Here is a 57,671-nt window from a genome sequence, read left to right as displayed (position 1 = left end):
AAAAAGAAAGGCAAAGCCAGCTAAACCGCCAATTTATTTTATTTTATTTTAATTTAATTTAATTTATATAGCGCCTTTAAGCTGCTTTATCACATGCTTCGTCTCTGGCTCCGGCTCACAATTTAAGTCTTCGAGAAGCAATCGTGCAAAATCGTCATAATAGAGGACAAGTGCCTCCTGTTCGCCCAGCTGGCCCAACAGCTTTAAAACCTGCCGGCATAGCTCATCCGAGTAAGGCTCCTGCTCATGCAGCAGCAGCAGTCTCTTAAGCGCATCCTGCTCATGCCCAGCGTTCATCTCATAGTGGATAAGACTGCGAACAAACCGCACATATTTCGCTCTAAGCTCATCCCTGCGCTGCCGAGCCCATAGAAAATCATGCTCTTCAAAATAGTCCCCAGCATAAAGGCTGAGCGTCTGCTCCGCCGCAATACGCTGCTGCTCCGTATCAATTACGCGAATCGCGGCAACTCCCAGCTCAAACTGCTCGACATCCAGCTTTAATCCATTGCTCGTCAGACGATAGCTGTCAAGCGCAAACTCAACGAGCGCCTCTACTTTCCAATCTTTCATCAGCTTGCGAATTTGATAGACGGACGTATGGAGCAGCATCATCGCTTTCTCATAATCCGAATCGGGCCATAGCGTGTCAAGAAGCTGCTGCTTGGCGACCCATTGATCTTTATAATGCAGTAAAAAAGCAAACAGCTCCTGCGCTTTCAGCGTCCGCAGCCGGAGGCTCGTATTCGTTTTTCCATCGTCATGAAACGCCAGCCGCTTGAAGCAGAGCACCTGCCTGCCTGGCAGCGGCTGATTCTCCGGCTTGCCCCGACTGTAATCCTCCATAATGCGGGTAATCGTCTTCTTAAACCGCTCAGGATGTACGGGCTTCAGCAAATAATCGAGCGCATTGTGCTCAAACGCTTCAATCGCATATTCCGAATAGGCCGTTATGTATACGATACGGATATCCGGGTTAATGCTGCGGATATGCTCCGCCGCCTCAAGCCCATTCAGGCCCGGCATATTAATGTCCAGAAAGACGATCTGGGCGGGCGTGTTCCGCACATCCTGAATGCCATCTCTGGCCGAGGTGAATTTTGCTGCCACCTGTAAGCGTCCGTCCCGCTCGAACAACCATTCAATGTGAGCGAGCGCCGGCTTTTCATCATCAATTAAAATGACTCTCATCGCCATCGACTCCCTTTCATAGTTCGTTATACGTGCCTGCTCGCAGCTCTTTCGGATAGCGGAAGCTTACCTCCGCTCCGTGCTGCCGCTGTCCATCAATGACCAAACCGCTGCCGTACAAATTAATCAGCCTTTGATGAATGTTGCTCAAGCCTACGCGTCCCGTCCCTTTGTCCGAAAGCACCTGCGATAATCGTTCCGTGGAAAAGCCTACACCATCGTCCTCTACAAGAACCATAATACAGTTATCCACTTCAGAAATTTTCAGCTTAATGGTGCCGCCTTCTTCTTTTTTCATGACGCCGTGATTAACCGCATTTTCCACAATCGGCTGAATGGTCAGCGGAGGTATAAGCGCAAGCTCATCGCAGCTAATTTCGTATTCAATTTTAAGCCTTTCATCAAAACGCGCCTTTTCCAGCGTCAAATAGGACTTAACCAGCTCCAGCTCACGTTCGATCGTCGTCATTTTATCGCGATTATGGAAATCAAAGCTGCTGCGCAAAAACTGGCTTAACTCAATCAGCAGCTCCATTGCTTTATACGGATCTACCGGACAAATCGCTATAATCGTATTCAAGGCATTATATAAAAAATGAGGCTTGATTTGCGCCTGTAAAAATGCCATTTCCGCCTGTACGGCCAGCTTAACCGACTTGCGGAGTGCCAGCAGCGTTTGAACCCGGGCACGCAGCTCGCCTGCATCAACGGGCTTGCCAACATAATCGTTGACCCCTGCTTCAAAGCCGAGCTTAATGTCCTCTGGCTTCGTTCTGGCCGTGAGCAGCAGCACCGGCAGCTCAGACAGCAGGAAGCGCTCGCGGATTTTGCGGCAAAGCTCAATGCCCGACATTTTCGGCATCATCCAGTCCGTAATGACCAAATCATATTTGGCCGGAGCAGCAAGCGCCTCTTCAAGCGCTTCATCCCCGCTTCTTACCGCCGTTACCTCGCAGCGTTCGATGGAAAGCAAATTAATGAGCACCTGCAAATTAATCGGATCATCGTCAACGACGAGTACGCGGAATTCAGCAGCGGGCGGCGGTATATTCAGCATAGCCGTAAGCTCGATTGCGGCGGCCTGCTCCTGATAGGGGATATCAGCCTCGTCTGTTTGCTGGCCTTGTGCGATTGGTATTGTAAAGCTGAACGTAGTCCCTTTTCCTGCAATAGAATGGACGCTAATGGTTCCCCCGCCCAGCTCCACAAGCTGCTTCGTAATGCGCAGTCCGAAGCCCGAGCCTTGAAAGCCCGCCAGTGCAGCCTTTGCTTTACGTTCAGAAAGAAAAATCGTTTCCAGCTGCTCAGGCGACATGCCCATTCCCGTATCCGAAATGTCCACCCTTACCTTATTTGCCTGCGTCACCGCACTAATTGTAATTTTCCCTTGAATGGTCGCCTTCGCTGCATTGCCCAGCAAGTTGTACAAAATTTGCCGCAGCCGATCCTCATCCGCATCCAGCAAAGGCAAATTGGCGGGCAGCCGCTGCTGAATCTGCACCTGCTTGTCGATGAGCAGATGCTCCACAACCTCCACGACCGCATGAAGCACAGGCTGAAAATAAATTTTTCGCTTCGCCAGCTTCATCACACCGCCCCTCAGCTCCGCGAATTCCAAAATATCCTGAATAAGGGCGGACAGCTGCTTGCCGGTCGAGACAATCATCGATAAATGCTCCGCCTGCTTCGTATTGTTCAGCGGCCCGGCAGCGCCTTCCAGCATGGAGGCTGCCATATTAATAATGCCGTGCAGCGGCGTCCTCAGCTCGTGCGAGGTCATCGTCATAAATTCATCCTTGAGCCCATCAAGCGTCAGCAGCTTCTCTGACAGCTGCTCCACCTCGCGAATTGATTTCGTAAAGCGTTTCGCGAACAAGCCCGCGTGGGCGAACACAAACAGCAGCATTTCGAAGGAAATGAGCATGGTGCTTTCCAAAAATCCGTAGGCCCGCATCATGGAAGCAAGCATCATCATGACGATGCTCTGAAGACTTAAAAACCAGTAGGGATCCGTATACGCTTTGCGTCCTACCCCGCGGATAATGACATAAATATAATAAACGATCATCAACAAGCCTTGAGCCATAATTAATACTTCCAGCTTCGATATAAATAATGGCGTCGCAATGAGCTCCAGCAAAATGGTGATGCTCGCAAGCCATTTCAAGAACCGCATCACTTTGGGATGAACGATGCCTGGCAGCATTTCATTCACGATGCATAATAAAAAATAATACACAAACACCGATGAGATTGGCTGCAGCTTCAGCACGAAGGAATACGGCAGATCAGGAAGCAGCTGGGAAATGAGCCGTTCCCCTTGGGTCATCATAAAAATCATGGACGAGAGGCAAAAAAGCCCGAGAAACATCAGCCCCTTCTCCTGTTTTCTAAGCGCATATAACAGCAAGCAAAATAAACCTGGAATCAAAAATCCGGCAATCGTCAGCACCCCTAGCAAAATATCCATCTCACGGTTTTTGATAATGGTGTGCTGCTCTCCGAAGGTAATGGAATAAATAATGCCGCCTGTAGCATAGCTGTAGTTTGCCACCTGCACAATGAGCTCGACCGAATCGCCCGCAACGGTGCCAAGACCAATATAAGGCACATTGTTCTGAACGCCATCGTACTCATTTGCAGCTGGGGCACCACTGGCGCCAATCATTTGATTGTTTAAATAAATGCGATTGGCCATGCGAATGTTTGAGGTATAAACCCCATATATTTCTCGCAAATGGCTGGGAAGCTGAATTTTCAAGCGATAAGTGCCGTAGCCAATGCCCGCCCTACTTCCTTCTCCAGACAAATAATCATTCCATTTACCCGGCACATTCACCAGCTTGCTCGGTGGAGCCTGCTCCTGCGGCATCTGGCTAGCTATGACAAAATCTTTTGGAGTCAGCAGCTGGCCAGGATAAAACTCCCACTCGCCATCCAGCTTCACTGCCCCCTTTTCTACAAAACTCCAGTTACTCAAGTCCAACACGCCATTTACAGCACGCACATCCTGTTTATCTGCAACATTATGGAAAATAAGCGCGAAAATTGTGCCCATAATTCCTATTATCATCAGGAACATGCCCATATTCTTTCGATTAAGCATTCATAGTCTCTCCCCGCAGCGTTACGATGTCTCTTATGTATCGTCTATACGATGTAAAAGCCTGCTGAGTCGCACTCACCAGGCACTGCTTTTTCATGCAAGCTATCGTTATCGTTTATATCTTCTATTATAACTTCTATTCTGAACCTTTTCTGAACATATTTCGGCTATATTACCTTATTGCTTACTGAAAATCCTACTTATGATTACCTACACATGAGCGAACACGGTTGTAATCCTGAATCAATTGAAGACTGATGTACTAAGAACAGATCAGCCTGTGAACAATCGTACCTCATAAAGAATTATCGCTTCTCTACACTGATTCATAAACACTCAGCATTGATCCTACGACTGGGGTTGCTGCTTGTTTGTTCGTTTTTCACTTAAATGCAACAAGATTCTTCAAACTTTTATTCTCATATCCGACTGTGCATAGTCTATCATGGTAAGAACAAACTTATTTTGCTTAATGCTACGCCCGAGCAACTAATTCAATCTAACAAATCAGCGCTTCGATTTAATTTAATACTATCTTAGAGTTTAGCTCGAGTTGGTTTGCAGTAATTTACAATAAAAAGCACCCTATCGTTTTCATCGGTTGGAACTGACCCATAACATGAGACAAATTAAAGCACCTTTAAGAAAAGAAAGCGTCGAGGACTTTGTGTATATGAATTAACCAGTAGATGGTACATAAGGAAGTCCTCGATTTTCGGATTGATGTGCGTAGCAACTCCACTAGTAGAAGTTTTCATTTTTTCTATTTACACATCATATTTTACACTTTCTTTTCAAATCATTTTAGATAAATAACTTGAAATGTTTGACGAACGAAACGACTAATGATTAAATATAAATATATCAATGTCACTTTCAATTCTCATATTATAGAATATATTATATATGGAGGTGTAAAAATGGGTTTAGAAGGGTTTTTAAAGATGATATCAGGAGTTGCGTGGATAGTTGTCTTTTGGATAGTTGTTATTTTAATTATTTTATTCCTATATAATAAATTCATTAGAAGGAAATAGTTTGTTTAAAAGCACTCTTCGACGAGCATCCTTCTACTTATTATTTTTGAAAATAAGTTTGCATATAAAGGGAATTTGAAAATCTTTTGTTAACATACCTTTGACACTACATTTGCTATTGCAATACCCAAAAATAATAAAGTGTAATCTCAGGCTAAATGCTTTACCGAACTAAACAACGTAGTCCGCTACTCTCACCTGCTTAAAGTCCTAGATGAGAGTAGTGGGCTAAGTTGCTTTTACGACGGCTCCTCTCCCCATACTAGTACTCCGCTGCGATATAAGGTGACGCGGCTGGCATCTGCAAAGGCCGTATTCGCCGTATTGTACGAGTAGTCATTAGTCTCGATATAGTTGGTCCAATCGTTCTTATGAATACGCGTCTGCATTTCCCCCGTATGGCCGCCAGCAGTGATGTTCCCAGCACCCGCGCCGAAGCTTATTTCCAAATAAGTGTCGGCATTTGTGCTCGTCTTGCCTGACGCAGCAATGCTGCTGCTAAGATTGGAGCAGCCAACTGTCGCAAAGTCACAATCAAAGGTTTGCGGCTGCGACCCATCAGAAGAATACCAATAGCGAATGGTGAGCTCATGAAGCGGCACAGCCGTTGTCCCCGAATTAACAATGCGGATTTGCGGCTTTAATTGATTGTCCAAAGCGGCAGAATCGCCGTTCTTGTATTGAACCTTAAGCTCGCCCGTTCCCGTACTCGGAAGGGTTGGCGTTGCGCTTGCCTGCAAGGAATTCACGGATTCGCCCACGCTGTTCACCGCGCTAACCGCGTAGTAGTAAGTCGTTCCATTGACTAGCCCCGTATCCACATAGCTGTTGCTGCTTGTCGTGCCTACTGTGGCAAAGGGGCCCGTGCTTGAAGCTGCTCGCTTAATGTTGTAGCTTGTCGCTCCGCTGACCGCCTGCCAGGAAAGCGCCGCCTGGCCATTTCCCGCTGTTGCCGTTACGCCTTGCGGCGCCGCCGGCACTGTCGTTATCGGCCCGGTTCCGCCGCCGCCCGACTTGGCATTCATCACATTGGCGTGATTAGTCAGCAGCGTAGCCGTCGCGCTTGGATATACGACCCGGAAGCCATCATAATCGGGATACAGCGTATCATTATCCTGAATGCCGGTTAAAATCCAAAACTGGCTGCCCGCACCGCCATATTGCTCAACGGCACCAAGCCACGCGGCATAAACCTGATTGCGGGTCGCTTGATTTTGATAGCCGAATTCCTCCAGCACGACTGGCTTCTGCGCCGCATTGCCGTCCTCGATATGGTCAATAATCCACTGCGTGCCCCACTGCGCTGTACGGTTCCAATGATCCGGATATAGGTGAAATGTGCCGTAATCAATATTCGGCAGCGCAATCAGTCTTTCCCAATCAACACCTTCCCCGCCGCCATACATCCAGTCCGAATGCCCCGGAATGTTATAAAAGCCTTCATCGCCTACAGCGACCAAATGATTCGCATCAAGTGATTTGACATAGGTGCTCATCTCATCCGCCCAATTAACAAGCTTGTTGCCGGTTGTGTCGGATTGGGCACGCGGCTCATTCGCCAGCTCCCATGCCATTATGGCTGGATCATCTTTATATTTAATGCCTGTGTACGTGTTCACCCGGTTTAGCATATAGTTTACATAGTTTTTATAAGCTTGTTTAATAGAAGCATTTGTATAAAAAGCATCATGCGAGCCGGCATTAAACCACGCAACGTATTGATTCATGCCGCCAAAATCATCCCAGTTGTTCACAAATGGAATAACCAGCTTAACGCCCGACTGTCCTGCCTTATAGATTGCATAATCGAGCTTGGTAAAGCCCGATTCATCATACACGCCGGGAGTTGGCTGCAGGACGGCATTGTCCTGCGGCTGTCCATTATGGAAGCCCCAAATCCGGATTACCTTGAGATTCATCGCCACCATATCGGCAAACACGTCATCGACCATTTTTTGCGACTTATAGTGGAAATAATAATTATTCGTTCCTGCAAAATAAAAGTCTTCGCCATCCAGTTGAAACTTGCTTCCTGCTGTCGTAACGAAAGCATCGCTATCTGCGGCGCTGGCCTTCGTATCGGCCGTCGTCCACCCGCACACCATGGCTAGCGCCAGTGAAAAAATCATGAATCGTTTAAGCTGCTGCTTCATACGTTATAGTCTCCTTTTGGATTTTTGTCATCTGAAATGGAATTGCTATCCTTCTATAAAACAGCGGCAGCACCCGTACAAAAAGCTCATGCACCTTACGATCCGGCGCATGAGCTTTTGCTCTTTTTCAAATTAAGATGGCTCTACGCCCCATTGCAGGCTGCCCGCTGCATAGCCGGTAGCTTTGTCCCAGTCTACGTAGCTTGTCGCACTGGAATTGAATGAATAATCGCCCGTCTGGGTGTAATTGCTCCAATTGTTTTTCGAAATCCGCGTTTGCAGCTCGATGCTTTGGCCTGCCGCGACAGACCCCGCTGCGCTGTCAAAGTTAATTTCAACGTAGTAGTCTGCTCCCGTTACAGCCGTCGGCAGCTTGACGAAGGAAGCATGGACGTTGGCGCTGCCAACGGTCGACCAGTCGCACCAGAAGCTTTGTGCTTGCTCGCCGTCAATCGTGTAATAATAACGAAGCGTCACATCAGCCAAACTCAGTGAGCTTGTGCCTGTATTGACCAGCTTGATTTTTGGATTAAGCGTGTTCGCTGTTGCCGATGTTCCGCCGTTAAACAGCTGCACTTTAAAGCTGCCTGCCGGAGACGGCGTCGCTGTTGGCGTTGGTGTCGCTGTTGGCGTTGGTGTCGCCGTTGGCGTCGGTGTCGCCGTTGGCGTTGGTGTCGCCGTTGGCGTTGGTGTCGCTGTTGGCGTTGGTGTCGCTGTTGGCGTCGCTGTTGGCGTCGCTGTTGGAGTCGGGGTTACCGTTGGCGTTGGTGTTGGACCATTTACCGTATCCCCATAAAAGATACCGCGACCATTCGTGCCGACATACACACGTCCATAGATGCGAGGGTCACCGGTAATCGCTTCACCTGTATATGCATATTGATGCTGATCATCATTAATTCTTACCCAGCTTGAGCCGCCATTGTCCGAACGGAAAAAGCCTCTGACCTGATCGATTTGCGCCGATACATAAAGCGCAGGATAGGTCTGGCCTGGTGCCGCCTTGCCGAAGCCGACGACATCTGCCTCCTCGACGTTACTCAGCTTCGTAAAAGATGCTCCCGAGTTCGTCGAATGCCATAACCCATATACGCCGCTACCCTCATTGCCGCCAGCCAGCCAAATATCGCCTTCCACTCCTGGGAGCGCTTTAAATTTCGTATTGCCTTGCGCAGGAAGGCCAGTAGCCGCGGTCATTGTGAATGTCGCACCGCCATCGGTGCTCACATAGAATTTCCCTGACGCCACAGCGTAAAATTTGCTTTTGTTAACGCGGTCGGCAGCTACGCTTGCTTTAGCCGGAACGCCCGTGCTTGCGGTCCATGAATTTCCGGTCGTTTTAGAATAATAAACGCCGACATCGGATGTGCTCCATACGAGCGAGCTATTGTCAGCAGCTACGGCAATCATTCCGCCGCCCGCTGTCGACGATGGCTCTGCATTAGGGCTAAACCAGTTCGATCCGCCATCGTAGGACAGAGCAATTGATTTTTCATTCGGATATTTCGCTTTGTCTGCATGTCCGACACGTGCGATAAATGAGGGACTCAGCTCGGCGAAGTCTAAGCTTGTTGTGCTGCTTGGACCGGTGAACATTTTTGCAGGCGCTGCTGTTAAATCATTATGCCTAAAGCCTGATATATCACCTATACCGCTAAGGAGATGAGCACCGCTCGGCGGGCTAACCAGCGTATTTATTGATGTCTCCTCAATGCCCGTGGCCATAACAGACAACGCCACTTTGCCGCCGCTATCCCAAGCCGTCAAATTCGTTGTGCCGTACACAGTTGCGCCTGTACCATAAAGCATGCGGTCAGAGTTAAAAGGATCAATTTCAATATCGCCAATCATCCAGCCAAGCTTAGGCGATACTTCCGGTGGTGCAGAACTTACGCCCCAATCGAGCCATGGAGCAGCCGAAATATCCTGCGTGTAATAAAAATCACGGTTCGGGTAAGACGTAAACTTCCAGATCGGCTTCCACGTTGCCCCGCTATCCGTACTGCGATAAAGGTTTGCATCCGGCCACCAGGAATTGAGCGTTGCAACGATCAGCGTACCTGGGTTCTGGTCATCCACAGCAAGGCCGCCATAGCCAAAATAATTATCGCCGCTGCTTGAAGGCACGGGGCTAATATTCGTCCACACGCCCGTTGCTGTATTCAGTCTCCACACATCGCCCTTCGAGCCGTTATAGGGACCAGTTCCATTGCTATAAGTAACATACAGCTGCCCATTCGAATCCAGCTCGCCATGATGCGGCAAATAGCCTGTCGGCTGTCCTGCGACAGCAGACCAGGTTACTCCCCCATTCGTACTGCGATAGATGCTGCTCGCTGTATCCGCTACACCGACGTAAATCGTCTGCGTCGCCGTTCCCGGAGAGCCCGTCGATTCGTCAAAGGTAATCCATGCGAGTCCCATAATATCCGCCGTGTATTCATTAGTAGGGTCCTCGACAAAATTACCCGGATTCGGAAATGCTGTCACTTTGCTCCAAGTCACACCATAGTCTGTACTTTTCCATAGACCATTGCCGCTGCGTGCGCCAAAATAAATAATGTTATTTTTATTCGGGTCAATCATCAGCCGCTCGCCCATAGAGCGCCCCGGCATATTACCGCCAATCTTGAAGGGCAGCTCCGTTTCCTGCCAGGTGTCTCCTCTATCCATGGAGCGCATAATATAGCCATTATTCGGGTCCCAACTATTCGTATAGGAGCCAGCCGCAATATAGAGACGATTCGGATCAACCGGGTCGGTTGCCAGCGCATCCACGCCGGTCTTCCCCCACTCATCCCAGCCCACGTGGTCAAGCAGTGCTTTCCAGCTGCCTGTCGACTCGTTGTAGCGATAAGCACCACCTATATCCGTACGGGCATAGAGCAGTCCAGGCTCTTTTTTATTAAACACAAAGCCTGGAACGAAGCCCCCTCCCCCGCCAGTCACTACATTTTTCCACGTGTACGCTTCACTTGGTGCAGCTTGCGCCTGCAGCGGGTTTCCGATTATTGCGGTGCCGGCTACTACTGTGATCGCTAGGGCCAGCGTGCCCAGCTTGCGCATTGAATGTTTGATCAAATGAATACCCTCCTCAATTGGAATGATATAACACATACACTTAACATATAAATATGGATGAGCAACCACTCCCTTCCAAATGTATACGCTTTCATTTTAGCACATAAAATATAAGCCAAGCACTATATAAAATGGATATATTTTCATATAGAAATCGGTTATTTTGAACTCCCCCATGCAAAAAGCTCTGAACCTGGGCGCTCCAGCCAGCAGCAATCGCCACTTGAGTCGCTTCGTCTCGGTTCAGAGCAGAGCAGGATTACCTTATGGTTATGACCGAATAATGCGTTGTTCCTTCGCTGCTTTTATCCACATCGGAAACTCATTCAGCAGTTGATCATACAACTCCTCATCCGACACTGCCGCAATATCGTCCAAATGGAAAAAGCTCGCATTATCTACGATTCTCCCCTCCATCGTATCCAGCCGCTTCAATACTTCAAAATTGGAGTTTCCAATGCCGACAAACTGCCAGAAAATCGGCTGCACCGCCGAGTGGGTAATCGTATGCTTAATCGACTTCACTACCCCGCCGTCGTTAATAAAAATGATAAACACAGGTGTAGGATCATTTTCCTCCACCGTATATTTGCGAATCACATCCTCCATCACCGGGGGTTCATTATTGCGCCCAAACTTATGAATGCGGTCATTGTTTAGAATATGCTTATCGACATATTGTCCAAAATCGCGCTCCGTTACCGACGGCAAACGGCTGTATTCATTATCATACACCCACACGTCTAGCGTGCCGTTGTCATCGAACTTGCAGGCAACAGCCAAAATCCGCTCCACGACTTCCTGAACGGTGCCGTTTTTATACAGCGTCTGCATAGAGCCGGAAATATCCAGCACGATGCCTACTCTGGCCACGACGTTCGTCAGCTGCTTTTTCTCCAGAGTGTATTGCACGAGCTTTTTGCGGAAATCGATTTTGCTAAGGGAGGCGGTTTGTACAGGTGCTTCCAATGTCGCCGCTGCAGTTGCCTCTGCCCGAGCATGAGCCTGGGATTCCTCACCATCGCCCGCCGCCGCATTTCCTTCCAGCTCAAGCCCATAATTCAAGCATAATGCGGCAAGCCCGCCGTTAAAGCCGCTGCCAATCGCGCTAAACTTCCACTCGCCATTGTGACGATACAGCTCCCCCGCTACAACCGCCGTCTCCTTCACCAAATCCGCACCGTACTCGTAGCGCAGCAGTTCCTCCTTCGTGTCTAGGTTAACAAGCCGCACATATAGCCCCGTTACATCCTGAAAAGCATGCCCGAGCTGCTCGCCATCATATATCGTCACCGTAAAAGCAGCTTTCGCTATTTGCTCCGGCAAATGCCCAAGCACAAGCTCGATCCCTTCCTGATCGCCTGCTTCCATGCCAAGCTGCTGGCCGCTTGATTTATGCTCAGCAGCACCATTCGCCGCTAATGGATTGCCATAAAAAATAAAATCCTCATCCCGCTCGCAGCGGCCGCGCTCTGACAGCAGAAACGCCGCAGCATCGATGCCGAGCTCGCTTCTGCCAGCTTTCCAGCCAAACTGGACAGCCAGCTTGCCGAGGCTTCCCCCTTTGGTGACGTCTGCCTTTTGTCCCTTCAGCAATTGCATATATGGATCTTCCTCTCGCCTAGTAGAATGGTAAATAAGATCATCTATACCGATTATAGCAAACAGGCACGTGACAGGAGAGAGAAAAAGCCCCTTTCCCCGCATGCCCCGGCATGCTTGAAAAAGAAGCTTTCATCCCGCTCTATTTGATTTCTGCTTGAGCTATATTTGCCGCATTCATTTATTCCGATTCCAAAATAAACCGGTTCCACTTTTGCTGCCACGCAATATCGTTCCAGAACGGATGATGTGGCGCGCAGTTGGAGCAGAGCACCATGCCCCAGAAGCCCAGCTTCATCCCTTTGCGAATCGCATATTCGGCAATAAATTTACCGACTGGCCCTTCCTCAAAGCCCGCATGCAGCGGCGTGTAGCCCACATAACCTTCGCCAATGACGATAGGAAGCTCCGTTTGTCCCGCCCATTCATGCAGCTCCTCAAAACGAAAATCCGCCTTCTGGAGCATTGCCAGCTTATGGCTGCCATAATGGTCGTACAAATATAAATCCCATTGATCCGGGTCGGCCCAATCATGGAGATAAAGCAGCTTCATGCCGACGGGATTGCCCTGCATTCGCCATTCCTGGCCTGCCGGAAGCTGCCAGCTCTCGAACGGCGGCGCTTCTTCCCGCAGCAGCGATTGCACCAGCTCATTTGGAAACGGCACCGCTTCATTGTCGATGCCCGTCCGGTCCATCAGCTCCTGCAGCACGCCTTTAATATACAGATGAAAATGAGCCACCTGCATATTTCGCGCCACATAAGCTTTCGGGTAAGCCTCATTCAGCGTATAGCTTGCCGTCATTAACAGCTCGGGATGCTGCTCGCGGAGAAACGCGACCGCTTCTTCAATATAGGGCTGCATAATTTGCACAAGGCCAGGCGTATTGGAGCTGGCAACGCCCTGCTCCGTTGCAATATCGGTCAGCTGTCCAAATTCGACCTCATTATGCAGCTCGGCATAAGCGATTTGCTCGCCATAGCCCGCTGCCTTCACATATTGAATGAGCTGATCCATTGACTTCGCCAGCGCCATAAAGCGCTGGTCCGGCGGAATATCCGCCAGCAAATCGCGCAAATAAGGCTCCGCCAGAAAGCTTGGACTTTGCTGGTATTCCCACGAGGAAAGAATAATATAGCAGTTGTGAGCCTTCGCCTGCTTGAACAGCTCCAACAGCTGCGCATGCCCGTCCAGCTCTGCTCCGCCTCTGCAATTGTACCAACGTGTCCGCTGGCCCACCTCGCCCAAATTTCCGAAGTGCAGCGGTCCGGGGCGAACGCCCGAATCCGTAAACAGCATAAGTGGCATCGCACAAATGCGAATCGTATTATATCCCCGCTCCACCGCCTCTTTATATCTTGCAGCTAAATCGCTGTATGGCTCTCCCGGCGTCGTCATCGTATACCAAGAGAAATCCCACATCGTAATAGTCAGTTTACGGGGCAGCTGCCTGCTCGCTATGCTCATATGTCCACCATTTCTGTCCTCTATGGATAGGGTGATCATCCCATCATCCGCTACCACACTAGGTTGTGCAGAGAACGCTTTTTCTTTATGGTACATTGTACACGCCGGCAGGCGCCATGAACGATGTACGGATGCTGATGGAACATATTCGGATTTACCAAAGTGATGTACCAGGCACGCTTGGCAAGTCTAATTTCACCAAAGCTAGGGCGTGTCTGAGAACGCTGAGGACAGCAAATATTGCCGAATTTTCGTTCCATGCAAGGCGCGCTTGTGAAGGCGTACTGGGGATACGTCAAGCAAACGGAACGAAGCAGGGGGCGAAAAGGCGGTGAAAGGTGCCACTGAACAGGTTTTCAGACACGCCCTAATTTAATGTCTCTCATCGACAGCCGGCATGCACATTTCGACGAAGCGCTCAGCCGCAACCGACAGCTTCCTGTCCTGCCGTACGGCAAGCCCGATGCTGCGGGGTGGAAGCGGATCTTCTACAAATACTTCATACAACATGCCATTATTTAATTCCTCCTGCACAAAAGAACGGCTAATGAATGCGGCCCCGTAACCGAGCCTTGCGAACTGGGCGAGCAAATCAATACTTCCAAGCTCGATATCCGGCTTTACCGCCTGTCCCTTGCCCGCGAACCATTGTTCAACAAACTCCCTCGTGCTGCTGCCCGGAGATAATAACAGGAGCGGCAGCTCAGCCAGCTGCTGCATCGTTAAGGCACCATTCGCCGCTGAGCCGCGGGCTAACTCCGCATAAGCTTCTCCGACTACAAAACAATCCTCCAGCACCGCAAGCGTCTGGATATTCAGCTGGGAATCGTTTATAGGCAGATGGATAATCGCACAATCGATATCGCCTTCCCTTAAGCGCTGCGTAATATCGGGCGTCTTCCCATGCGAAAGACGGATTCGGATACCCGGATAATCGCGATGAAAGGCATTTAATTGCGGCAGCAAAAGATGCTTAATCAGCGAATCGCTCGCCCCGATGCGAATTTCTCCCTCGCTGAGCAGCTTCATATTTTGCAAATGCTTTTGGGCAGAATCCAGCATGGAAAAGGATTGCTCCACATAGCCTTGCAGCGCCCGCCCTTCTTCGGTAAGCTCGACGCCCTTCGACAGCCGATGAAAAAGCTTGAGCTGCAAAGCATCCTCCATCTGCTTAATCGCATAGCTGACCGATGGCTGCGTAATATGCAGCTCCTGCGCCGCTCTTGTTAAATTTTTACAGCGTGCTGTATGCAGAAAAATCCGATACCATTCCAGATTAAACATATGGTATAGACCACCTCTATATCATTTTTTATAAAATCCAATTTCACTTATTTCATTTTCTTCATTATAATCGGGTTTATACAAGAAAACAAAAGAGGTGGAAATATGGACGGATTCCAGCCTGATCTAACTGCACGTTCCCCATGGTCGGCCCATAGCGATAAACAGCAGGTGACCCTAAATCCTCCAAGCGGAGCATTGGAAGGAACGGTGCGCATACCGGGAAGCAAAAGCCTAACTAACCGTGCCCTCATTATAGCCGCGCTTGCCGAAGGAAAATCGCAAATTAGCGGTTTATTATTAAGCGATGATTCCTACTGGTGCATTGCTGCATTAAAGCAGCTCGGGGTAAAAATAACGATCGAAGGAGAAACCGCTTATGTAGATGGCTGCGGCGGAAACTGGCCGATCTCGTCTGGGGAGCTGTTCGTAGGAGCTGCTGGCACGATTGCACGTTTTTTGCCCGGTGCTTTGGCCATTGGAGATGGCATTTGGGCAATTAAAGGCACTAAACGATTGCACGAGCGGCCGCTAGCTCCCTTGCTCCATGCACTGACACATTTAGGAGCAGCGTTTGAATACGAGCAAGTCGAGCATTCACTCCCTCTCGTCCTTCGGGCTAATGGCTTGCAAGGCGGGACGGTGCTGCTACCTGGCTCTACATCGAGTCAATTCATAAGCGGTCTGCTGTTAGCCGCACCTTATGCGAAAGCGCCGATAACAGTGCGCATAGATGGCGAAGTCGTGCAAAAAGACTATGTCGAAATGACACTTGCGATGATGGCTTTGTTTGGTGCAGCACCTGTTGCATCTCTGGACACAAACGACCCCTGCATTACGATACCTACGGGAAAATATGAAGCTCGCTCCATCCTTCTGGAGCCTGATGTATCCACCTGCTGTTATTTCTGGGCGCTCGCCGCGCTTACCGCAGGGCGCATAAGAACGGAAGGCATTGACGCAAGCCGTACAAGCCAGCCAGATATTGCAATGCTCGGCGTGCTGGAGCAGATGGGATGTACCATTGCCTGCGGCGAAACCTTTGTTGAAGTCCAAGGGCCAGAGCGTTTGAAGGGCGGCTTTACCGTCAGCATGCAAAAATGGTCGGATCAAACGCTGACGCTCGCTGTCCTTGCTATTTTTGCAGATGGCCCCATTACGCTTAAAGATGCCGCTCATATCAGACATCACGAATGTGACCGGATATCTGCTATTTGCACGGAATTGGGCAAGCTAGGCATTCGCGTATTGGAATTTGAAGACGGCCTAACCGTTTTTCCCGGCAAGCCACAAGCCGCTTTATTAAATAGCCACGATGACCATCGCATGGCTATGGCCCTTTCCTTAATTGGTTCGAAAGTTTCCAATCTACAAATATCCGACCCGGGCTGTGTGTCCAAAACAAATCCGCATTATTTTGAACAATTAGCAGCACTAGGCTTTCAAATTAACGATTAAATGCAGAGGATGATTCATAATGGCAGGAAATACATTTGGAGAAGCTTTTAAAATCACAACCTTTGGCGAGTCCCATGGCGAGGCGGTTGGCGTCATTGTCGACGGTGTAACGCCGGGCGTCGAAATCGATGAAGCCTATATTCAGCAGCAGATGGATCGACGCAAGCCCGGGCAATCATCCGTCACTTCCCCGCGCAAGGAATATGATATCGTTCATATTTTATCGGGCGTGTTCGAGGGAAAAACGACGGGAACGCCGCTCTTTGTTATTTTGCATAACCAGGATATGAGACCCGATGCATACAGTGATATCCAGCATTCTTTTCGCCCAGGCCATGCCGATTTCACCTATTTGCAAAAGTATGGCATTCGCGACCATCGCGGCAGTGGACGGGCTTCCGGCAGAGAAACGGCGGGCAGAGTAGCCGGCGGCGCTATCGCCCGCAAGCTGCTGGAGCAAAGGGGCGTGCAGGTGCTTGCCTATACGCAGGCTATCGGAGGCATTGAATGCGAAACCTTCGATGAAGCCGTCATTGAACAAAATGCGGTTCGTGCATGCGACGCTGCTGCCGGAGCGAAAATGATCCGTAAAATTGAACAGCTCGCAGCGGTTGGCGACAGCTGCGGCGGCATTGTAGAATGCCGGATTCGCGGCGTAGTGCCTGGTCTGGGAGAGCCGGTATTTGACAAATTGGACGCGGAGCTTGCGAAAGCGATGCTATCGATTGGCGCCGTGAAAGGCATTGAATTTGGCACTGGCTTCGCTGCTGCTTCCATGCTGGGCAGCGAGCATAATGACGGGATGAGCGGCGACGGGTTTCTCAGCAATCATTCGGGTGGCATCATAGGGGGCATTAGCACGGGACAGGATATTATTTTTCGCATAAGCGTTAAACCGACCTCCTCCATCTCGGTCCCACAGCGAACGATCAATATCCACGGCGAGGAGCAGGAAATTAGGACGGAGGGGCGGCATGATCCTTGCATTTGTCCGAGAATTGTGCCCGTTGTGGAGGCTATGGCCTGCCTCGTATTGGAGGATCAGTATAAGCGGCAAGCCGCCATGCTAGGGTAAAATATAAGAAGGGACTGCTTTGAGGCTATTACAGCCTAAAAGCAGTCCCTTCTTTTCACCATTATCCCGTTCCTCTATCAGCTCTGGTGCGATTGCACTACTGGACCAGCGGCAGAGATTTCCGCGCTTACGCCTACGAATTTGCGGAAATTATTCACAAATTGTGCGGCAAGCTTGGCCGCCTGCTGATCATAGGCCGCCTTATCCTGCCATGCTTCGCGGGGCAGGAGCACTGTATTCGGCACACCTTCTACCGCCAGCGGGCAGCTCAGGCCAAACACTGGATCAGCCATAAATTCAGCCTGCTCTAGGCTGCCATCAATCGCTGCCGTTACCATCGCCCGCGTATAGCGCAGGTTCATCCGCTGCCCTATGCCATGCGGCCCGCCGGACCAGCCTGTATTAACCAAATACACTTTGGCATCATGCTGGGCGATTTTTTCACCGAGCATTTCCGCATATACACTTGGCGCGAGCGGCAGGAACGGCGACCCGAAGCAAGCGGAAAACGTCGCTTCCGGCTCGGTTACCCCACGCTCCGTACCCGCAAGCTTGGACGTATACCCCGATAGAAAATGATACATGGCCTGCTCCTTCGTCAGCTTGGAGATCGGCGGCAGTACGCCGCAAGCGTCGGCGGTCAGAAACAAAATAACGTTTGGATGGCCTGCTTTCCCCGTGAGCACCGCTCCCGGAATATGCTCAAGCGGATAAGCAGCGCGCGTGTTCTCCGTCAGATAATTGCTTTTATAATCAGGCTGCCCTGTCTGGGCATCTAGCGCTACATTTTCCAGCACAGCTCCGCTGCGGATCGCCTGCCAAATTTGCGGCTCCTTCTCTTCGCTCAGCCCAATGCATTTCGCATAGCAGCCGCCTTCGAAGTTGAATACGCCATCCTCTGACCAGCCATGCTCGTCATCTCCGATGAGGCGGCGCGAGGAATCGGCAGAAAGCGTCGTCTTGCCCGTGCCCGATAAGCCGAAGAACAGCGCCGTGTCGCCCTGCTCTCCTACATTCGCCGAGCAATGCATCGGCAGGACGCCCTGCAATGGCAGCAAATAGTTAAGCACGCTGAAAATCGACTTTTTCATCTCGCCTGCATATTCCGTTCCGCCAATCAGCACGACTTTTTGCTCAAAAGAAATGCAAATGAACGTTTCGGACGCTGTGCCGTCACATGCAGGATCTGCCTTGAGCCCCGGCAGGGCGATGACCGTAAAAGCAGGCTTATGGGTGGCAAGCTGCTCCTCGCTTGGACGAATAAACAGCTGGCGGGCAAATAGATTATGCCAAGCATATTCATTAATAACGCGGATCGGCAGGCGGTAAGATTCATCCGCACCAGCATAGCCGTCAAAGATGAACAGCTCCTGCTGCTCCATATAACGCTTTGCTTTTTCATACAACTGGTTAAAATGCTCCGGCGAAAGCGGCTGGTTCACTTTGCCCCAAGCAACCTGCGGCAGCGAAGACGGCTCGCAGACAATAAACTTATCCTTCGGCGAACGGCCTGTATATTGCCCCGTCAGCACCCGCAGCGCTCCCGATTCCAGCTTCGTCCCTTCACCGCGTTTAATCGCATGCTCCATTAGCTGCTCTGTCGTTAATTGATAATGTACGCCTAACTGCTGACGCAGCCTCGACTCCATGATGCTCATGACTCGCTTCCTCCCGTCCCTGTATATCCGCCTGCCCGATTTCCGCTTCCTTGCATTTGCCCCGAACTGACTAGTCCACCACCGTACCTCGCCCCAACGCATGCCTCTTCCTTGCATTCCGAATAATAATTAGTCACCTTTTTCGTTGGCTGTGTATCAATCAGCGTCATGCAGTGCTTGCAATAAATGGCTCCCATTTCTATACCGTGATTTCGCATGAATCCTTCACCCTTTCCATCATTAGATTGGCTACATCCATAACGCGGCATGCATATGCCCACTCATTGTCATACCATGCAATGACTTTAATCTGATTGTCCATAACCATCGTCGAAAGACCGTCTACCATTGCCGATTTCGAGCAGCCTATATAGTCGGCTGATACGAGCGGCTCCTCGGCAAAACCGATATAAGAAGACTTGCTGCCTTCTGCAGCCGCTTTCAAAACTTCATTTACTTCAGCCGCTGTTGTACGACGCTCAGCTTGAATGGTGAGGTCAATTAGCGATACATCCTGCGTCGGAACCCGCAGCGACATGCCCTGAATGCGCGAGGACAAATGCGGCAGCACATCTGCAAGCGCCTTGCCGACCCCTGTCGTCGTAGGGACAATGGACTGGGTGCAGGACCGAGCCCTGCGCAAATCCTCATGCGGATTGTCCAAATGATTTTGATCAGAAGTATAGGAATGCACCGTCGTCATCCAGCCAGATTGGATATGGAACGCTTGATCCAGCACATGAAGAACCGGAGCCACACAGTTTGTCGTACAGGAGGCAGCTGATAACAGCTGATGCTCCTCCGGGCGATAAAGATGGTCATTAACACCCATCACAATCGTCAAGTCCATTTGCTTGCCGGGCGCTGTAATCAGCACCCGTTTCGCTCCTGAAGCCATATGCTTCAGCGCACCCTGCCGATCATTGAATTTCCCGGTTGCGTCAATGGCAAGCTCGACGCCATAACGATGCCACTTAATGTTCTCCGGCGCTCTTTCATATACGACTTGTATGGAATGACCATTAATCACGAGCTGCTGATCTCGAACCAGTATATCTGCTTTCCAGCTCCCATGGACCGAATCGTATTTCAATAGATGAGCAATCGTCTCCACGGGATATACGCTGTTAATGGCCCTCAACCTTACTGCTGGATTCGGCTCAGACAACATTTTCCTAACGAGCAGCCGTCCGATTCTCCCCATTCCGCTAATGCCAACCCCCCGGTGCATTTCCGCATTCCCCCTTCGCTTATTTGCTAATAGCATACATCATTATAGTTTTATAATACAACATAAATATTTTTATGACGCACTAAATAAATTTTTATCACCTTAATCCCCCCTATATATGACGGATTATTTAGGTAATACTCCTATATGATGTATCACTGAGATAAAGCTTTCGATTGGCCCCAATCACTTGCCCTTAGCGAATCTGTGTTATGAAATACAAAACAGCCCTTAGATCATCGCTGATCCAAAGGCTGCAATGGTTGATGGATAATCGAAAGCAACTAAACTGTTTTTTATCAAGGTCATGCGGGATTGAAGTGCCCGCAGGAATTTTACCGCCTTTACGTGCGATTTTGTTTTCGATCTCCACGGTCTCCCCATTGTTGACGATAAAAATGTTCTCCTCGTCAACTCCCACCGACTTCGCAAGCAGCCGGTGTTGATAAAGCATGCGGAATTCGCCATGAACCGGAACAAAATATTTGGGCTTCATTAGGGTAAGCATTAATTTCAACTCTTCCTGATTACCGTGACCAGATACATGCATCCCTGTTGCGCTTCCCGAGCCGTAAATTACATTCAATGTGATCCCCAACAAGACGTTCCGATGGCGTAAAACCAGGCCGTTCTGCATTCGTACTCTCTGACAACAGCAGCAGCACGCCGTTTTTACCAATGTCCGCTATTCGATGAAGATCAGGATATTTTTCAAGCTGCATATGGGTACGGTTTTCAACATTAAACTTTTATTTTGTTCTAAAAGCTGCTGTCAATGAAGGGCTGTTCCTTTATTAGACTCTGGCATTTGCGGTGTTTCAGCGATTGGCAAAAATGTATTCAAAATTTGCTGCATATCAGCATCGTTTAATTGCGGTACCTGATAATAGGCATTTTTATTTTGATACAGAAAGAGCTCATAGGATATTTCAATAAAGTTTTGCACTTGGGAAGCGAGTACACGACGGACAACCGGGTTCGTTGCTTCAAGAGCAGCCGTCGTTAACAGCGATGCATGCTTTTTAACGATGCCTTGCATAAAACCACATACTCCGGCATCGTTGACATCGGCTAGTGATTGAATCGGTTTTTTCGGCGAGCTTTGCTTCATGCCAAATACGGTCGGTGTTACCTCTTTAATCAAATACGTTGATGTTTTTTGACTCGGCTCCTGCCCAGTCTTAAAGCATTCAGCCGTCAAATTGTATTGCGATTGCATAAATTGATATTGCTTGTCGATAAGACTTAGCAGCTCCTGATCCTGTGCATATTGTCTGAAAATCATAAATTGATCCATTGCGCTAATGCTGCAATTCAATAGCTCCTGCATATCAAAAAGCTCATGTCCCCCGTGATTTTTGTTCATTGCCTTCTGTGCATTGTTATTCGCTGTAGTTTGCTGCTGCATCATCAATTCTCCTCTTTGTCATTCATAAATTTATAGTTATTAATATGAAAGCTGGAGGTTGAATTTATACATCCCCTGACCGAACTTTTTAGGGAAGAGCGTCCACAATCGAATAGGAGAGGCTGCCTACCTCACTCTTTTTTTCGATTCATTTTCAGCTACAGCGTTCTTTCCGCGAAGCCTATTGCCAAAAAAGGCGTTGATGGATGGCCATCAACGCCTACTGCTTTCTGTTTATTATTTTCAACTATCGTTTTGACTTATTATTCGACCGTACCGTCAGCCCCGCCTCCCGTCAAGGTAACGACAGACCTCGCTGGAATAACCGCTTCAAACGAATAATCATCCAGCACGGGTACGCTTTCCCCACGGACAAGATCCTGACCCGCCGACGTAATATACGGTTCCATAAATGCAATGGAATGGTGCTGATCCACGCCATCCAATGAAACCCGAACGCGCTTATCGTCCTCGCTGTCATTGACGAATACAGCCGTAACCGTCTGTTCTCCAACATGTACATAAGCCGAGCCCAGCAAACCGCTGCGCGCATCTTCATCCAGTCCTGCAAGCGAGATGCGCTGCGCACCCGGACGTATAAATTTGCTGTAATTGCCGAGCGCCCACATGATTTTGGAGGTCAAAATATTTTGCTCATCGCCCGCTTCGCTAAAATCAGTATAGATCAGTCCATCCTTGTAATCGACCTTTGACACGGCTGTCCACCACTGCCATGCCGCTGCATTTGCCTCCGTCAAATCAAAATGAATCGTGCGGGCCACATGCAAGGCAGGCTCTATGCCAAGGTCACGCCCCGGACCGTAATCGCCAAGAATACAATATTCGGTTACCCAGTATTTAGCCTTTTCGTCGTATTTTTTCAGATTGGCATCCAGCAATTGTCTAAGCTTGCCCAGCCGGTCGTCGCCCGGCTTGCTGTAATCGGACCAATAGGAATGCGAAGCGATTTTATTGCCAATTGCCTCCTTGAGCCTAGGATCACCGAGCAGCTCCTTAATATATTCCCGGTATTTTCCTGTTCCTAGACTGTTGGCCCCGCCCGAATAGGTCCCGCCCCCTGCAAACTGCCCGTAAACTTCATCATCCAGCAGCGCTGTAATTTCTACGCCATCTGGGGCGCTGATTTGCGCCTCAAGGCCGCTCTCTTTCAACTGCCGATGCAATTCAAGAATGACACGCTTAAGATCTTCGTTGTTATAACGATTGCTTTCTTGCTGGGCCAGATTCCAATCCCAGGTCGGCTCATTAATCGGGCTTATATATTCGAAATCCAAGCCTGCCTCGCTAAAATGCTCCAAAATATCGATTAAAAACGCTGCAAATTCATCCTCATATCCCTCTTTCAGATTGGTGGAGCCGACTTCCTCATCCGGTTGGGCATGACCATTCTTGGTCATCCAGACTGGTGGGCTATTTACGAATGCAATTAAAGTATCTACGCCCCGATCCTTTGCCGCTTGAAGAAACCATTGCTGACCCGCCTGCCTGCTCCAATCATAATTCCCTTCCTCTGAAAGCTTGAACGATTCCGCCCGCCTCCAGGGATCTGGAATACGCGACTGGTCCGTTTCAATCGAGCCTGCACCGATATTAAAGCGCCAGGCCGACAGGCCAATTCCTTTCTCTCGTGAAAAAAGCAAATCTGCCACGCGATTTTTATTTTCTTCCGTCCAATACTTGCCCAGAGGGTCCATCGACCATGCGTCGGACGCTCCGAAATTATCAATCGTTTGATAGCGGACCGCTCCATCGAGCGTTACATAAGCATCCGGCGGCGTCAGCTGCTGGACCTGCGCTTCCTCCTTTTTCGGGCTGCTTGCGCTATCGGAACGATTCGATGTGAAAGCGAAATACAAGCCTAGAGCTGACGTGAACACCACAACGATAACAACTGTCAATTTCTTTTTCATCCGCCTCTCCTATCCGACCAAGCCTGATCGTTCGACACTCTCTACAAAATGCCTTTGCACAAACAAATACATAATAATTAGCGGCAGTATAGCCATCAGGACGCTTGTGTTCATCATCATGGACATAAAGAATGGGTCCTGAACGTACGAAGCGGTTTCCGCCTGCCCACCTCCGCTAAGGAACGTAGCAATCGCATAGCCGGATGAAGCCATCATCGACGACATCACCTTCGGCTCATTCAAATACATGTTCGTAAAGAAAGAGTCGTTCCACTGCCAGACGAAGGAAAACAGCATGACAGTCACCATGGAAGGGACCGCATTAGGCAGGATGACCCTTCTAAAGGTTGTAAAGTAGCCGGCTCCATCCACATAGGCAGCTTCTTCAATCTCTCGCGGAATTCCTTTGAAAAACTGGCGAAAAATATACACATATAACCCCGTCTTCACACCCATGCCCAGCGCTGCCGAAATAATAAATGGCCAGTAGGTGTTTATCAGATTGGCGGGCTCGCCCTGAATCAGCTTAACCAGCCCGAATAGATCGAAATTTTTAAATTGCAAATAAAGCGGAACCATCATCGTTTGGGCCGGCACCAAAATCGTAAAAATAACGCCTGCGAACAAAATGCCGCTTCCCCTGAATTTCACTCGAGCAAAGCCATAACCGGCAAGCACGCAGGTTGCCGTTTGCAGCAGCATGACCGCAGAAGACAGCAGCAGCGTATTGAGCAGCACTTGCGGATAGTTCATGGCTTGAAATACGAGCTTGAAATTGTCGAGCGTCAGCGCATGCGGCACCCAAATGACTGTAGAGTCATACAAATCATCCATGCTTTTGAAGGCAATCGAAAGCTTCAATAAAATCGGGTAGACGATGACAAACGCTATGCCGAAAATGAGTACGAAGCGGATGGTCACCCACAGCCATTTTTTCGCAAATTCGACCCAATAGGCGGCGGATGCCATACGCTGCAATTGTTCTTTCGTTGGCTGCCCCACCTCAGCGATATCCTTCTTCATGTCCTTCCTCCTTTAGGCCGCTAATCTTGATAAAATACCTTTCGTGAAACAATTGACGTCGTAATCCACAGCACAAGCGCAATGACAACAAAATACATCCACGCCATTGCTGCGCTAAGGCCAAAATTATAGCTTTTGAATGCCGTATCCACCACAAGCCGGCTTGTTTCATCACTGATGAAGCTGTCGATTATGGTATAAACCAGATTCGTCAAAATTAACGGGCTGATCATCGGAAACGTAATTTTCCAGAATGCTTCGTAGCCAGTCGAGCCTTCGATCTTAGCTGCCTCATACAAAGAAGGAGAAATCGACTGAAGGCCCGCCAGAAAAATAAGAATTTGGACACCCGATTGGCTGATAATCTCATAAATTCGGCTGACGGCACCGGTCAAATACTCTACAAAGGTCATACTCACACCTGATTCGATGAGCAGGACGGCGAGTTCTAGATTTTTCATAATGGACAGGCCGCCGCCAGCTGTATCGTTTGCGCTTCGCACGACGGATTGCATCAAATCTCCGTTCTCGATGCTGGCGATAATGCCCGATGCCAAAATAACGGGCAGGAAGAAAATGGCCCGGGCCAGCACCCGTCCTCTAAATCTCTGGTTAAGCAGCACCGCAAAAAATAAGCTGAATATGATAATAAGCGGTGTGTTGATCGCAATATCAACAACGGATTCCGTCAGTATTCTGACGTACGATTCATGTGACAACAAGGCTTCCCGATAATTGGACAGTCCGATAAAGTCCAGGCTAAAGCCGTCATTCGTGACTTGCAGATTGCTAAAGCTGTAGCGAAGCGATGACAGCAGCGGCACGATAAACAGGAATAAAAAGCCTGCAAACCAGGGAAGAATGAAATACAGTCCGTAATATCTGTTTTTTTGCTCAAGCGAAAGCTTCCTGAACCTCATCGCTGAGCTTCACCTCCCACCCAATAATCCTTTGCCCTAACTGTAATTCCGCCCACTTCAGCCAAAGCATCGTTATAATTGACGATAATGGTTTTCCCTTTTTCGAAAGTGGTCTGGTACACCCCATCTGCCAGTGCCCGATGATCAATAATCGCTTGGGATTGCACATCGTGGAGAACGTTATTCAGTTCGCCATACCTCTGCGCTGCTTCGTCGATCCAGCCCCGATAATCGGCGGAATACAAATGGTCGAACTCCGTCATTTTGATCGCGGAGGAATCAGCAAAAAACCATGTGTAATGCAAAGAAGAGCCCGTTTCTAGCGCTTTCAGAAAGTTGTAGGAGGAATCTTGATCATCAGCCATGTTCCAAGCGCCTCCAGCGGTATGAACGAAGCCGTGATAAACCATTTGAAAAAATGGAACGCTCTCATCGGTCATATTAAAGCCGCTGCTCGATATCGGCGCATCCACAATATGCCGCGCGTAGGGAACCGAATAGGCGTTTCCACCCTCCACCAGCAGTTCCTTGACAGAGCCGCTCATTTGCTTCAGCTGTTGCTTTACAATCTCTTTCGCTTCCTCGCGATTGATAACCTCGGAACGATTGAAATCGGAATTCAGCTCGCTGCCAAGATCGCGCAGAGACAATCCCGAGAGCTGGAGCTTCCCATAATCGTCCATAAATCCAGCTGTTATTTTCGGCAGCGATTTCGGACTCACTACATAACCAGGCTCGCGTTCATCCTCTTGACTGAAGGTGGACGCGCTGTAAGAATAAATTTCCGCCAGCCGGCCCGTAATAAATCGGGAAGCTTCGCTCGACTTTTTGAATCCATCCGCTTGCGGAGCTGCCTCAAGAAAGGCCGCATCAGGAAACAACCCTATACCGTTCGCATTGGCATATGCCTTTAGCTCGTTTAAGCCTTTGCTTCCCCCGAGCTTCTTGTCAACGGCAATCGATTTGGGAAGGTTATGGTTTAACCCCTCGTTAAACCAACCCGTATAACGCAGCTTAATGCCGCCGATCCCCCTATCCAGCATTTGGCCCAAAATAGACTCCGCCTGATTGAAGGTCGTAAGCGGCTCATAGGCGTTATAAGGAATGCCCAAGAAAAATTTCTTCTTCGGAATGCCGCCAATCAGCTCGACATAAAACGGAATATCCCCTTCATCCGGCAGCCTCGTTAGGCCCGTTTGCTTGATCAAATAATGACGGTAATGCGCCGCCATGCCCGAATAGCTGGCCTCCCCCGTGCCGAGAAAGCCGTAACGAACCGTCATTTCCCCATCATAGGGCTCCGCTTGAAACTTTTTGACCGTACTGGAGCGCCACCCGTTCGTCAAGGTAACCTCCTCCAAATTAGTCAGCGTAAAACTGGGGAGCACGGTGTTGTAATCGTTCAGCCTGCCGCTTACGTCCGCTTCGACCGCGGCGACCGCGTCACCCTTCTCAATAATCGCGACAAATGCCCGGTCCTCATATTTCATGCCGAATACAGGCAAGCGTGCAGCTTCCTCTTTCTGAATTTTGATGAGCTGGCTAATAGACGCATCGGAACCGTAAAGGGCCGTACGAAACGGCGCATCGTAGGTTTTGCCATTGTTGAAACGGATTAGCGAACCCGACCCATCTGGAACGAACGTATAGCCTTCATCCTCGCGGCCGCTTGCACCAAAAAACGGAAGCAGGGACAGCGTCTGAATTTTCATATTAGCCGGATATTCGATCTCGCCCGCCGCAACTGTCACCAACAGATGCTCGCCATCCAGCCGATAATGCAAAGGAATCCGAACGTTGGCGCTGCCAGTGGACGCTTCGCCATACGCCGCCTTATCGATTGCCTTCTGCTCCTCGTCATAGCCGATCTGATTGAAGATTTCGGTAACCTTGGATAAGCCGATTCCTTTAAAGGAGGAGTCCCTTCTTTCATAACGCTTGTTTTCCTCATCATATTTAAAGCGTTTCTCAACTTCTCTTTTGTCCGCCGACTGTTCGATTTTATCCAGAATGACGGTTTGAAATCGGTCCGCGCTAATATATTTAGGAATGGCATCGATGTCGCTTTTAACCTCCCCTAGCGTATAGACGATGTCCAGTCCGGCATTTGCCTTCACTATGGCATATTGGCCGTTCTGAACGCTATGGGTGTAATTATCATATTTCAATGCATTTCCTGCGCTGTCAAAATAACTGATCTCGACCTGCACGTTCAGCTTCGTCTTGTTATAGCCGGTTGCGACCGGATCAGCTTCGCGATTTTGCGGATTGGAATACCAAATCGCTTGGCTTCGCTTGTCCCTAACCGCAATTTCAGTCGTTTCAGCGTTGACATACAAGGCTAAAAATTCATTTTCAGCCGCCATTTCCATCCCTTCAGACCATGCAGGCACCTTGCCGGAATGGCTGCTTGAGACTGCAAGCCCGCTATTTAGTCCGCTGCTTGGCGCAGGGTCAGCTACGACCTCGGACGCATATTCCGCGTAATTGGTGCCTTGAGCTATAAGCAAGCAGCCGGTAATGGCTGCCGTCATAATGATCGCAAGCTTCCGCTTCACCGCTTGGCCCCCTTTCTTATGCTCGCAATGAAAGTTCCTGGTAAATCGTGTACACAAAACTGACGATTTGCTGGATCAGGCTGAAGAAGAGCAGCCCTAGAAAAATAATGACGCCCATCACTACAACCGTTAACAGCATCGTCATAATCGTCTTCGTAACCGTATATTGGTGAACCGTCATCGTTCCAATAAACAGCAGCCAAACAAACCATAACGCTGCCGCAGATTCCAGCAAATAATAGAAGGAGGCCTCGCGCAGCGTAATCACATTGCTGAGCAGCATATTGGGCAAATAGATCAAAATTAAAGGAAGCATCGCATACCCCGTAGCGATGACAATCTCTTCAAATTTCCCTTCTCCATCCATCAGCGTAGTGAGCGACCAGTTCGCGACACACCACAGGAGGAATGGAAGCACAATGTACTTTAATTCATCAAAGCTGTTTAGTTCCAGCGGGTGATTAAAGTTGACGACATAGCCAGCATACTGGCGGTTCAGAATCATCGTAACCGTAACGGCGAGCAAAATGACAAGCGCGATCCGGAGCTTTCCTTTGTTCTCATATTTCAGGTCCCAAAACCCGTCAAAGGGATGGAATGCAACGTGCAGCGAGTACCTAGCCTCCTTGAGAAACCGCATCCTTTTTCAGTTCCCCCTTTCTGAGCCTCATGCTTCTACGAACGGCGATAACGACCAAGATCAGCGGGATCAGTACCGTCATATAGATCCCAAAGTGCTCACGCATATATTCCCTGCGATATTTGGTTAATGCTTTGGAATAATATTCTCTGTCATTGCCCAGCTTCAGAAAAGTCATCGCTTGCTTGTATTCGCCTTGGCGCAGCATCGACTTGCCAATGCCAATATAGGCCATTTCGTAATTTGCATCGAGCCGGAGCACTTCCTTCCACAGCTTTGCTGCATCATCGTGCTTGCCTATACTGTATAATCCATTGGCCTCGTTAACGAGGCTTCCGAATTTGGTCGCTGCAAACTCGGTAATTCTCCCCTGATCGCGGTCCAGAACAAACACCCGATTGCCGGAGCTTTCAATCGCAACCGGATTTTTAAATGTGCCCTGCTGATTGCCCAGTTGGCCAAATACGTATAATAAATTGCCGTCTTCGTTATAAGTAAAAATCCGCCCCCGGGTCGAATCTAGCGTGCGGTAAACGCCATTGCCGCTAACATCGATGTCAATGAAAGCGGAGCGATTTCTGCTCAAATCGCCTACTGGACCTATATTCCCGTTTATGCGAATGACGTCAATGCCCGATGGGTTCAGCCTTTTGACAGGGGCAAAAGTCTGCTTGTCGGCTGTAGTCGTAAAGATGAATCCATCCAGATCCACATCTACATTGTTAAATTCAATGGGAACAAACCGGATCAGCTTTTCCCGCTGCTCTTTTGTCGATACCGTCTTCCAGAACAAATCCACAGGATCAAACTGCACCCGGTTCGTCCCCATAAATCCAGTAAAGCCGCCCTCGCTGTCAAATTCTATAATGCCCTCGAAGACGCCTCTGGCGACAACGTAAATGCGGCCGGCTTTATCAACGATGACCTTTCGCGGGAAATATTCGAAATTGCTGCTGATGACCTCCGACTTCGGAGCGGAAATTTCTCTGACGAACGCTCCGCTGCTGTCGAGCTCAACCACGCGCCTATTTTCGGTATCCGCCACAAAAATATGACCACTCTCCGTCACGAAGAGGCCTTCTGGATTATTGAAACCATCCTGCTTTCCATTATTCTGAAACTCCTTCATTTGACGGACAACCTTCCACTCGCTGTCAAGCACGACAATTCGCCCGTTTCCTGAATCCAGAACATACAAATGACCGTCAAGTGCAGCAAATATATCAGCTGGAGAACGCCATGGGCCTATCCCTAAATTTTGACCCGTTATCGTCTTGGAAGGAAGATACGCGATTGGCGAATGAACGGTCTCCCCCCAATAGGAATAGGTATATCCCTCATACGGCGACGCGTGGGCCAGCTTCGGACTTAAGCCGGCGAAGAGCAGCACAGCAGCCAATAACAGAATCGCTCGCTTTATTTTCAATCCATACGCCCCCATCGCTTTAGTCCTTCATCCCAGACGAAGCCATCGTCTGAATGACATTGCTCTGTGAAAAAACAAACGTCACGATTGGCACGGTCATCATAATCACAGCAACTGCGGCGCCAACCCCTGCGCGGGCAATACCGCCTTGAATGATTTGCCCCATCGCGTAATGCATCGTCTTGAGCTGTTCGCTGTAAATGAAGCTGCCTCCATCCGCTCCCCAAAGCATTTGCATCATCAGAATTAACAGCGTCAGCCAGGCAGGCTTGACGAGCGGCATAACGACTTGCCAAAATATCCGGTATTCGCTGGCGCCGTCGATCTTGGCGGCTTCCAGCAAAGCATCCGGTATTTGCTCCATGAATTGTTTCATTAAATATAGGCCAAGCGGATAGGCAAACGCCGGAACGATTACAGCTTGGTACGAATCCATCCACCCCAGCACAGACATGATCATATAATTTGGAATCGCCGTCACATGCGGGGAAAACATCAGCGAAAGGACAATAACCGTGAACAGCACTTTGTGTCCGCGAAACTTATGCTTGGCCAGCGGATAAGCCGCCGCCGATGCCAGCAAAATATGTCCTGCCGTTCCTGCCGCCGTAATAAAAAAGGTATTGAAAATATATCTGGAAAATGGAACCCACGAATTTTTCATGACTTGAAACAAATCCGCGAAATTTTCAAGTGTTGCATTTCTGACAAGCAGCGTAGGCGGGAATATAAACAACTCATCAAGCGGCTTAAATGCATTATTAATGACATAGATCAACGGAACTGCCATAAAGGAGCCAAACAAGCCCAGTACAAGGAGCAGCATTATGTCCACCTGCCAGGACCGGTTCACTCTTTTTTTCAGACGCATGGCCAGCTTCATCTCGCCTATTCCCCCACCCTCTTCAGCAACTTTTGAACGGCCAGATTGGTGCCCAGCATCAGCATAAATAGTACGGTCGCGATAGCAGACGCATAGCCCATTTCGAAACGAATCGTGCCGTAATCCACCAAATGGGTAACGACGGTATGTGCGCCATACTGCACGCTCGGAAAGCCAGCCAAAGCCATCGCTACGTCTGCTACTGCAAGGGAAGACGTAATCTGGATGACGGCGCCAAACATCAGCTGCGGCCTCATGGATGGAAGGGTAATAAACCAAAGCTCCTGCCAGCGATTTTTCACGCCATCCACTGCCCCTGCCTCGTACAATGTGCGGTCAACCGTCTGCAAGCCGGCAATAAACGCCAGAAAGCTGGTCCCGAGGCTGAGCCATAATTGGACGATAATAATAATCGTGAGCATATAGTCAGGATTCTGCAGCCATTGAATAGGCTCGTAAATAAACCCGATCTTCATCAGAAAGCCGTTCATAATGCCATACGAATCGCTTGAAAAAATAATTTGCCAAATAAAAAAGACGTTGCCCGAAATCGAAGGAGCAAAAAACACGAGCGTCATAAATGCCCTGATTTTCGGATTAAGCTCATTAATAAGCCATGCGAATACGAAACAAGCGATATAGCTGACCGGACCGGTTATGACGGCAAATATAAGCGTATTTTTTAGTCCAATGAGAAACACATCGTCATTCCAAAGCAGCTTGGAATAATTCTCCCATCCGACCCAGCGCGGAAATTCAAGCATATTAAAATACGTAAAGCTGAAAAGGATGGAAATGATGACCGGCAGCACCGTAAATAACAGAAACAGCACCATATAAGGAATCAGCAGGACAAACAAATGCTTATCCCGCTTCATATCCTTAACGAACAGCTCCCATTTCCGCTGCGGCCCAGCAAGGCGGCCCTTCGGCTGGAGTATAATCTCAGCCGCGATTTTCGTTTTCTGCAAAAGAGTCCCTCCTTAAGTCCCCTCATTCCAAATGAAACTCGCTTCTTTTTTGGGTAATTTCATAGTCGATTTCTTGGACATAATCGTATAAGGAGTCGGCTGTATTCGTGCCGTTGTTAATCACTTCACGCAAAGCATTGTCCAAATGCCTTCCTGTGAAATAGCCTCCCGGCACCTCCGGCACGCCCTGTACCCATTGCCATTGTTCTTCCAGGCTGCGATAATTGCGCGCCGGCCATGGCAGCTCCTTAAGCGCTTCAATATTGGCAGTCGGATAACGTGCTGCAGCGCCCATCAGTCCTTCCATCTCTCTGCCGAAGCGAACCTGGGCATCCTTGCCCACCCACCATTTCATAAACTCCCAAGCTGCTTCCTTGTTTTTAGCCTGCTTGAGCATGATGGCGGCTGTCCCGCCGCTAGCCACATCCCGGCGAATAGAACCATCCTGCTGCACGGTGCCTGGAACAGGAACGAACTCCCACAAGCCCTTAATTTCTGGGGCGGATACGCTCAAATAGTTGTAAAAGGTGTAATCCTGTATGCCGACCGGCATTTCGCCCGTACGAAAGCGCATTGGAAAATCAAAGATGAGCGGCAGCTTATAGCTCGTATAGAAGTCGGTCCATTTTTTGAATGCATCTAGTCCGACCTCTGTATCCAGTCCGCTTTTGGCTCCGTTGTTCAAATAAAAGGAGCCGTCCAGCTGGTATAAAAGCATAGCAAACGCACGATTCGCCTCCATTACAGGAACACCCGTCGTCTGGGCAATCGGCAGCGCGAAATCCATATGATGCTTTTGCAGAACCGGAATCATCGCGTACACATCATCCCACGTTTGCGGCGGCTCAAGTTTCAGCTCCTCTAATATATCCTTCCGGTAAAAAAGCATATTGAAAATTTGCTGCTCAGGCAGCGCAAACACCTGCTCCTCAAATCGGTATGGAACAAGCGCGCTGTCCCTGAATTGCTGCACAACCGCCCTATAGCCCGGGAATTGCGACAAGTCCTCCGCTGCATTCCGCATGCCGAAATTTACCGGCACATCGTTGCCGACCTGCATGGCTACATCGGGTCCCTCACCTGCCAAAGACGCACGCAGCAGCACATCCTGATTGACCAGCTTAAGGTTGACTCCAACACCAGTAAGCGGCGTAAATGAATCATCAATCATCGCCTTCAGCACTTGAGCCTGATCGCGGCCGGTTCCAATCCATACCGTTATTGATTGCTCATCCTGGGCCATGTTTCCGATCGTATCGTAATCTTCAAAGAAGGAATGAAAGAAGGAAGATACCTCATGAACGATTTTTTTTGAAGCTGAAGCATCTGCTTCGGGCAGCTCTACATCAGCTGAAGCCAAAGCGAGGTAATCGATTTCGAGCGGCTGCTCTCTCACTTGCAGAATCCAGGCTCCGACGCTGCCAACATTAATTTTGAATTGAGACAGCCGCTTCTGGACCGTTTCCGGTTTTTGAGCCAAATCTGCTAATTGATAGGCGGTTTTATCCAATGTAGCCGTCTTGTCGCTTTTCTCGCCTGTCAGGCGAACTAGCTCCTTCGATACGGCATACAGAATATCGCTTTGCTCCTGAAACACGCCGACCATGTCGGGAATTTGTTTATCTAATTGATAATCCCTATAAGGATCCGGTACATTGCCGGTAATCATCAAAATTTTGCGATACATAGCATTGATGTCAAGCAAGCTTGCTTCTACTTGGCGAATCAGAGGAGCCATTGCGCCTAAGCTCACCTCCAGCCTCAGCTCATGCTTCCCTTTAGTCATATAAAATAAATAAGGCTTTTCCTCGCTTCCTAGCACATTCATCTGCCAGTCCGAGTCATAATAAAACGGAATTTGCGTCATTTCTTGAAACGGAATGACCCCGTCAATCCATAGCGAGCGTGTAGAATAAATGCCTCGCAGCAATTCTTGCCTGTTCTTGATCGCAATCCGGTATAGCCCGTCCTCTGGCGCTTCGATGTCCCATGCGATCCATTGGCCCGGCACCCGCCAGTTGTTGCCGCCAATCGTATTCATCTTAATCTTCGATACGTCATAAGGCTCGGTAGACGGGCTGGAACGATCGGAAATCGGATATAAGGTAGGAGACGATTTGTAGGCGGCGTTTTCGCCTTGCATTTTAATCAAATGTCCGCTAGTCTCCGCATAGCCCTTAGACTTGTATCCCCGCTCTACCTCTTCGTAAGGCGAAGGCTCATCATATTGATACACTTTCAAATAGTCGATTGCCATCGGCTCTCTGGAAGATAACAGCGTCAATGTGTGCTTGCCAGCCGAAAAATAAAAGAAGTACGGCTCCTCGTAGTACCCTTCTGTATCTCGAAGCAGCGACTCCTGCCACATCGGCGATTCTACCTGGCGCGGCCGCAGCTCATTTTCCCGGTTATCCTGCAAAATCTGATCACTCTCATTTTTCCATATGCGGTGAAAGGTCAAATTTCTGGCGCTGGCAAACGGCAGCTCGCCGTCGATCAGCAGCTCCCTTTCGATTGCCGAGCTTTTTCCTTCGATCGGAAAATAGCGAATGGCGATATGATACAAGCCGGATTTCGGCACCTCAAGCTCCCACTCTATAGAGCCGCTTTCACCCGTCTTGACGAAGTCGCCTGATACGCCCCCAAGCTCATGAACGATTTCGGGTTCCATTTCGCTTGCCCTTGTGTAGTCCGCCCCTTGTATGACCATTTCCTCCCGAGGCCGTTCTATTTCCTTATAGCGCTGCAAGTAATGGGCGTAGCTGTTTTCTGCTTCGTTTGTTAATAGGCTCTGGTCGCTGCTTGACTCGGCTTCCTTAGCCGAACCGGCTTGAATGCTGGCTGCGCCGGACTGAGCTATAGGGAAAGCCAATATCGAAATCAGCATAGCGATAACCATGATCCTAGCGGCCGTTTTTCTGAAAAATACGATTTCCACCTCATTCCCCCCTTTTGTAAACTGGCGAAATTTTTTACAGCAATCGCCCGGTTTCCCTAATCGGAAAGCCGGGCAGGCCGCTTTATTATGGGCAAAGCCTTTGGGAATTACTTTTTGTCGTCTTTCTTGTCTTGCTCGCCTCTCAGCACTTTTTCAGCAGCTGCTTGCGCAGGCCCGATTACCTGGGCGACGCCCGTTGCTGGCGTAATTTCGCCCTTGACGAACTTGCCCGTCACGGAGTCGAGCTGGTCCTTAATGCCGAGACCCCCGAAGCGTCCGCCGAACACACGCTGTACTTTTCCAGCGTCATTCATGGCATTAGCGATAGAGCTTTCATCCGGCAGCACATTTTCCTGCCACAGCCTGCGATTTTCCTGCCAGTTATCGAAATCCTGAAGCTCTTCCCAGATTTTCACGATAACATCCGCATCCTTAACTCCTTTAGGGATAACGTAAGCTGCCGTTTGACCAAGCGGATCAAGATAGGTGTCCGCCTGTGGACCCTTAGGAAGATAAACGTATCCCCACTCATCCTTCATCTTGTCCTGGAGGCGCCCTTCAATTTCCCACAAGCCGCCCGGATACATGGCTATCGTGCCTTCGGCAAAATATTTTGCCGGATCCTCCCAGTCGTTACCTTCATTTTTCTTCACAACTTTATGCTCGTTATACAGGCCATAAAGGAAGTTAAGCGCTTCCATAGATTCGGGTGAATCAAAAGCTACTTTTTTGTTCGCCTCGTCGTATATAATGCCGCCGTTGCTGGCGATCAGCAGCTCCGAGAAAACATAATGGGCACCGGCAAGGCCGTATTGGTCAGCTTTTCCATCTCCATTATTGTCTACGGTCAGCTTCTTCGCGGCATCCAGCATCGTCGTCCAATTCCAGTTGTCCTCATCCATTAGCTGCTGCGGATCCTTTAAGCCCGCCTCCTTGAAAATTCTTTTGTTATAATACATCCCCGTGTCATTCGGGTTATACCAGCTTTCTAATCCGAATACATGGTCGCCGCCAAAGCGCATCGATTCAACGACGTCCGGCGCAATCCGCGTATCTTTCAGGTAATCTTCCAAGGGCGTCAAAAATCCCCCTTGCATAAGGCCCCATATGAAGCCGTCAGGCAGTCGGACAATTTCAGCGAAAGGATCGTTCGACATAACAGAGGAGGATAGCTTCTCTGTAGTCGACCAATATTCCGTATTTAAGTATTTGATTTTGACGTTATATTTTTCTTCCACTTTTTTGATTCTTTCACGTGCCAACTCATCCGCTTCGGAATCTCCGTCAGGGGCAGCATCCCACCAATGTGAAATGCGAATTTCTCTACCGCCCAAATTGGCGGCTGGAGGCTCAGGCTCCTCAGTGGGCGCAGACGTTTCCTCCGTCGGTGTTGCAGTTGAGGCAGGCGACTCAGTGGCCACTGTATTTCCTGTATTGTTGCCACTGCAAGCAGAGAGAATCATCAATACAGCCGGTAATAAAATAAGCAACATCGACTTCATTCTTTTCATCTGTTTCACTGTTCAGCACGCTCCCCTTGATAGATGATTAACTAAATGTAAAGGCTTTCATGAAACCCATTTCAGTATAGCTCGCTTGCTTACTATGGTCAACATTAAAGTTTATATTATCCATATCTGGCATGATAAAAGTAAGCGCGGCTCCGTACATTCCATTAGACCTAAAAAAAGAGCGGCAAGCCCGAAATATCTGGCTTGCCGCTCTTTTAGATACTCCGTGCTCCCGTACTTTGCCGAACAATAAGCTGTGGCGCCAAAGAAGTAAGCTGCTTGACCTTTTCTTTCTTCATAATCGCTTTAAGCACTTGTACCGCCATTCTCCCAAGCTCATGCGCCTGCTGGGAAACGGTAGTCAACTCAGGGATAAAATGATGCGCCAAAGGAATATCATCAAATCCGACAACGGACATGTCCGTTGGAATCGTCAGCCCAGCCTCCGTCGCCGCCTTGATTGCCCCGATGGCCGTATAATCATTGACGCAAAAAACAGCGGTTGGCCTCTCTTCCATTTCGAGCAGCTTCAGCATTTGGCGCTTGCCCGATTCGATGGAAAAGCTGTCCGGCAGCAGCCAATTGTCCCGAATTTCCAGTCCCTCGTCCTTCATCGTCTTTCGGAAAGCCCGCAGCTTAATTGAGGTTGTGGTCATATGGCTTTCTCCGCCAATAAAGCCGATTTCGGTATGGCCCAGCTCAATCAGGTGCCTGACTGCGAGAGCAGTCCCTACCGACTCGTCGGTAGCAACTCTAATCAAATTCGTGTTGCGCAGCCCACCGTTAACGAGCACAGTTGGAATGACGCTTGCATGCTGCACGAGCTCCTGCACCAAATGCTCATCGCAGTTCTTCAAATTAATCCTGCCCCCTAAAAAAATAACACCATCCACGCGTTTCTCCCGCATAATGCTAAGATATTCCGATTCCTTAGCGTAATCTCCGATAGAATTGCTAAGCAGAAAGGTATGTCCCGAGTGCTGCGCCTCTTCCTCCGCTCCAGCGAATACTTCCGGGAAAAAGGGATTAGTCAGATCAGGTACAATGACACCAATAATGCCCGTTTCTTTTTTTAGTAAGCTTCTGGCCATTGCGTTAGGCTGAAAGTTGTATTTTTGAATAAGCTCTTCAATCTTGGCTCGCGTAGATCCCTTTACCGGGGCGGTATCGTTCAGCACCCTCGATACGGTGGCAACCGATACATTGGCCTCTTTGGCAATATCATATATGGTGACCTGTTTCAAGCCCAACGCTTCCTTTCTGCTATCAAGTATCGTCCCATTATAGCAAAATAGGACATGTTATGTAATGGATGACAGCCATTGCAGCTAATAGAAGAGGGAGCGGACAGCCAAACTCACTAATTCGGGTTCAATAAAAAACATAAAAGAAAAGGGCTGTTTCCCAGTAGTTAAAAACTACTTGAAACAGCCCTTACTCTTCCATTCATAATGCGCGTGGAGGGACTTGAACCCCCACGTCGTGAAACGCTAGATCCTAAGTCTAGTGCGTCTGCCAATTCCGCCACACGCGCGCGATGTTCGCTAACAGCGAATAAATATAATATATCAGAAAACATCGCATCACGCAAGCATTTTTCAAAAAACTTCTGAAAAATAATTGGCACTTCTATTTAGAGTCGATATTAAGCTCCTTGTTTGCCTGCTGCTGTCACCTTCACTCGCTTGATGAAGAAAGCAATTGCAAGCCCAACAAGGGCAACCACCATTGCAAATATAAAAGCATCTTGTACACCAACGGTTAATCCGCTAATCAAGTTGGCTGGCGATTCAGGATTACCTTCTGCTGTCTTAAGAAATTTCTCCATTCCTGCTGTCATAATACTGACTGCCAGCGCTGTACCAATGGCACCTGCCACCTGCTGCAATGTGTTCATAATTGCTGTTCCATGCGGGTACAGCTCAGGAGGAAGCTGATTCAAGCCATTCGTTTGCGCAGGCATCATAATCATCGAAATCCCAATCATTAGCAGGGAATGAAGCACGATGATCAACACAGTCGTCGACGCGGTAGAAATATCAGAGAAAAACCATAATACAACCGATACGACCAGCAGGCCTGGGAGAACGAGCCATTTCGGTCCATATTTATCAAACAATCCTCCCATTACAGGGGACAAGAAGCCATTAATAAGTCCACCTGGAAGGAGAAGCAGCCCAACAGTCAAGGGACTCATCATTAGGCCGCGCTGTAAATACATAGGCAATATTAGCATGGAGGACAAAATAACCATCATACAAATAAACACCATAATTAAGCCAATTGTAAACATCGGATATTTAAACGTCGACAAATTAATCATTGGCTCTTTCATCTTAAGCTGGCGGATAACAAATAAAATGAGTGCAACGATACCTACGATCATCGCTATAATTACTTTCGCGCTTCCCCATCCATGCTCGCCTTCTCCCGCGCTGCTAAAGCCGTATACGACACCGCCAAAGCCAAGGGTAGACAAGCAAATCGACAATATGTCGATACGCGGCTTAGTCAAGGTAGAAACATTTTGCAAATAGACAAGCCCTACAAATAATGAAATAATCAAAAACGGCAAGGACACCCAGAAAATCCAGTGCCAGCTTAAATTAGCGATCAAAATGCCGGCAAAAGTGGGCCCCGTTGCTGGTGCGAACATCATAATGAGGCCGATAATTCCCATCGCAGCGCCACGCTTTTCAATCGGAATAATGACGAGAATGGTATTAAATAATAGCGGCAGCAGCAGCCCTGTACCCGTTGCTTGAAGCACACGCGCAATAAGCAGCGTTTCAAAGTTCGGTGCAATAGCCGCTACGAATGTTCCAATAATAGAAAAAATCAATGACCATACAAACAATTGCCGTGTTGTAAACCATTGCAGCAGCATGCCTGATACGGGCACCAGTACACCTAGCGTCAGCAAAAATATAGTCGTAAGCCATTGTACAGTCGCCTCGTTAACGCTCAAATCTCTCATTAAATCTGTCAATGCTACATTTAGCGCGGTTTCACTAAAAAATCCGATGAATCCGCTAAGCAATAGCGAAATCATAATCGGCATTACTTTATAAGTCTTATTGGGTGAAGTTGAAGTCTCTTGCATCGTTCCTGCTTGCACTTGTGTCATCCTCCTGCGAATTAAAAATTCAGTTTGCTGTAACCTGTTGTTCTAGCTTGCTGGGCCACCATTAACAATGGACGGTACAAGGCGCGAAATGTTGACGAGCGGCTTCTCATCTCCATGAGTAATGGCCAAAATGAATGCACCTTCCACTAAGGAAAGTATGACATTGCTTATTTCAGCAGCGCTGCTGTCATTCGCTCCATTGTTCACAAGCTGCTGGGCAATATATTGCTGCCATTCATTAAAAACGACTTGGCACGCTGATCTTAGTCTTTCGCTAATCAGGCATGTCTCAGCAGCCATCCAAAAGCTGAATGGCATAAATCCTCTAAACTGCGATGGCTTCCCATCTTGAATGATGTCGGAAATATGGGCCTGGATGGCTGCTACAGGATTAGAAGTCTGCTCAAAATTAATCCGCCATTTTTCCAGCACAAAATTCTTAATCGTTGAAATACATTCAACCGCCAGTTCCTCCTTGCCTTCAGGGAAATAGTAGTACAAGGACCCCTTCGGACATGAGCTTTCCTTAATAATTTGATTTAACCCCGTTGCATGATACCCTTGCACACAAAACAGCTTCATTGCTGTATCTATGATCTGCTGGCGGGCATTCGGCTTTGAAGCCACCTTTTCACCACCTTAATTATAGAGAACGGTCTAGTTAATTAAACGTGAAAATAGGCAGGCTGTCAATCCGAATTCGCAAGATTTCAGCACTAATTTTTGTTAAAATTTGATGTTGTCGTTACTCTGCTGCTCTGCTTTATGAACTTTTGGCCATGTCGCCTGCCAATTTTTCTTCATCATTCTTTGCTCGTATACGCGGTAATGATCCGACCCCGGCTCATAATAAGCTGTAGGCCTAAGCACAGCTTGAAGGACATCAGCTACTCCACATGGAGCCGCTAGCTGGAGCTCCCCGCTCGCATCCAGTGCCACGCCAAGCGAAGTCGCCGTTTCAGGAAATTTAGAAATCGCATCAACTGAGCAGGAATACGGCGGCAGGCCGCTGACAATATGCATTCTCGCCTGATTTTTCACTGACCATGGGATCTCGGGTCTCAGGCCCCGCAATTGCTGCTCCAGCTGCTTCTCGATGTACTCACTCGGATAAGCAGCATCGTAATAAATAACATCCACATCCGCAAGCGGCGTCCGCTCTTTAAAATCATGCAGAACATCCCACAATTTGGAGCGCACAAACCCAGCACATACCCACCAGTCAGGCAAATCTAGGCCCCTTACCGTATTCAAAATGTCCATCATCCAGTCATCCCCTTGGATGATCTCCTTGATATGTGACTCCTGATTCACCAAACCGCCCCCAATACCGAACATGTATTCTCATATTAACCGAAAATCCGCTTATTGGGAAGAGCTTTAACAAGATGAAACGGCTGTGGCCGTCCTTTGGCGGCGCGGCGCGTTTCAATCCGGGAAATATAGAGAAGGTATCGCGCAATGCTATCCTTTCCTATCTTTCAAAAAAAGCAAAAGAACGCCTTGCCAGGCTAATTTCAACCTGACAAGGCGTTCGGAAAATTTGAAATACGGAAACTCTAATCTGCCCCACATCTTCCACATCTCGAAGCAGCCATTTAATTTTTCAGCTTGTCTTCGTCATGCTCATCCCATTTTCTAGAATAAGCCTTGTTCGTAATCCAAAAGGTGATCCATGCTAATATGCCAACGATAACAATCGCTGCGATCCATACGCCAACAGGCACGTCCATTTTTCTGCTCCTTTCTGCTATAAAGCTATACTTTTATACCGCCGCACTATCCCATTAAATTCCACTCTTAAAAAATACATTCGACTGCTTCGATTCATTAACATGCAGCTGAAACACATCCGGCCGGCTGTAATGCCCGACTACATCAAAGTCAAAACGGCTTTCGGCGATTTTCATCATATCCAGCTCTGCCACGAGCAGCGCCTCCCGCCCATAAACAGGCTCAACGATATATTCTCCTAATGGTCCAACAATAGCACTGCCGCCCCTGCTCAGCACCTCATCCATCTGCTCCAGCTCGGCAAAACTCGCCAAATCCTTCGGATATAAGGACTTCGTAGCAAACTGATTGCTCGACAGCACATAGCAGCGGCCTTCGCAGGCGATATGGCGAATCGTCGATTGCCAAGTATCGCGGGCATCCGCAGTAGGTGTTATAAAAAGGTCTATCCCTTTCGCATACATGGCGGTCCGAGCCAGCGGCATGTAGTTTTCCCAGCAAATCAAGCCGCCTATTCGTCCAAAAGGGGTTTGGATAACCGTTAGCGTGCTGCCATCGCCTTGCCCCCAGAGCAGACGCTCCGCGGCTGTAGGAATAAGCTTCCGATGTTTGCCAAGCAGCCTGCCGTCCGGCCCCACATAGACGATTGAATTGTACAGTGTAGCTCCACTAAATTCCTGGTCACGCTCTAGCGCACCAACGATTAGATATATGCCATTTTCGGCGGCAATCTCCCCTAACAGCTCGGTATCCTCGCCCGGAATTGTAATGGCACTTTCCGAATAACGGCGAAAGTCTTCCCGTCCCTCCGCTGTCCGGCTTCCAACGCGATTTCCAAACGTCATGCCACGCGGATAACCGGATACAAATACTTCAGGAAACACCAGCAGCTTGACTCCCTGCCTGCTTGCCTCGCTGGCATATGCGGCTATTTGTGTGAACGCCGACTGCTTATCCAATAAACGAGGTGCAGCTTGTACTACGCCAACTTTCACCTTTTGCTGTTCCATGCGTTCATCCCCCTGCCTAAAACAACTGCCCCTACATGCCCAGCCGCTTCTCTTATATTCCATCATAAGGGGATTGGCTGATAAAGTAACCATCCATTTATCGACTAAAATAACCATCCAATTCGAACAAGTGGTACTATAATAAATAAATAAATAAATAAACAAATCCAAATCAGACCAATCGACAATGAACGGGGTGTACGGCATGACATGGAGGCTGGATCGAAATTTAAAAACACCTGTTTACTTGCAAATTGCCGAGCTGCTGGAACGCAGCATTGCTTCGGGCGAATATCCGCCAGGCAGCCCGCTTCCCTCTGAGCGAAGACTTGCAGAGCAATTAGGCGTTAATCGCAGCACCATTATACAGGCTTATGCCGAGCTGCGCTCAGCCGGCTTAGTAGAAAGCAAAGTGGGGAGCGGCACAACCGTAAGCCGCAGTAAGTGGGGGATATCTCCGTCTCAAACGCCGAATTGGCGCCAATATGCAGAAGGAGGCAGCTTCCTGCCTAATTTGCCATTTATGAGACGCATTCGTTCATCGATGCTCCACAACGGCCAAATGATTGACATGGCGAGCGGCGAGCTGGCAGAGCCGCTGTTTCCAAGCACACTGCTCCAATCTATTATGCAGGAGCAGCCTTTCATGGAGCCGCTCGGCTATGATCATCCACAAGGCAATCCGCAGCTGCGTGTGGAGCTGAGCGCTTTTTTGCGAAAGCAGGGAATTGCTGCTCCAGAGGCTTCTATTCTCGTTACCTCCGGCTCGCAGCAGTCGCTCTATTTAATTACGCAATGTCTCCTGGCCCCAGGCGATGCCGTTGCAATTGAGGATCCCTCCTATTGCTATTCGCTGCCGATGTTTCAATCTGCAGGACTGCGTATTTGCCGCCTCCCGGTTCATCATGACGGCATTGATCCGGATGATATTGCGCGATTGTACCGCGAGCATCGCATTCGCATGCTTTTTCTCAATCCCAACTATCAAAATCCGACAGGCACTTCTTTGAGCATGGAAAAAAGGCAGCGTGTATTAGCCATAGCTGCCGAGCTGCGTATTCCTATTGTAGAGGATGATCCGTTCAGCCTGACTTCCTTTCACAATCAGGCATTGCCAACACTAAAGGCGCTGGACAAAGAGGATATTGTGCTCTATATTGGCTCGTTATCCAAAATCGCCGCATCAGGCCTGCGAATCGGCTGGCTGGTCGCCCCACAAACGGTCGTGAGCCGCCTCGCCGATGCCAGACAGCAGATGGACTTTGGCCTTAGCATTTTGCCTCAGTGGCTGGCTGGCCGACTGCTTGCTTCAGAAGGATTTCCGCTGCATTTGCAAACGTTGCAATTGGCGCTTAAGACCAAGCAGCAGCGAATGATTGGTGCGCTTGAGCATTATTTTCAAGAGCGGCTTGCTTTTACAGCGCAGCCTGGAGGACTTAACCTATGGTGTAAATCAAAGGAGAACATCAGTGATCATCGCTTGCTGGAAGAAAGCATTCAGAGAGGGGTCGTGTTTGTTCCGGGCAGCGTCTATGGCTCGGTGGAGGGCTTCATCCGTCTTAGCTATGCCCGGCCGGAGCCGGAGCAAATGGAATCGGGAATCGAACGCTTGGCCGCTGCCCTGCGCGCCAGCTTGGCCCGGAAAGGCTAGAGCCGTGGGGCTGGCGCCAGGCTGCTTTAGGAGCGCCACAAGATTGTCTTGTTTCTGCCGGAAAGCTTCGCCTGATACAAGGCCTGATCGGCATAATCAATTAAAAACTCCTGTCCAACCTCCGGGTAGCAGGCAATGCCGATCGAGACCGTCACGCCTACCGATTGCTTGTCATTAACGACAATTTGACATTTCTGAATCGTACTGCGTAAATTTTCCGCAAGAGCATAAGCACCGGATGGCGAACAATTAGGCAGCAAAATTGAAAACTCTTCGCCCCCATAGCGCGAGGCTACATCTTCTGCCCGAATCGTGCGCCTAACGATAGCAGCAAGCTCGCGCAAAACGGCATCTCCTGCGGGATGGCCGTAGGTGTCATTAATCTTTTTGAAATAATCAATATCCAGAAACAGCAGAGCCAGCGGCTCCTTGCCGCTCTCCGCCTGAATAAACAAGCGGTTAAACGCCGCGTCGAATGCTCTGACATTGGCCAGCTGAGTAAGAAAGTCCGTTGTCGCTTCCTGGTCCTTCTGCTGGAACAGCTCATCGCGCTGCGTTAAATAACGTACGCAATAAGCGACGATAAGGCCGCTGGCAAGCATCGGTGGAAACAGGAATTTATAGAGTGAGCTGGACCATTCTAATCCATATGTAAACCAAGAATTTCCATAAAGCAGCGCCATTAGCACCAGCAAAGAAACACTCCATTTTGCCCAATACCCCTCAAAGCGCTTGTATGCAAAAATGATGCCTGAAAGCACTCCAAGCAAGAGAATGAAAGCTCCAGCAGTAATGGATGCCTCATTCAAGCCGCCAAACAACAGTGCCCGTCCCCCTGCTATAAGAACAGCTGCCAATATAGACGCATGTAGGCCACCATAATAGGCAGCGATAATAATAAAGAAATATCTAAAATCAATAATGCCGTGATCGGATACAGGCACTCCAAAAAACATAATCAAGATGCCGCAAACACCATATACCACGCCAAACATGAGCCTCTTTCTAAATTCAAAGCGCAATAAATCCATATGAAGCAAAGCATTTATAAGCTGCTTGCTGAAAAAAAACAATGTGAAAGTTACGGATAAAATCGTTATTATTGTCATAAGATGTCCCTTACCTACCTTGCTGCGACGGCATTTTCCACAGGATTAGCATGTGGTGTGCCTCAAGGCGCAACTTTGAGAATATGCAAACTCGTGTCTCGGCTTAAATCAATAAAATTGTCATTCATTTTCACTAACGGTCTTAGAGCATTTTGTGGATTGATCAATACGATTGAGCCGATTTCATTGTTGGTGAGCAGCACCTGATGCCCCAGCATCGACTGCATCATTTTGTCCATAAACAGCTTGCTGATTTGCGGATCAAACTCGCCAAAAATATTTTTGTTCATTTGGATAAGCGTCTCGTAAAAAGGCAGTGCCTTGCGATAGGGCCGATCTGAGGTCATCGCATGAAAAACATCAGCTACCGCTACGATTTTGCTAAGCGGGGCGATTTGCTCAGAGCGCAAGCCAAGCGGGTAACCGCTACCATCTTGTCGTTCATGATGCTGAAGCGCTACTAAAGCCTGGACATGATTAATGCCAACGGTGTCCTTAAGCAGCTCATAGCCAAAAATCGTATGCTTTTTCATCAGGTCAAACTCTTTCGTATCAAGCGATCCCGGCTTGTTCAAAATTTCATTTGGTATTTTTGTTTTGCCAATATCATGGAGAGTACCTGCCATCGTAAGCTGCATGAGATCGCGCTCATCCATATCCATCCATTTACCAATTAATGTAGACAATACACCTACCCCTATATTATGGCGGTAAGAATAATCATCTTTGGATTGTAAAGCACCCAGCAATTCATAAAAATCAGGAATCTCCGACAGCTCATTAATAGAAGGTATGATTTTTTCCCGGATCTGCAGCACTGGAATTTGCTTCGCATAACGAATTTGCTCGAAAAGCTCCGCCATATACAGCGTACAGCCGTCCATTTTTCCCTGTGCCTTCGACTTCCCCTTGTCCCGCTTAATATCTCTTTCTTCCAGTTCAATCGCATGACGATAAATCAAGTCGAGCTGTTCCTGGTCCAATACGGTATGAGCAGGAGCAACAAGCACCCCATGATGATTAAACAAATCCTGAGCCAGCTGCTTTCCCAAAAACAATTGATTGCCGTTGTCCATCTTCAAAACACCTGCGCTCTCAATAGAAGAATATGTATTTATGCGTTCTCTTCCATTATACTTTACAGGTTTGAAACTTTTTTGAATTTAATTGTATGATCTCCTCAAACAGCGGAATTTTTTTACTTACAGCTTATATCTTCTCATTAGCGGAACGCCTACTGTCAATAAAAGCTTGCTAAGTCCGCGCCAAACCGCTCTCCTCCCAGCCGATAGATGCACGATGTAAACGGCGCTGTATTCAATTTCCGCTGCTGCTCCGCGAACGCGCTTAAACTCAGCCGCGCCAGAGCTGAGATGCAGCAGCTGTCCGCGATCCGCTGCAGTCTGCATCGCCAAGTGCATCAGCATCCGGTAGAGGCCGTTACTTTGAGCAAGCGCCGTATTGTAGCCAACTAACGGTACCGACATAACCTCGCCATGAATAAAGCAGCCCATTACGCCTTGCAAAATCCCTTGCTCATCGCGGAGACCGGTCATTTCCAGCAGTCCCTTCTGATGGCAGTGGCGAATGTATTCGGCTGTAAACTTAGGATTGAGCTCCGAATATTTTCCAATATACAACAGGTCATACAGCTGAGCAATACGCTCATAATCCGCTTCTCCAAGCTCAGCATGCGCGACGATACGATAGTCAGACTGGGCGAGCAGCTTGCGATCCCACTTCGTATTTTTTTTCTTCAAGTACAACGGCTCGGCACCATTGAAAAAATAAACCTGCCGGCTCGGCACCAGCACATAGCCCTGACGCAGCAATTGCTCTATCAGCTCCCCATTCGTGCGCTTATTGAGCGAACGATAAATAATCGCATGCTCCGGATAGCTTGCTGTTAACGTCTGTGTGGCCCCGCAAGCTCTTCCCCACTAAGCTCGGTATACAAATTCGTTGAAAGCAGCCAGTTGTTCACATGGACGTTTCGGTCGATTTTCGCCAGGCGCAGCAGTGGGGCAATCGCTTTAAGCAAGGAGCCGCACAGGAAGCGCAGCAGCCGATTTTCCAACAAATAAAGCTCCTCTTCCGCATACTTGACATACGTTCCATAGGGGGAGCACACGTAGGAATTGTCATACTCCTGCTCATTAACCGTCATAGGCAGCCAAGCCTGGCCCGCTTGCAGCAGCCGCAGCTCCGTGCACACATTGCGAATAAATAAATTTACCCCGTTTTGCATCAAAGGAAGCAAATATTCAGCCGCTTTATTTCGTTTCCCCTGTTTGGTTAGGTGTAGTTCAGTTATTTCTGCAAGTTTAAGCTCTTTAATGATCGTCTTTGATAGGTGCAAAGCCGCCCCTCCTTTCCTTCATCTGTTCTAAAGGCTCCACTTTCGCTCCACCCGCCTCAGCTTGCGCAGCCCCTCATTCGCTTCATAAGGGATAAAGGAAATCAGCGGCGCGATGCAGCCGCGTGAAATAAACAGCTTGGACAGCGCAGCGGCAAGCTCTGGCTGCAGCTCATCTGGCGCTCCTTCTGTACGCAGGGCTACTTCCAGCTGCCGATCCGACTGCTGCACAACCTTGTATTCCTTAATCCGCTCTGAGGTCATTATGACTGCCCGTCTTATAAAATCGGGAAAAATCGGCACCAGCCGCTGCGTCTGTGCATCGCGTCCATAAAATAAATCATCCGTCCTGCCTTCAATAGAGGCAATTGCCGTAAAGCTGGAGCCGCAAGCACAAGGCTGCTTTGCCTCCGTCAACAAATCATTAAGCCGATATCGCACGATAGGCTGGGTTGCCCGGGAAAAATCCGTAATGATCGGCGAAAATAGTCGCTGCTCCTCGTCCACATATTCCTTCTCAATAACGAGTATATCCTCGTTCAGATGCAGGGTTCCCTGTGAGCAGGTTGCAGCGAGGAAGCCTTCCGTACATTGATATATTTGATCGACGCGTACGGCGAAAGCCTGCTCAATAAGCCGCTTGTCCAGCGGCTCAAGCACTTCTGCAACCGAGATTACTTTTCCAGGCGCAATGGACAACTCTCCGGCAAGCTGCGCTTCAGCGAGCAATCGCAGCATGGACGGCGGTGCAACCAGCAGCGTCGGCTGCTGGTCGCTTAACATACGCACATTGTCCTCCACAGGATGGATCATATCGTAAAAACGGAATTGCAGCCGCTTGGAGCGCACGCTTTGATACAAATGGCTGTCCGCCCGCAGAAAAAAAGCGATCCGCTGCCGTACAAGCAGCGAAGCGGGCAGCGCCTTTGCCAGCACCGTCCCCGCCCAAGCTGCGCGTTCCTTGGCACTAACCAGAAACAAGCCGCGGCTGCCTGATGTGCCCGACGACAGTCCGACCGCAATATCGCCGATTTGCGCCGAGAAATCCCGTTCCCGCTCGGCGCGCATTGCGATTCGGAACGCTTCCTCCTTCGTAATACCCGCCGTATTCAGCCGGTCAAAATGATCCATCATCACCGCTTTATCGATCATCGGGAAGCTGCGCCAATTTTGTGCATCCAGCCCTTGATAATAGCTTCTGTAAAAGGGCGATTGCTTGCGTACCCGCTTCACAAGCGCCACAACCTTGCGGTGCTGCCAAGCCTCCAGCGCCTTCCGGCTGCGAAACCGCCGGGCGCGAAGCCGTGTCAGCACATAATAGACCAGCAGCCTTAATACTCTCATGCTCCCGCCTCCTGCCGCGGTATGCAGCGTTTCCACGTTTCCTCGCAATGCGTGAAAATTTGCTGCAGCTCTGGATTTCGGCGTTTCAGCTCGACGAGACGGTCAAACGTCTCCTTAAACTCCGCCTTATTGTCGAACACAATGGAGGCTAGTGGATGAGGCGGGCGATTATCCCGCACCGCAGCCTCCGACCAGCTGGCGTCGGCGCCAAGCAGCAGCTCCTGCCCCGTATCGCCCTGCAGCAGCACTCCGAATTGGCCCGTCGCATGGCCAGACAAACGGATAGCCGTTACGCTTCCATCATTAAATAAATCGTACCCGCTGTGAAAAGGGGCGTACTTCGCTGGCAGCTGCACCTGCTTAGACTGCTCGATCCAGCGCGATCGCTTCGCGAAATCAGGCGGCAGCAGCTCTGGCAAAAAAGCTTTTTTAACCGCTGCAAAGCCGTTCAGATGCTGGACAGCCTCATACCCTAGTTTCGAGCAAATAAACGACGCCTCGGGAAAATCTTGCAAGCCGCAAACATGGTCGGCATGAAAATGCGAGACGATAATATGCTTGACCTCGCGAGGCGAATAGCCTGCCGCCTGCACATGCTCCGCCGCCGAGCGCTCCTCAGCAAGCGTAACGGGTGTCGTCCAGCGATAAAGCGCATAAGGCAGCCGCTTCGTTGCTTCGAGAAAGCGCGGCGAATAGCCGGTATCAAATAATACCGGCCCCAGCACAGGATGTTCCATTATAGCAAAAATGCCCGGAAACGCTTGCTGCCGCCAGCGCCCCCCGCTAATCGCCAGCGCTTCCAGCTGCTTGCAATAGCCCGTATTGTAAAAGGTCATCTTCATCGCATTTCCTCCTGCTCTTTCCACCAGGCTGCGAACCGCCTGAGTCCTTCCTCGACGCTCACGAGTGGCCGATAGCCTAGCTCCCGCTGCGCCTTCTCAATGCTTAGCGTTTGGCTGAATGCAAGAATGCCGACCGTATAACGGGTCAGCAGCGGTTCTTGGGCGAGCCCCGGCAGCTTCGCCACCAGCTCCAGCAAGGAGGCCGTACTATACGCTGCAGGATAAGCAATCTTTTTGGTCCGCATCGGTTTATTCAGCAATTCAAACAGCCTAGTCATAGCTTCCCACAGCTGCACAGGCTCGCCATTCGTAATATTATATTTCTGTCCGAGCACAATCGGATCGGCGTATAGGCAGCGCATGAGCGCTTCCGTTACATTATCCACATACGTAATATCAACAAGCGGCTGGCCGCTTCCGAACATCGGAATAAACCGTTTGTCATTTGCCCGCAGCAGCCTTGGAAAAATCGCCGTATCACCCGGCCCGAACAGCGCACGCGGCCGAATCGTCACCACGCGCAGCCCCTGCTCTCGATAAGCGCGATCAACCTCTTGCTCGGCAAGCAGCTTCGTCGCGGCATAATGATTGACCGCCGATTTCGGCAGCGGCTCATGCTCCGCAATATTAAAGCGATGACGATAGTCAAAATAGATTGAAGGCGTTGACACATGCACCAGCCGCTGGACTTTATGTTCAAGACAGCCCTGTATGACATTGCGTGTGCCAATGACATTGGATGCATAGAAATCACGGTATTTGCCCCAAGGCGCAGACAAGGCGCCGCAATGAAACACAGCGTCATGCCCGGCAATCGCTTCTCGCATTTGACTTGTTGCTAAATCCAGCTGTAAAAATGTCGCTCCCGCCTCGATAAGCCGTTCTCCCGCCTCTTGGTTACGCCCGGCCGCCGTCACCGAATGGCCTTCCTTCAGCAGCCGATTGACCGCATTTTCTCCTAAAAATCCGGTTGCGCCTGTCACCAGTATGTTCATCCTCGCCTCCTCCTTTCTCATCCATTCCATTCAATATCGGAAGTTGTAAAAGCAATAAGCGGCTGCTCCGCCTGGCGGGCCCGCCGCCATAAATCAAGCCAGACATAACCTTGCATAAGAAATGGACCGGGGTCCTTCCAGCTAAAAATAACATCGCGGCCGCTTGCCATGCTCGCCAGCCAATGCCAGCCGCCGCGCCATAGCCCGCGCTGACGCCGCTGCTGCGAAAGCCCATAGGCCAGCATTGCTGCCGCGATCATTTTGCCCCGCGATTGCTGCGGCACAATGGTGCTGCCGGGCTGGTCTGCCCCCCACAAGGCGCGGCCGAGCCCGTCGCGCTTGCTGAACAGATGCAATCCGCTCGTCGCTCGCGGATTGCACTCAAGCGGCCATACCTCGCCGCTCTCCCCCATTATAAAATCAAAAGCGATTTGGCCTGTAAACTGCGTATGCGCGGCGAACGTCTCCACCCATTGCCGCAGCTGCGGCTGATGGCATGGCTTAAAAAAGGTGCTGGCTCCCCGTCCAGCCGTAAAATCAACGGCATAATCCGCATAAGCCAGCAGCTTGCCCTCCTTTGCAATTGAATACGTGCAATATTCACGTCCCGCAACGAAAGCTTGGGCGACCCAAGGGCAAGCGGCAGAGAGCTCCAGCTCCGCAGCAGGAGGCGGCAATTCGCTTGCTCGCCATATTTGCACTTTGGTTGCGAAGCGGGAATAGACCGGCTTTAACACCCATACCTGCTTTGAAGCAGGGTCATGCAGCTGCTGAAGCTCAGCGTAGGAGCGAAGCTGCTTCGTCTCTGGCGCAGCAAGCCCTGCCTCTCGCACCGTCTCGATGAACGTCCATTTGCTGTGCAGCGCGGCCAGCTTTTCCGCTTCATCGGTGAAAACTAAGCAGTCTCCGAGCTTGCCTCGCAGCTTGGCAATATAATAAATTTCCTCGCAAGTTGGAATGAGCAGCTCAATGCCGTACTTTTTCACAATGGCCGCAAGCGCTTTGCCAAATGCCGCTTCGTCTACTCGTGGAGCGGGCAGCAGATCATAACGCTTAATGCAGTTTGAAAAACGAATGAGCGGACTCGCCATACTGTCCGCTGCATAAACCTCGCAGCCCTGCTCCGCCAGCTGGCGGGCTAAATCCAGCGCAGCTGGCGCCCTCCCTCCCGTAATGAGGATACGCCGACCGATGCATGCGCCCTGCTCCTCGCCTGCTTTAATATTCAATAATCATCCCGCCTAACGAAATGCCCGCCGAAATGCCAATGAGCGCAAAGCGGTCACCGCGCTGCAAGCGGCCCTGCTGAACGGCCAGATGAATGCCCATCGGCAGCGAAGCCGCAATCATATTGCCATGATTTTCGATAATATTCATAAACTGCTCAGGTGCAATGCCCAGCTTTTTCTGCAGCAGCCGCATCGCGAGGGCACTGCCCTGATGCGGTACAACGAGCTTCAGCTCGGACATATCGATGCCCGCCTCCTGAAAGAGCCGCTGGATAAACTCGGGCAGCAGCTTCGACGTTTTGCGAAACAGCGCCTCGCCCTGCATCGCAAACAAATATTGCTCCGCGTTAGCCGCCTCGTACTGCGTGGAAGGCAGTCCTGAGCCCCCACCGCGAATTTCCGAAAGCTCGCGTCCCGAGCCGTACGTTTCCATACGGGACGCGATAATCGCTGAGCTTTCTCCTTCACCACTTCTGCCAATGACTACTGCTGCTGCCCCGTCACCGAACAGCGTCGCGCTTTCGGGATGCTTGTCATTAAGGCCGCTTGATGCAATTTCCGGCGATACGAGCAGCACAGTGTCGTATCTGCCCGCTTCTATCATATAAGACACCATATCAAGCGCCGCTAGAAACGACAAGCAGGTCGTATTAATGTCCAAGCAGGGAATACCCGATTCGCCCGCCCACATCTCATCTTGAATAAGCGCCGCCGTGCACGGAATAAGCTGCTCGGGAATCGCATTGGCACAAATGATGCAGTCCATGTCGCCGAGTTCAAGACCTGCAGCCTCCAAAGCGGCAAAGGCAGCCTTTGCGCCCATGACGGACGCGGATTCGCCAGCAGCGTAATGCCTGATTTTCACGCCTGATTTTTTATATACCCAGCCTTGCGGCTTATTCAGTTTTTCGTCCAGCTGCTCAGCTGTAACCTCTTGAGGCGGCAAATAGGAGCCTGTACCCCATATTCGTACATTCCGTTGTTGCTTATGTCTATTTCTTGCATGCATAACCCTCACCACCATCTATTAGCTTGTTGTCTATCCTAACGTATATTTCTACTTTATCTTACTAGATGGAGTATAGCTGGACATAGTACCAAATTTTATTAGTACCCTTTTGGCTGCAGTTTATTTTCTTATTTTACATTAAATGGAATTTCATTCCCATTTAACGCTTTTATTGTTGTGCGCTCGCTCATGATTACAAGGATCATTCAGCGATATGCCTTGCAATATGCTAGAATCTATGAATTGGCTTGCCCTGAAAAATGCTATTTATTACGTGCTGGAGCAGCTGCTCGCGCTTAAAAATATTGCCGAGGAAATATTCCTTCTTCGCCTTGCTCTGCATCACGTTTGGCAACTGAACATCGAGCTCTCCTCCCATCAGGCAAAAGCCCTCCTCCGCTTGATTCAAGCGATGGAGGGCTTTTGCTGATTTCGTTATTTTAGTAAGCATTCTGGTTATCCGTACAATTACGTTGCTTCCTGCTATCATACAATGGCTACGAGGTGACAACGATGTATACGAAAACGTATCGCAGCGCGACCATCCGCGGCAAGCTGAGGGTGTGCCGTCTTTTGCAAAAAAATGCTTCTACTAAATCGCTCATACCAAGCACTACCAGCTTCACCTTATCCAATCTGAAGATGATGGCTGCTGCTCATCACGCGCTCTATATTAAGCCAAATATCGGCTCGCTTGGCGTTGGTGTGCATAAGCTTGAGCCCAAAAACGATGGCTACGAGCTGCTCTATACAAAAAGCAAAAAGCAGCTTTCCAAATTTTCCCCCAACTTAACAGACATTTATGGCGATTTGTTGCCTGCCACGCCTTCCCGTCTTATTATTCAGCAAGCGATTAGCCTCGATCAGGTTGAAAATCGTCCCTACGATATTCGTGCCATGGTGCAGCGAAAACCCGGTGGCCTATGGACCTTTACTGGCTTCCTTATTAAAGTGGGTGCCAAAGGCAAAATCGTTACCAACTATCATCAAGGCGGAGAAATTTGGACGATGCAGAAGCTGCTAAAGCGCAAAGGATATGAAGATGCAAAAGGAGCCGAGCTCATTAGCCGATTGACTCGGCACTCATTGACAGTGGCCCGTGCTCTCAGCAAGCATAAGGCGGGCATGTTTGAAATGGGCATCGATTTTGCCTTGGATCGCAACTTGCATCTGTGGATACTGGAGGTCAATTCCAATCATCCCCAATTTCGTCCATTAAAATGGATCGATCGCCGCGCCTACAACCGGATCATGCGATTTGCCCGAAGCTATGGCCGTAAAGACGATTAATTTAGTCTTCGACTGCTTTTTAAAAAAAAGTGCTCTAACCTCCTGCACATTCAGAAACCTTTGCTTGGTCGGGCTGCTTCTCGCTAATTAACAAAGACAGCAAATATTGTGCGAGTGCAGCCCCGAACAGCACAACCGGCAGCCAAACAGACGTCACATCGCCAGCAAACAAGATTAAGCAGCCAATCGACACAACTCGGCCGACATTCAGAAACAACTCGCGCATCACGACGCATTCTACACGCAGTTGTCCTTTAAGAGGAAGCGTGCCAATTAGCCGGTAATAATAAGAGGTCAATGTATTGACTGCAAGCGGATTGCAGATGGAAAACAAAATCATAAACAAAAGCACGGACCAAAAATCAACCGCAATGAGCAGCATCGCAGCCCCTATGGCGACCCCTGTTGTGGAAAACAGCACATATTTCTGTACTTGCTCCTTCTGTGCTTTTCTAGATATGACATAACCCGTTATCACGGTAAGCGCCGAAAAAGCTACTCCTAAATAACCGACCCGATCCTCACGCCCCACCGTCTGAAACAATAAAATATTCGGTAAAAACAACATAATCCCTTGAAAAAGTCCGAGTATAAAAAAGCTGACGAGCGCCTTGAACCACCGCCTATTTTTATTCATTGCAAGACCCATAAACTTCAAATAATAAGCACGGTGATGCGACTTTACAATCGGAATCCGAAAGCTCACAATGGCTGCTATAACAAACATAACGAAGGCGAGCATAAAAATAATAACGTATCCCTGCAGCCCTTCATTCCGGGAAATAATAAATCCAGCCAGCGCCGGACCCAGCAATCCCGCCGTATTGAATACAATCATATTCAGCGCTAGAAAACGAATCCGATTCGCTTCCGTAGAAACATCATATTGAATGACTAAATATCCGGTCCAATAGAGTCCCCCAGCAATACCATTACATATGGCAAACAACACATAATAATTAACGACCTGTTCACCGGTAATAACGACCATTAAATAAAAGACTGCTATTAAAACAATACCAATCCTGTAGGTTACCATGCGGTCTTTACGTTTCGCAATCCAGCCCCCTACCGCAAACGTGACTGGTGTCATTAGAAATACAATGATGTTGTAAAGCGCATTTACCGTTAAATCCTGCGTTAACCGCCACAAGTACAAATTAAGAAACAAACCGGACATGGATGCACCAAATTGAAAACAACCATGAATAACAATGGAGATAACGGCCTCTCTGCCTAGCCTTCTCTCTGGCGGAATAGCCGCTCCCCTGCTGAAAAAATAGTCCAATCTCGGCCATGTTCGCATATGTATACTGACCCTGCCTCTCTCTATTTACATGAACTTCATCTTTCCCGTTCATTTTAGCACAAGGGCGCGGCCGTCAGACGCTGCCTGAAAGCGTTAACGGATTGGAAAACAGCCTTAAACGCTGTTGTACGCCTGTTTCATGAGGATTGGAGCTATTTATTGGACGTTAACGAGTGTTTTCATAGATTTTCGGCTATGTATAAAGTTAAGCAAATGATAAACTCGTTTTTGTTTAAAAATAAACAAGCCTGCCACATGGATAGTGACAGGCTTGTTATATAAAGCTAACGTTCCGATGTGAATTACACATTGAAAACTGGATGCGAAAGACAAAGTCTGAAACCTTAGCGTGTTGTTTAGGATAAGCCCTCGACCGATTAGTATTCGTCAGCTGCACGCATTGCTGCGCTTCCACCCCGAACCTATCAACCTCGTCGTCTTCAAGGGGTCTTACTAAATTGGGAAATCTCATCTTGAGGGGGGCTTCGCGCTTAGATGCTTTCAGCGCTTATCCCGTCCGTACTTGGCTACCCAGCGGTGCTCCTGGCGGAACAACTGGTACACCAGCGGTACGTCCATCCCGGTCCTCTCGTACTAAGGACAGCTCCTCTCAAATTTCCTGCGCCCGCGACAGATAGGGACCGAACTGTCTCACGACGTTCTGAACCCAGCTCGCGTACCGCTTTAATGGGCGAACAGCCCAACCCTTGGGACCTACTTCAGCCCCAGGATGCGATGAGCCGACATCGAGGTGCCAAACCTCCCCGTCGATGTGGACTCTTGGGGGAGATAAGCCTGTTATCCCCAGGGTAGCTTTTATCCGTTGAGCGATGGCCCTTCCATTCGGTACCACCGGATCACTAAGCCCGACTTTCGTCCCTGCTCGACTTGTAGGTCTCGCAGTCAAGCTCCCTTATGCCTTTGCACTCTCCGAATGATTTCCAACCATTCTGAGGGAACCTTTGGGCGCCTCCGTTACATTTTAGGAGGCGACCGCCCCAGTCAAACTGTCCACCTGACACGGTCCCCGAACCAGTTTCATGGTCCTAGGTTAGAACTCCGATACGATCAGGGTGGTATCCCAACGTCGCCTTCACACAAGCTGGCGCTCATGCTTCAATGGCTCCCACCTATCCTGTACAGATCGTACCAAAGTTCAATATCAAGTTACAGTAAAGCTCCATGGGGTCTTTCCGTCTTGTCGCGGGTAACCTGCATCTTCACAGGTATTAAAATTTCACCGGATCTCTCGTTGAGACAGCGCCCAAGTCGTTACGCCATTCGTGCGGGTCAGAATTTACCTGACAAGGAATTTCGCTACCTTAGGACCGTTATAGTTACGGCCGCCGTTTACTGGGGCTTCGGTTCACAGCTTCGGATTGCTCCTAACCGCTCCCCTTAACCTTCCAGCACCGGGCAGGCGTCAGCCCGTATACTTCGCCTTACGGCTTCGCACAGACCTGTGTTTTTGCTAAACAGTCGCTTGGGCCTTTTCACTGCGACCCCCTCGGGCTATTCACCCTACCGAGGTACCCCTTCTCCCGAAGTTACGGGGTCATTTTGCCGAGTTCCTTAACGAGAGTTCTTCCGCGCGCCTTAGCATGCTCTGCTCGCCTACCTGTGTCGGTTTGCGGTACGGGCACCTTCACCTGGCTAGAGACTTTTCTCGGCAGCCGGAGTGCATGACCTTCGCTACTATAATTTTCGCTCCCCATCACAGCCCAGCCTTCACGATGAGCGGATTTGCCTACTCATCAGCCTCACTGCTTGGACGGACTATTCCATCAGTCCGCGTCACTGCCCTTCTGCGTCATCCCATTGCTCATAACGGTTTACGGTGGTACAGGAATTTGAACCTGTTGTCCTTCCACTACGCCTTTCGGCCTCGCGTTAGGTCCCGACTTACCCTGAGTGGACGAGCCTTCCTCAGGAACCCTTAGGCTTTCGGCGGACAAGATTCTCACTTGTCTTTTCGTTACTCATACCGGCATTCTCACTTGAATACAGTCCAGCACTCCTTACGGTATACCTTCAACCTATATTCAACGCTCCCCTACCCAAGTACCATACGGTACATGTCATAGCTTCGGTGGTGTGTTTAGCCCCGTTACAT

At 49.4% G+C, this 57,671-nt stretch carries 44 protein-coding genes, 1 tRNA gene, 1 rRNA gene and 2 pseudogenes (1 of these 48 running past the window's edge); 6 read left to right on the top strand and 42 right to left on the bottom strand.

Annotated elements, in window-relative coordinates:
- Positions 1-63: 63 nt before the first annotated feature.
- The 7 genes and pseudogenes from MHB80_RS09365 to MHB80_RS09335 form a co-directional block, all read right to left on the bottom strand.
- Positions 64-1,191 carry a response regulator gene (locus MHB80_RS09365; protein ID WP_341281881.1) on the bottom strand — a complete coding sequence of 376 codons (1,128 nt, stop codon included), beginning with the start codon at positions 1,189-1,191 and terminating at the stop codon, positions 64-66.
- Positions 1,192-1,207: 16 nt separating this feature from the next.
- A complete protein-coding gene (locus MHB80_RS09360; protein ID WP_341281880.1) occupies positions 1,208-4,297 on the bottom strand; it encodes an ATP-binding protein in 3,090 nt (1,029 codons plus the stop codon).
- A 1,276-nt stretch (positions 4,298-5,573) separates the two neighbouring features.
- A complete protein-coding gene (locus MHB80_RS09355) occupies positions 5,574-7,487 on the bottom strand; it encodes a cellulose binding domain-containing protein (RefSeq protein WP_341281879.1) in 1,914 nt (637 codons plus the stop codon).
- Positions 7,488-7,619: 132 nt separating this feature from the next.
- Complete coding sequence (locus tag MHB80_RS09350; protein ID WP_341282920.1) at positions 7,620-10,553, bottom strand: cellulose binding domain-containing protein; 2,934 nt, start codon at positions 10,551-10,553, stop codon at positions 7,620-7,622.
- Positions 10,554-10,838: 285 nt separating this feature from the next.
- Positions 10,839-11,537, bottom strand: coding sequence for a VWA domain-containing protein (locus tag MHB80_RS09345; RefSeq protein WP_341282919.1), 699 nt, complete (start codon positions 11,535-11,537; stop codon positions 10,839-10,841).
- A gap of 99 nt (positions 11,538-11,636) precedes the next feature.
- Positions 11,637-12,170: pseudogene (locus MHB80_RS09340) on the bottom strand (TerD family protein); the annotation flags it as partial.
- Between the two features lie 181 nt (positions 12,171-12,351).
- A complete protein-coding gene (locus MHB80_RS09335; RefSeq protein WP_341282918.1) occupies positions 12,352-13,638 on the bottom strand; it encodes a cellulase-like family protein in 1,287 nt (428 codons plus the stop codon).
- A 116-nt stretch (positions 13,639-13,754) separates the two neighbouring features.
- Here MHB80_RS09335 and MHB80_RS09330 point away from each other — a divergent pair, with 116 nt between their 5' ends.
- Positions 13,755-13,973, top strand: coding sequence for a hypothetical protein (locus tag MHB80_RS09330; protein ID WP_341281878.1), 219 nt, complete (start codon positions 13,755-13,757; stop codon positions 13,971-13,973).
- A 37-nt stretch (positions 13,974-14,010) separates the two neighbouring features.
- Here the strand turns inward: MHB80_RS09330 and MHB80_RS09325 are convergent, their stop codons facing one another.
- Positions 14,011-14,922, bottom strand: coding sequence for a LysR family transcriptional regulator (locus tag MHB80_RS09325; RefSeq protein ID WP_341281877.1), 912 nt, complete (start codon positions 14,920-14,922; stop codon positions 14,011-14,013).
- Between the two features lie 105 nt (positions 14,923-15,027).
- On the opposite strand from MHB80_RS09325, the gene aroA reads away from it, so the two are divergent.
- Together aroA and aroC are read left to right on the top strand one after the other, a co-directional pair.
- Positions 15,028-16,380 (top strand): 3-phosphoshikimate 1-carboxyvinyltransferase, encoded by a 1,353-nt coding sequence (gene aroA / locus MHB80_RS09320; protein WP_341281876.1) that lies wholly within the window; start codon positions 15,028-15,030, stop codon positions 16,378-16,380.
- 19 nt (positions 16,381-16,399) lie between these two features.
- Positions 16,400-17,455 (top strand): chorismate synthase, encoded by a 1,056-nt coding sequence (gene aroC / locus MHB80_RS09315; protein WP_341281875.1) that lies wholly within the window; start codon positions 16,400-16,402, stop codon positions 17,453-17,455.
- A 77-nt stretch (positions 17,456-17,532) separates the two neighbouring features.
- On the opposite strand, the gene pckA is transcribed toward aroC, so the two are convergent.
- The 20 genes and pseudogenes from pckA to MHB80_RS09215 all read right to left on the bottom strand — a co-directional run bounded on the left by pckA (position 17,533) and on the right by MHB80_RS09215 (position 40,946).
- Positions 17,533-19,104: a phosphoenolpyruvate carboxykinase (ATP) gene (gene pckA / locus MHB80_RS09310; protein WP_341282917.1), complete on the bottom strand. Its 1,572-nt coding sequence runs from the start codon at positions 19,102-19,104 to the stop codon at positions 17,533-17,535.
- A gap of 5 nt (positions 19,105-19,109) precedes the next feature.
- Positions 19,110-19,331 carry a GapA-binding peptide SR1P gene (locus MHB80_RS09305; RefSeq protein ID WP_341281874.1) on the bottom strand — a complete coding sequence of 74 codons (222 nt, stop codon included), beginning with the start codon at positions 19,329-19,331 and terminating at the stop codon, positions 19,110-19,112.
- Entirely contained in the window at positions 19,313-20,344 is a 1,032-nt protein-coding gene (gap, locus tag MHB80_RS09300) for a type I glyceraldehyde-3-phosphate dehydrogenase (protein ID WP_341281873.1), read from the bottom strand. The genes MHB80_RS09305 and gap overlap by 19 nt, the downstream gene beginning before the upstream one ends.
- A gap of 316 nt (positions 20,345-20,660) precedes the next feature.
- A pseudogene (locus MHB80_RS09295) lies at positions 20,661-21,051 on the bottom strand (MBL fold metallo-hydrolase RNA specificity domain-containing protein); the annotation flags it as partial.
- A 65-nt stretch (positions 21,052-21,116) separates the two neighbouring features.
- Positions 21,117-21,752 (bottom strand): spore coat protein, encoded by a 636-nt coding sequence (locus MHB80_RS09290; protein ID WP_341282916.1) that lies wholly within the window; start codon positions 21,750-21,752, stop codon positions 21,117-21,119.
- Between the two features lie 263 nt (positions 21,753-22,015).
- Complete coding sequence (locus MHB80_RS09285; RefSeq protein ID WP_341281872.1) at positions 22,016-23,683, bottom strand: glycoside hydrolase; 1,668 nt, start codon at positions 23,681-23,683, stop codon at positions 22,016-22,018.
- 9 nt (positions 23,684-23,692) lie between these two features.
- On the bottom strand, positions 23,693-24,706 hold the full coding sequence (locus MHB80_RS09280) for a carbohydrate ABC transporter permease (RefSeq protein ID WP_341281871.1): 1,014 nt from the start codon (positions 24,704-24,706) through the stop codon (positions 23,693-23,695).
- A 20-nt stretch (positions 24,707-24,726) separates the two neighbouring features.
- The gene (locus MHB80_RS09275) at positions 24,727-25,626 is read right to left on the bottom strand and encodes a sugar ABC transporter permease (RefSeq protein WP_341281870.1); all 900 of its coding nucleotides are present in this window, start codon (positions 25,624-25,626) and stop codon (positions 24,727-24,729) included.
- A complete protein-coding gene (locus MHB80_RS09270; RefSeq protein WP_341281869.1) occupies positions 25,623-28,184 on the bottom strand; it encodes a DUF5696 domain-containing protein in 2,562 nt (853 codons plus the stop codon). Before MHB80_RS09270 ends, MHB80_RS09275 begins: the two co-directional genes overlap by 4 nt.
- A gap of 16 nt (positions 28,185-28,200) precedes the next feature.
- Positions 28,201-28,824, bottom strand: a complete 624-nt coding sequence (locus MHB80_RS09265) for a Yip1 family protein (protein ID WP_341281868.1) — start codon at positions 28,822-28,824, stop codon at positions 28,201-28,203.
- The gene (locus tag MHB80_RS09260; RefSeq protein WP_341281867.1) at positions 28,802-30,250 is read right to left on the bottom strand and encodes a gluconolactonase; all 1,449 of its coding nucleotides are present in this window, start codon (positions 30,248-30,250) and stop codon (positions 28,802-28,804) included. The genes MHB80_RS09265 and MHB80_RS09260 overlap by 23 nt, the downstream gene beginning before the upstream one ends.
- A 19-nt stretch (positions 30,251-30,269) precedes the next feature.
- Complete coding sequence (locus tag MHB80_RS09255) at positions 30,270-31,133, bottom strand: carbohydrate ABC transporter permease (RefSeq protein WP_341281866.1); 864 nt, start codon at positions 31,131-31,133, stop codon at positions 30,270-30,272.
- A 5-nt stretch (positions 31,134-31,138) separates the two neighbouring features.
- Positions 31,139-32,011, bottom strand: a complete 873-nt coding sequence (locus MHB80_RS09250) for a sugar ABC transporter permease (protein WP_341282915.1) — start codon at positions 32,009-32,011, stop codon at positions 31,139-31,141.
- Positions 32,012-32,126: 115 nt separating this feature from the next.
- On the bottom strand, positions 32,127-35,042 hold the full coding sequence (locus tag MHB80_RS09245; protein ID WP_341281865.1) for an extracellular solute-binding protein: 2,916 nt from the start codon (positions 35,040-35,042) through the stop codon (positions 32,127-32,129).
- 107 nt (positions 35,043-35,149) lie between these two features.
- A complete protein-coding gene (locus MHB80_RS09240; RefSeq protein WP_341282914.1) occupies positions 35,150-36,553 on the bottom strand; it encodes an extracellular solute-binding protein in 1,404 nt (467 codons plus the stop codon).
- A 215-nt stretch (positions 36,554-36,768) separates the two neighbouring features.
- On the bottom strand, positions 36,769-37,797 hold the full coding sequence (locus MHB80_RS09235; RefSeq protein ID WP_341281864.1) for a LacI family DNA-binding transcriptional regulator: 1,029 nt from the start codon (positions 37,795-37,797) through the stop codon (positions 36,769-36,771).
- Between the two features lie 208 nt (positions 37,798-38,005).
- A tRNA-Leu gene (locus tag MHB80_RS09230) sits at positions 38,006-38,087 on the bottom strand.
- 111 nt (positions 38,088-38,198) lie between these two features.
- Positions 38,199-39,656, bottom strand: a complete 1,458-nt coding sequence (locus MHB80_RS09225) for a DHA2 family efflux MFS transporter permease subunit (protein WP_341282913.1) — start codon at positions 39,654-39,656, stop codon at positions 38,199-38,201.
- Positions 39,657-39,722: 66 nt separating this feature from the next.
- Positions 39,723-40,307, bottom strand: a complete 585-nt coding sequence (locus MHB80_RS09220; RefSeq protein ID WP_341281863.1) for a TetR/AcrR family transcriptional regulator — start codon at positions 40,305-40,307, stop codon at positions 39,723-39,725.
- Positions 40,308-40,406: 99 nt separating this feature from the next.
- Positions 40,407-40,946, bottom strand: a complete 540-nt coding sequence (locus tag MHB80_RS09215) for a nucleotidyltransferase family protein (protein WP_341282912.1) — start codon at positions 40,944-40,946, stop codon at positions 40,407-40,409.
- A 122-nt stretch (positions 40,947-41,068) separates the two neighbouring features.
- Here MHB80_RS09215 and MHB80_RS09210 point away from each other — a divergent pair, with 122 nt between their 5' ends.
- Positions 41,069-41,206 carry a hypothetical protein gene (locus tag MHB80_RS09210; RefSeq protein ID WP_341281862.1) on the top strand — a complete coding sequence of 46 codons (138 nt, stop codon included), beginning with the start codon at positions 41,069-41,071 and terminating at the stop codon, positions 41,204-41,206.
- 72 nt (positions 41,207-41,278) lie between these two features.
- On the opposite strand, the gene MHB80_RS09205 is transcribed toward MHB80_RS09210, so the two are convergent.
- Positions 41,279-41,413 (bottom strand): hypothetical protein, encoded by a 135-nt coding sequence (locus MHB80_RS09205; protein ID WP_341281861.1) that lies wholly within the window; start codon positions 41,411-41,413, stop codon positions 41,279-41,281.
- 54 nt (positions 41,414-41,467) lie between these two features.
- Positions 41,468-42,424 carry a carbon-nitrogen hydrolase family protein gene (locus MHB80_RS09200; RefSeq protein ID WP_341281860.1) on the bottom strand — a complete coding sequence of 319 codons (957 nt, stop codon included), beginning with the start codon at positions 42,422-42,424 and terminating at the stop codon, positions 41,468-41,470.
- 205 nt (positions 42,425-42,629) lie between these two features.
- Here MHB80_RS09200 and MHB80_RS09195 point away from each other — a divergent pair, with 205 nt between their 5' ends.
- Positions 42,630-44,075 (top strand): PLP-dependent aminotransferase family protein, encoded by a 1,446-nt coding sequence (locus tag MHB80_RS09195; RefSeq protein ID WP_341281859.1) that lies wholly within the window; start codon positions 42,630-42,632, stop codon positions 44,073-44,075.
- 26 nt (positions 44,076-44,101) lie between these two features.
- Here MHB80_RS09195 and MHB80_RS09190 read toward each other — a convergent pair whose 3' ends face one another.
- The 10 genes from MHB80_RS09190 to MHB80_RS09145 all read right to left on the bottom strand — a co-directional run bounded on the left by MHB80_RS09190 (position 44,102) and on the right by MHB80_RS09145 (position 53,338).
- Positions 44,102-45,184 (bottom strand): diguanylate cyclase, encoded by a 1,083-nt coding sequence (locus tag MHB80_RS09190; protein ID WP_341281858.1) that lies wholly within the window; start codon positions 45,182-45,184, stop codon positions 44,102-44,104.
- Positions 45,185-45,246: 62 nt separating this feature from the next.
- On the bottom strand, positions 45,247-46,260 hold the full coding sequence (locus tag MHB80_RS09185) for an HD-GYP domain-containing protein (RefSeq protein WP_341281857.1): 1,014 nt from the start codon (positions 46,258-46,260) through the stop codon (positions 45,247-45,249).
- Positions 46,261-46,386: 126 nt separating this feature from the next.
- Positions 46,387-47,016, bottom strand: coding sequence for a GNAT family N-acetyltransferase (locus MHB80_RS09180; RefSeq protein ID WP_341281856.1), 630 nt, complete (start codon positions 47,014-47,016; stop codon positions 46,387-46,389).
- 74 nt (positions 47,017-47,090) lie between these two features.
- Positions 47,091-47,543, bottom strand: coding sequence for a hypothetical protein (locus MHB80_RS09175; protein ID WP_341281855.1), 453 nt, complete (start codon positions 47,541-47,543; stop codon positions 47,091-47,093).
- A gap of 27 nt (positions 47,544-47,570) precedes the next feature.
- Positions 47,571-48,884, bottom strand: coding sequence for a F390 synthetase-related protein (locus MHB80_RS09170; RefSeq protein WP_341281854.1), 1,314 nt, complete (start codon positions 48,882-48,884; stop codon positions 47,571-47,573).
- Positions 48,881-49,726 (bottom strand): MBL fold metallo-hydrolase, encoded by an 846-nt coding sequence (locus MHB80_RS09165; RefSeq protein ID WP_341281853.1) that lies wholly within the window; start codon positions 49,724-49,726, stop codon positions 48,881-48,883. The genes MHB80_RS09170 and MHB80_RS09165 overlap by 4 nt, the downstream gene beginning before the upstream one ends.
- Entirely contained in the window at positions 49,723-50,721 is a 999-nt protein-coding gene (locus MHB80_RS09160; protein ID WP_341281852.1) for an NAD-dependent epimerase/dehydratase family protein, read from the bottom strand. Before MHB80_RS09160 ends, MHB80_RS09165 begins: the two co-directional genes overlap by 4 nt.
- Before the next feature lie 17 nt (positions 50,722-50,738).
- Entirely contained in the window at positions 50,739-51,950 is a 1,212-nt protein-coding gene (locus MHB80_RS09155) for an ATP-grasp domain-containing protein (RefSeq protein WP_341281851.1), read from the bottom strand.
- On the bottom strand, positions 51,940-52,959 hold the full coding sequence (locus MHB80_RS09150; RefSeq protein ID WP_341281850.1) for a beta-ketoacyl-ACP synthase III: 1,020 nt from the start codon (positions 52,957-52,959) through the stop codon (positions 51,940-51,942). The genes MHB80_RS09155 and MHB80_RS09150 overlap by 11 nt, the downstream gene beginning before the upstream one ends.
- Before the next feature lie 229 nt (positions 52,960-53,188).
- The gene (locus tag MHB80_RS09145) at positions 53,189-53,338 is read right to left on the bottom strand and encodes a hypothetical protein (protein WP_341281849.1); all 150 of its coding nucleotides are present in this window, start codon (positions 53,336-53,338) and stop codon (positions 53,189-53,191) included.
- A gap of 134 nt (positions 53,339-53,472) precedes the next feature.
- Here MHB80_RS09145 and MHB80_RS09140 point away from each other — a divergent pair, with 134 nt between their 5' ends.
- Positions 53,473-54,249, top strand: coding sequence for a YheC/YheD family protein (locus tag MHB80_RS09140; RefSeq protein WP_341281848.1), 777 nt, complete (start codon positions 53,473-53,475; stop codon positions 54,247-54,249).
- 34 nt (positions 54,250-54,283) lie between these two features.
- Here the strand turns inward: MHB80_RS09140 and MHB80_RS09135 are convergent, their stop codons facing one another.
- Together MHB80_RS09135 and MHB80_RS09130 are read right to left on the bottom strand one after the other, a co-directional pair.
- Positions 54,284-55,555, bottom strand: coding sequence for an MFS transporter (locus tag MHB80_RS09135; protein WP_341281847.1), 1,272 nt, complete (start codon positions 55,553-55,555; stop codon positions 54,284-54,286).
- Between the two features lie 360 nt (positions 55,556-55,915).
- Positions 55,916-57,671 (bottom strand): 23S ribosomal RNA (locus tag MHB80_RS09130); it runs 1,179 nt beyond the window's last position.

The organism is Paenibacillus sp. FSL H8-0537, assembly GCF_038051995.1.
GTDB lineage: Bacteria > Bacillota > Bacilli > Paenibacillales > Paenibacillaceae > Pristimantibacillus.
Note: the sequence above shows the minus strand (reverse complement) of the source record. Positions and strands in the feature narration are given on the sequence as shown.

Excerpts from the sequence above, each read along its gene's own strand:
- MHB80_RS09365 (WP_341281881.1), bottom strand. The coding sequence starts at position 1,191 with ATGAGAGTCATTTTAATTGATGATGAAAAGCCGGCGCTCGCTCACATT.
- MHB80_RS09360 (WP_341281880.1), bottom strand. The coding sequence starts at position 4,297 with ATGCTTAATCGAAAGAATATGGGCATGTTCCTGATGATAATAGGAATT.
- MHB80_RS09355 (WP_341281879.1), bottom strand. The coding sequence starts at position 7,487 with ATGAAGCAGCAGCTTAAACGATTCATGATTTTTTCACTGGCGCTAGCC.
- MHB80_RS09350 (WP_341282920.1), bottom strand. The coding sequence starts at position 10,553 with ATGCGCAAGCTGGGCACGCTGGCCCTAGCGATCACAGTAGTAGCCGGC.
- MHB80_RS09335 (WP_341282918.1), bottom strand. The coding sequence starts at position 13,638 with ATGAGCATAGCGAGCAGGCAGCTGCCCCGTAAACTGACTATTACGATG.
- MHB80_RS09330 (WP_341281878.1), top strand. The coding sequence starts at position 13,755 with ATGAACGATGTACGGATGCTGATGGAACATATTCGGATTTACCAAAGT.
- MHB80_RS09325 (WP_341281877.1), bottom strand. The coding sequence starts at position 14,922 with ATGTTTAATCTGGAATGGTATCGGATTTTTCTGCATACAGCACGCTGT.
- aroA (WP_341281876.1), top strand. The coding sequence starts at position 15,028 with ATGGACGGATTCCAGCCTGATCTAACTGCACGTTCCCCATGGTCGGCC.
- aroC (WP_341281875.1), top strand. The coding sequence starts at position 16,400 with ATGGCAGGAAATACATTTGGAGAAGCTTTTAAAATCACAACCTTTGGC.
- pckA (WP_341282917.1), bottom strand. The coding sequence starts at position 19,104 with ATGGAGTCGAGGCTGCGTCAGCAGTTAGGCGTACATTATCAATTAACG.
- MHB80_RS09305 (WP_341281874.1), bottom strand. The coding sequence starts at position 19,331 with ATGCGAAATCACGGTATAGAAATGGGAGCCATTTATTGCAAGCACTGC.
- gap (WP_341281873.1), bottom strand. The coding sequence starts at position 20,344 with ATGCACCGGGGGGTTGGCATTAGCGGAATGGGGAGAATCGGACGGCTG.
- MHB80_RS09290 (WP_341282916.1), bottom strand. The coding sequence starts at position 21,752 with ATGCAGCAGCAAACTACAGCGAATAACAATGCACAGAAGGCAATGAAC.
- MHB80_RS09285 (WP_341281872.1), bottom strand. The coding sequence starts at position 23,683 with ATGAAAAAGAAATTGACAGTTGTTATCGTTGTGGTGTTCACGTCAGCT.
- MHB80_RS09280 (WP_341281871.1), bottom strand. The coding sequence starts at position 24,706 with ATGAAGAAGGATATCGCTGAGGTGGGGCAGCCAACGAAAGAACAATTG.
- MHB80_RS09275 (WP_341281870.1), bottom strand. The coding sequence starts at position 25,626 with ATGAGGTTCAGGAAGCTTTCGCTTGAGCAAAAAAACAGATATTACGGA.
- MHB80_RS09265 (WP_341281868.1), bottom strand. The coding sequence starts at position 28,824 with ATGCGGTTTCTCAAGGAGGCTAGGTACTCGCTGCACGTTGCATTCCAT.
- MHB80_RS09255 (WP_341281866.1), bottom strand. The coding sequence starts at position 31,133 with ATGAAGCTGGCCATGCGTCTGAAAAAAAGAGTGAACCGGTCCTGGCAG.
- MHB80_RS09250 (WP_341282915.1), bottom strand. The coding sequence starts at position 32,011 with ATGAAGCGGGATAAGCATTTGTTTGTCCTGCTGATTCCTTATATGGTG.
- MHB80_RS09240 (WP_341282914.1), bottom strand. The coding sequence starts at position 36,553 with ATGAAAAGAATGAAGTCGATGTTGCTTATTTTATTACCGGCTGTATTG.
- MHB80_RS09225 (WP_341282913.1), bottom strand. The coding sequence starts at position 39,656 with ATGCAAGAGACTTCAACTTCACCCAATAAGACTTATAAAGTAATGCCG.
- MHB80_RS09215 (WP_341282912.1), bottom strand. The coding sequence starts at position 40,946 with ATGATGGACATTTTGAATACGGTAAGGGGCCTAGATTTGCCTGACTGG.
- MHB80_RS09210 (WP_341281862.1), top strand. The coding sequence starts at position 41,069 with ATGAAACGGCTGTGGCCGTCCTTTGGCGGCGCGGCGCGTTTCAATCCG.
- MHB80_RS09205 (WP_341281861.1), bottom strand. The coding sequence starts at position 41,413 with ATGGACGTGCCTGTTGGCGTATGGATCGCAGCGATTGTTATCGTTGGC.
- MHB80_RS09200 (WP_341281860.1), bottom strand. The coding sequence starts at position 42,424 with ATGGAACAGCAAAAGGTGAAAGTTGGCGTAGTACAAGCTGCACCTCGT.
- MHB80_RS09195 (WP_341281859.1), top strand. The coding sequence starts at position 42,630 with ATGACATGGAGGCTGGATCGAAATTTAAAAACACCTGTTTACTTGCAA.
- MHB80_RS09190 (WP_341281858.1), bottom strand. The coding sequence starts at position 45,184 with ATGACAATAATAACGATTTTATCCGTAACTTTCACATTGTTTTTTTTC.
- MHB80_RS09185 (WP_341281857.1), bottom strand. The coding sequence starts at position 46,260 with ATGGACAACGGCAATCAATTGTTTTTGGGAAAGCAGCTGGCTCAGGAT.
- MHB80_RS09170 (WP_341281854.1), bottom strand. The coding sequence starts at position 48,884 with ATGAGAGTATTAAGGCTGCTGGTCTATTATGTGCTGACACGGCTTCGC.
- MHB80_RS09165 (WP_341281853.1), bottom strand. The coding sequence starts at position 49,726 with ATGAAGATGACCTTTTACAATACGGGCTATTGCAAGCAGCTGGAAGCG.
- MHB80_RS09160 (WP_341281852.1), bottom strand. The coding sequence starts at position 50,721 with ATGAACATACTGGTGACAGGCGCAACCGGATTTTTAGGAGAAAATGCG.
- MHB80_RS09150 (WP_341281850.1), bottom strand. The coding sequence starts at position 52,959 with ATGCATGCAAGAAATAGACATAAGCAACAACGGAATGTACGAATATGG.
- MHB80_RS09145 (WP_341281849.1), bottom strand. The coding sequence starts at position 53,338 with ATGGGAGGAGAGCTCGATGTTCAGTTGCCAAACGTGATGCAGAGCAAG.
- MHB80_RS09140 (WP_341281848.1), top strand. The coding sequence starts at position 53,473 with ATGTATACGAAAACGTATCGCAGCGCGACCATCCGCGGCAAGCTGAGG.
- MHB80_RS09135 (WP_341281847.1), bottom strand. The coding sequence starts at position 55,555 with ATGCGAACATGGCCGAGATTGGACTATTTTTTCAGCAGGGGAGCGGCT.